The organism is Dokdonella koreensis DS-123 (assembly GCF_001632775.1).
Taxonomy (GTDB): domain Bacteria; phylum Pseudomonadota; class Gammaproteobacteria; order Xanthomonadales; family Rhodanobacteraceae; genus Dokdonella; species Dokdonella koreensis.
This window is the reverse complement of the sequence record NZ_CP015249.1, coordinates 1,840,775-1,896,691: the sequence shown is the minus strand read 5'-3', so window position 1 is coordinate 1,896,691 and position 55,917 is coordinate 1,840,775. Positions and strand designations below refer to the sequence as shown.

53 protein-coding genes (2 of these 53 only partly in view) are annotated in these 55,917 nt (G+C 68.8%); 19 read left to right on the top strand and 34 right to left on the bottom strand.

What is annotated here, in order from left to right; genetic code table 11:
• The 3 genes in view from acnB to I596_RS07580 are tightly spaced (at most 46 nt apart) and all read right to left on the bottom strand, a layout consistent with a single transcriptional unit that may run on beyond the window.
• Positions 1-2,370: the 5' portion of a bifunctional aconitate hydratase 2/2-methylisocitrate dehydratase gene (gene acnB, locus I596_RS07590; RefSeq protein WP_067646023.1), read on the bottom strand. Its footprint begins 216 nt before the window's first position; 2,370 of the gene's 2,586 nt are visible here — the first part of the coding sequence; the start codon lies at positions 2,368-2,370; the stop codon falls past the left edge of the window.
• 46 nt (positions 2,371-2,416) lie between these two features.
• The gene (locus I596_RS07585; protein ID WP_067646021.1) at positions 2,417-2,818 is read right to left on the bottom strand and encodes a type II toxin-antitoxin system VapC family toxin; all 402 of its coding nucleotides are present in this window, start codon (positions 2,816-2,818) and stop codon (positions 2,417-2,419) included.
• A gap of 10 nt (positions 2,819-2,828) precedes the next feature.
• Complete coding sequence (locus I596_RS07580; protein ID WP_067646019.1) at positions 2,829-3,083, bottom strand: AbrB/MazE/SpoVT family DNA-binding domain-containing protein; 255 nt, start codon at positions 3,081-3,083, stop codon at positions 2,829-2,831.
• A 221-nt stretch (positions 3,084-3,304) separates the two neighbouring features.
• On the opposite strand from I596_RS07580, the gene acnA reads away from it, so the two are divergent.
• Positions 3,305-6,061: an aconitate hydratase AcnA gene (gene acnA, locus I596_RS07575; RefSeq protein ID WP_067646017.1), complete on the top strand. Its 2,757-nt coding sequence runs from the start codon at positions 3,305-3,307 to the stop codon at positions 6,059-6,061.
• Positions 6,062-6,128: 67 nt separating this feature from the next.
• Here acnA and I596_RS07570 read toward each other — a convergent pair whose 3' ends face one another.
• Complete coding sequence (locus I596_RS07570; RefSeq protein WP_067646015.1) at positions 6,129-6,572, bottom strand: DUF4440 domain-containing protein; 444 nt, start codon at positions 6,570-6,572, stop codon at positions 6,129-6,131.
• 197 nt (positions 6,573-6,769) lie between these two features.
• Here I596_RS07570 and I596_RS07565 point away from each other — a divergent pair, with 197 nt between their 5' ends.
• From I596_RS07565 to I596_RS07555, 3 genes are all read left to right on the top strand, one after another.
• Complete coding sequence (locus I596_RS07565; RefSeq protein ID WP_067646013.1) at positions 6,770-8,455, top strand: long-chain-fatty-acid--CoA ligase; 1,686 nt, start codon at positions 6,770-6,772, stop codon at positions 8,453-8,455.
• A 110-nt stretch (positions 8,456-8,565) separates the two neighbouring features.
• Complete coding sequence (locus tag I596_RS07560; protein WP_083965443.1) at positions 8,566-9,009, top strand: 3-hydroxyacyl-ACP dehydratase FabZ family protein; 444 nt, start codon at positions 8,566-8,568, stop codon at positions 9,007-9,009.
• Positions 9,010-9,227: 218 nt separating this feature from the next.
• Positions 9,228-10,151 carry a crotonase/enoyl-CoA hydratase family protein gene (locus tag I596_RS07555; RefSeq protein WP_067646009.1) on the top strand — a complete coding sequence of 308 codons (924 nt, stop codon included), beginning with the start codon at positions 9,228-9,230 and terminating at the stop codon, positions 10,149-10,151.
• A 47-nt stretch (positions 10,152-10,198) separates the two neighbouring features.
• Here the strand turns inward: I596_RS07555 and I596_RS07550 are convergent, their stop codons facing one another.
• From I596_RS07550 to prfB, 4 genes are all read right to left on the bottom strand, one after another.
• Positions 10,199-12,352: an ATP-binding protein gene (locus tag I596_RS07550; RefSeq protein WP_067646007.1), complete on the bottom strand. Its 2,154-nt coding sequence runs from the start codon at positions 12,350-12,352 to the stop codon at positions 10,199-10,201.
• A 107-nt stretch (positions 12,353-12,459) separates the two neighbouring features.
• Positions 12,460-13,512 (bottom strand): response regulator, encoded by a 1,053-nt coding sequence (locus tag I596_RS07545; protein WP_067646005.1) that lies wholly within the window; start codon positions 13,510-13,512, stop codon positions 12,460-12,462.
• Positions 13,513-13,878: 366 nt separating this feature from the next.
• The gene (gene lysS, locus I596_RS07540; RefSeq protein WP_083965442.1) at positions 13,879-15,444 is read right to left on the bottom strand and encodes a lysine--tRNA ligase; all 1,566 of its coding nucleotides are present in this window, start codon (positions 15,442-15,444) and stop codon (positions 13,879-13,881) included.
• Between the two features lie 30 nt (positions 15,445-15,474).
• Positions 15,475-16,600, bottom strand: a protein-coding gene (prfB, locus tag I596_RS07535) for a peptide chain release factor 2 (protein WP_150132069.1) whose coding sequence is annotated in 2 segments (ribosomal slippage) — positions 15,475-16,524 and positions 16,526-16,600 — 1,125 coding nt in all. Because the reading frame shifts where the segments join, the coding sequence is not laid out codon by codon here.
• Positions 16,601-16,799: 199 nt separating this feature from the next.
• On the opposite strand from prfB, the gene I596_RS19220 reads away from it, so the two are divergent.
• On the top strand, positions 16,800-18,686 hold the full coding sequence (locus I596_RS19220) for a diguanylate cyclase (RefSeq protein WP_150132068.1): 1,887 nt from the start codon (positions 16,800-16,802) through the stop codon (positions 18,684-18,686).
• Positions 18,687-18,796: 110 nt separating this feature from the next.
• Here I596_RS19220 and recJ read toward each other — a convergent pair whose 3' ends face one another.
• Genes recJ through carA form a run of 6 tightly spaced genes read right to left on the bottom strand, consistent with a single transcriptional unit; the run spans position 18,797 to position 26,688 of the window.
• The gene (gene recJ, locus I596_RS07525) at positions 18,797-20,569 is read right to left on the bottom strand and encodes a single-stranded-DNA-specific exonuclease RecJ (RefSeq protein ID WP_067645999.1); all 1,773 of its coding nucleotides are present in this window, start codon (positions 20,567-20,569) and stop codon (positions 18,797-18,799) included.
• On the bottom strand, positions 20,530-21,486 hold the full coding sequence (locus I596_RS07520) for a hypothetical protein (RefSeq protein WP_067645997.1): 957 nt from the start codon (positions 21,484-21,486) through the stop codon (positions 20,530-20,532). The genes recJ and I596_RS07520 overlap by 40 nt, the downstream gene beginning before the upstream one ends.
• Before the next feature lie 18 nt (positions 21,487-21,504).
• The gene (greA, locus tag I596_RS07515; RefSeq protein WP_067645995.1) at positions 21,505-21,981 is read right to left on the bottom strand and encodes a transcription elongation factor GreA; all 477 of its coding nucleotides are present in this window, start codon (positions 21,979-21,981) and stop codon (positions 21,505-21,507) included.
• Positions 21,981-25,205 (bottom strand): carbamoyl-phosphate synthase large subunit, encoded by a 3,225-nt coding sequence (gene carB, locus I596_RS07510; protein ID WP_067645993.1) that lies wholly within the window; start codon positions 25,203-25,205, stop codon positions 21,981-21,983. Before carB ends, greA begins: the two co-directional genes overlap by 1 nt.
• Positions 25,189-25,539, bottom strand: a complete 351-nt coding sequence (locus I596_RS07505; protein WP_223303934.1) for a hypothetical protein — start codon at positions 25,537-25,539, stop codon at positions 25,189-25,191. The genes carB and I596_RS07505 overlap by 17 nt, the downstream gene beginning before the upstream one ends.
• A 9-nt stretch (positions 25,540-25,548) precedes the next feature.
• Entirely contained in the window at positions 25,549-26,688 is a 1,140-nt protein-coding gene (gene carA, locus I596_RS07500) for a glutamine-hydrolyzing carbamoyl-phosphate synthase small subunit (protein WP_067645989.1), read from the bottom strand.
• Between the two features lie 191 nt (positions 26,689-26,879).
• On the opposite strand from carA, the gene I596_RS07495 reads away from it, so the two are divergent.
• The 4 genes from I596_RS07495 (at position 26,880) to I596_RS07480 (ending at position 30,052) form a co-directional block, all read left to right on the top strand.
• Positions 26,880-27,596, top strand: coding sequence for a 2OG-Fe(II) oxygenase family protein (locus I596_RS07495; protein ID WP_067645987.1), 717 nt, complete (start codon positions 26,880-26,882; stop codon positions 27,594-27,596).
• 169 nt (positions 27,597-27,765) lie between these two features.
• Positions 27,766-28,806, top strand: a complete 1,041-nt coding sequence (locus I596_RS07490) for a hypothetical protein (protein ID WP_067645985.1) — start codon at positions 27,766-27,768, stop codon at positions 28,804-28,806.
• Positions 28,807-28,974: 168 nt separating this feature from the next.
• A complete protein-coding gene (locus I596_RS07485; RefSeq protein ID WP_067645983.1) occupies positions 28,975-29,526 on the top strand; it encodes an RNA polymerase sigma factor in 552 nt (183 codons plus the stop codon).
• A complete protein-coding gene (locus I596_RS07480) occupies positions 29,519-30,052 on the top strand; it encodes a hypothetical protein (RefSeq protein WP_067645982.1) in 534 nt (177 codons plus the stop codon). Before I596_RS07485 ends, I596_RS07480 begins: the two co-directional genes overlap by 8 nt.
• Before the next feature lie 77 nt (positions 30,053-30,129).
• Here the strand turns inward: I596_RS07480 and htpG are convergent, their stop codons facing one another.
• From htpG to ffh, 6 genes are all read right to left on the bottom strand, one after another.
• Complete coding sequence (gene htpG / locus I596_RS07475) at positions 30,130-32,013, bottom strand: molecular chaperone HtpG (RefSeq protein WP_067645980.1); 1,884 nt, start codon at positions 32,011-32,013, stop codon at positions 30,130-30,132.
• A 153-nt stretch (positions 32,014-32,166) separates the two neighbouring features.
• A complete protein-coding gene (rplS, locus tag I596_RS07470) occupies positions 32,167-32,535 on the bottom strand; it encodes a 50S ribosomal protein L19 (RefSeq protein ID WP_067645978.1) in 369 nt (122 codons plus the stop codon).
• Positions 32,536-32,573: 38 nt separating this feature from the next.
• On the bottom strand, positions 32,574-33,347 hold the full coding sequence (gene trmD / locus I596_RS07465; RefSeq protein WP_067645976.1) for a tRNA (guanosine(37)-N1)-methyltransferase TrmD: 774 nt from the start codon (positions 33,345-33,347) through the stop codon (positions 32,574-32,576).
• A 19-nt stretch (positions 33,348-33,366) separates the two neighbouring features.
• Positions 33,367-33,876, bottom strand: coding sequence for a ribosome maturation factor RimM (gene rimM / locus I596_RS07460; RefSeq protein ID WP_067645974.1), 510 nt, complete (start codon positions 33,874-33,876; stop codon positions 33,367-33,369).
• A gap of 5 nt (positions 33,877-33,881) precedes the next feature.
• Positions 33,882-34,145, bottom strand: coding sequence for a 30S ribosomal protein S16 (gene rpsP / locus I596_RS07455; protein WP_067645972.1), 264 nt, complete (start codon positions 34,143-34,145; stop codon positions 33,882-33,884).
• A 179-nt stretch (positions 34,146-34,324) separates the two neighbouring features.
• On the bottom strand, positions 34,325-35,701 hold the full coding sequence (gene ffh, locus I596_RS07450) for a signal recognition particle protein (protein WP_067645970.1): 1,377 nt from the start codon (positions 35,699-35,701) through the stop codon (positions 34,325-34,327).
• 107 nt (positions 35,702-35,808) lie between these two features.
• Here ffh and I596_RS07445 point away from each other — a divergent pair, with 107 nt between their 5' ends.
• Positions 35,809-36,609, top strand: coding sequence for a cytochrome C assembly family protein (locus I596_RS07445; RefSeq protein WP_067645968.1), 801 nt, complete (start codon positions 35,809-35,811; stop codon positions 36,607-36,609).
• 57 nt (positions 36,610-36,666) lie between these two features.
• On the opposite strand, the gene radA is transcribed toward I596_RS07445, so the two are convergent.
• From radA to I596_RS07410, 7 genes are all read right to left on the bottom strand, one after another.
• Positions 36,667-38,043: a DNA repair protein RadA gene (radA, locus tag I596_RS07440; RefSeq protein WP_067645967.1), complete on the bottom strand. Its 1,377-nt coding sequence runs from the start codon at positions 38,041-38,043 to the stop codon at positions 36,667-36,669.
• A complete protein-coding gene (gene alr, locus I596_RS07435; protein ID WP_067651604.1) occupies positions 38,043-39,122 on the bottom strand; it encodes an alanine racemase in 1,080 nt (359 codons plus the stop codon). The genes radA and alr overlap by 1 nt, the downstream gene beginning before the upstream one ends.
• 123 nt (positions 39,123-39,245) lie before the next feature.
• A complete protein-coding gene (locus I596_RS07430) occupies positions 39,246-40,634 on the bottom strand; it encodes a replicative DNA helicase (RefSeq protein ID WP_067645964.1) in 1,389 nt (462 codons plus the stop codon).
• Positions 40,635-40,833: 199 nt separating this feature from the next.
• Positions 40,834-41,280, bottom strand: coding sequence for a 50S ribosomal protein L9 (gene rplI / locus I596_RS07425; protein ID WP_067645962.1), 447 nt, complete (start codon positions 41,278-41,280; stop codon positions 40,834-40,836).
• Between the two features lie 120 nt (positions 41,281-41,400).
• Entirely contained in the window at positions 41,401-41,628 is a 228-nt protein-coding gene (gene rpsR / locus I596_RS07420) for a 30S ribosomal protein S18 (RefSeq protein WP_067645960.1), read from the bottom strand.
• Between the two features lie 33 nt (positions 41,629-41,661).
• A complete protein-coding gene (rpsF, locus tag I596_RS07415; RefSeq protein ID WP_067645958.1) occupies positions 41,662-42,126 on the bottom strand; it encodes a 30S ribosomal protein S6 in 465 nt (154 codons plus the stop codon).
• 158 nt (positions 42,127-42,284) lie between these two features.
• Positions 42,285-42,620: a HesB/IscA family protein gene (locus tag I596_RS07410; protein WP_067645956.1), complete on the bottom strand. Its 336-nt coding sequence runs from the start codon at positions 42,618-42,620 to the stop codon at positions 42,285-42,287.
• A gap of 186 nt (positions 42,621-42,806) precedes the next feature.
• On the opposite strand from I596_RS07410, the gene asnS reads away from it, so the two are divergent.
• From asnS to pdxA, 6 genes are all read left to right on the top strand, one after another.
• Entirely contained in the window at positions 42,807-44,216 is a 1,410-nt protein-coding gene (gene asnS, locus I596_RS07405; protein WP_067645954.1) for an asparagine--tRNA ligase, read from the top strand.
• Positions 44,216-44,527: a hypothetical protein gene (locus I596_RS07400; protein ID WP_067645953.1), complete on the top strand. Its 312-nt coding sequence runs from the start codon at positions 44,216-44,218 to the stop codon at positions 44,525-44,527. Before asnS ends, I596_RS07400 begins: the two co-directional genes overlap by 1 nt.
• The gene (locus tag I596_RS07395) at positions 44,520-44,852 is read left to right on the top strand and encodes a hypothetical protein (RefSeq protein WP_067645951.1); all 333 of its coding nucleotides are present in this window, start codon (positions 44,520-44,522) and stop codon (positions 44,850-44,852) included. Before I596_RS07400 ends, I596_RS07395 begins: the two co-directional genes overlap by 8 nt.
• Complete coding sequence (locus I596_RS07390) at positions 44,852-45,640, top strand: SDR family oxidoreductase (protein WP_067645949.1); 789 nt, start codon at positions 44,852-44,854, stop codon at positions 45,638-45,640. Before I596_RS07395 ends, I596_RS07390 begins: the two co-directional genes overlap by 1 nt.
• Before the next feature lie 97 nt (positions 45,641-45,737).
• Complete coding sequence (locus tag I596_RS07385; RefSeq protein ID WP_067645947.1) at positions 45,738-47,054, top strand: peptidylprolyl isomerase; 1,317 nt, start codon at positions 45,738-45,740, stop codon at positions 47,052-47,054.
• Between the two features lie 35 nt (positions 47,055-47,089).
• Positions 47,090-48,079 carry a 4-hydroxythreonine-4-phosphate dehydrogenase PdxA gene (gene pdxA, locus I596_RS07380; RefSeq protein ID WP_067645945.1) on the top strand — a complete coding sequence of 330 codons (990 nt, stop codon included), beginning with the start codon at positions 47,090-47,092 and terminating at the stop codon, positions 48,077-48,079.
• 4 nt (positions 48,080-48,083) lie between these two features.
• On the opposite strand, the gene I596_RS07375 is transcribed toward pdxA, so the two are convergent.
• Entirely contained in the window at positions 48,084-48,959 is an 876-nt protein-coding gene (locus tag I596_RS07375; protein ID WP_067651602.1) for a DMT family transporter, read from the bottom strand.
• Between the two features lie 73 nt (positions 48,960-49,032).
• Between I596_RS07375 and rsmA the strand changes: the two genes are divergently transcribed.
• The 3 genes from rsmA to I596_RS07360 all read left to right on the top strand — a co-directional run bounded on the left by rsmA (position 49,033) and on the right by I596_RS07360 (position 51,176).
• The gene (gene rsmA / locus I596_RS07370; protein WP_223303933.1) at positions 49,033-49,842 is read left to right on the top strand and encodes a 16S rRNA (adenine(1518)-N(6)/adenine(1519)-N(6))-dimethyltransferase RsmA; all 810 of its coding nucleotides are present in this window, start codon (positions 49,033-49,035) and stop codon (positions 49,840-49,842) included.
• 102 nt (positions 49,843-49,944) lie between these two features.
• Positions 49,945-50,328, top strand: a complete 384-nt coding sequence (gene apaG / locus I596_RS07365) for a Co2+/Mg2+ efflux protein ApaG (RefSeq protein WP_067645943.1) — start codon at positions 49,945-49,947, stop codon at positions 50,326-50,328.
• Positions 50,328-51,176, top strand: a complete 849-nt coding sequence (locus I596_RS07360) for a symmetrical bis(5'-nucleosyl)-tetraphosphatase (protein WP_067645941.1) — start codon at positions 50,328-50,330, stop codon at positions 51,174-51,176. The genes apaG and I596_RS07360 overlap by 1 nt, the downstream gene beginning before the upstream one ends.
• Here the strand turns inward: I596_RS07360 and I596_RS07355 are convergent, their stop codons facing one another.
• The 6 genes from I596_RS07355 to I596_RS07330 all read right to left on the bottom strand — a co-directional run.
• The gene (locus I596_RS07355) at positions 51,177-51,785 is read right to left on the bottom strand and encodes a cysteine dioxygenase (protein WP_067645939.1); all 609 of its coding nucleotides are present in this window, start codon (positions 51,783-51,785) and stop codon (positions 51,177-51,179) included.
• A gap of 120 nt (positions 51,786-51,905) precedes the next feature.
• On the bottom strand, positions 51,906-52,394 hold the full coding sequence (locus tag I596_RS07350; protein ID WP_067645937.1) for a dihydrofolate reductase: 489 nt from the start codon (positions 52,392-52,394) through the stop codon (positions 51,906-51,908).
• Between the two features lie 2 nt (positions 52,395-52,396).
• Entirely contained in the window at positions 52,397-53,191 is a 795-nt protein-coding gene (locus I596_RS07345; RefSeq protein WP_067645935.1) for a thymidylate synthase, read from the bottom strand.
• Positions 53,191-54,081 (bottom strand): prolipoprotein diacylglyceryl transferase, encoded by an 891-nt coding sequence (gene lgt, locus I596_RS07340; RefSeq protein WP_067645933.1) that lies wholly within the window; start codon positions 54,079-54,081, stop codon positions 53,191-53,193. The genes I596_RS07345 and lgt overlap by 1 nt, the downstream gene beginning before the upstream one ends.
• A gap of 94 nt (positions 54,082-54,175) precedes the next feature.
• A complete protein-coding gene (locus tag I596_RS07335) occupies positions 54,176-55,381 on the bottom strand; it encodes a class I SAM-dependent rRNA methyltransferase (RefSeq protein ID WP_067645932.1) in 1,206 nt (401 codons plus the stop codon).
• A 44-nt stretch (positions 55,382-55,425) separates the two neighbouring features.
• A protein-coding gene (locus I596_RS07330; RefSeq protein WP_067645930.1) for a 5'-nucleotidase crosses the window boundary here: on the bottom strand, positions 55,426-55,917 show its 3' portion. Its footprint extends 435 nt past the window's final position; only the last 492 of its 927 coding nucleotides appear in the window; its start codon lies beyond the right edge, outside the window — the gene reads right to left on this strand; its stop codon occupies positions 55,426-55,428.

Genomic DNA, 55,917 nt, shown 5'->3' with positions numbered 1-55,917 from the left:
CGTGCTGGTCGAGAACACGGTCGCGCCTTCCCGCACCTGCGCCTGGTTGCCCATGCACAGCGAGCAGCCCGGCATCTCCATGCGCGCGCCGGCGGTCCCGAAGGTGCCGTAGTGGCCCTCCTTGGTGAGCTCGGCGGCATCCATCTTCGTCGGCGGTGCGACCCACAGCTTGGCCGGAATGTCGCGCTTTCCCTCGAGCAGCTTGGAGGCCGCGCGAAAATGCCCGATGTTGGTCATGCACGAGCCGATGAAGACCTCGTCGATGGCGGCACCGGAGACCTCGGACAAGGTCTTGACGTCGTCCGGATCGTTCGGGCAGGCGACGATCGGCTCGTGGATGTCGGCCAGGTCGATCTCGATGACCGCCGCGTACTCGGCGTCGGCATCCGGCTCGAGCAGCCGCGGATCGGCCAGCCATGCCTCCATCGCCTTGATGCGGCGCGCGATCGAGCGCGGATCCTGGTAGCCGTTGGCGATCATCCACTTCAGCAGCGTGATGTTGCTGGTGATGTACTCGATGATCGGCGCCTTGCCCAGGTGCACCGTGCAGCCGGCCGCCGAGCGCTCGGCCGAGGCGTCGGACAGCTCGAATGCCTGCTCGACCTTGAGGTCCGGCAGGCCCTCGATCTCCAGGATGCGGCCGGAGAAGATGTTCTTCTTGCCCTGCTTGGCGACGGTCAGCAGGCCCTGCTTGATCGCGTACAGCGGAATCGCGTTGACCAGGTCGCGCAGCGTCACGCCCGGCTGCAGCGTGCCCTTGAAGCGGACCAGCACCGATTCGGGCATGTCCAGCGGCATGACGCCGGTGGCCGCAGCGAAGGCGACCAGGCCGGAACCGGCCGGGAACGAGATGCCGATCGGGAAACGGGTATGGGAATCGCCGCCGGTGCCGACGGTGTCGGGCAGCAGCATCCGGTTGAGCCAGGAATGGATCACGCCGTCGCCGGGCCGCAGCGAGATGCCGCCGCGGTTGCTGATGAAGGCCGGCAGCTCGTGATGGGTCTTGACGTCCACCGGCTTCGGGTAGGCCGCGGTATGGCAGAACGACTGCATCACCAGGTCCGCCGAGAAGCCCAGGCAAGCCAGGTCCTTGAGCTCGTCGCGGGTCATCGGGCCGGTCGTGTCCTGCGAACCGACACTGGTCATCTTCGGCTCGCAGTAGGTGCCCGGGCGCACGCCCTCGCCTTCCGGCAGGCCGCAGGCGCGTCCCACCATCTTCTGCGCCAGCGTGTAGCCGCGGCCGCTGTCGGCGGGGTTCTGCGGCAGGCGGAACAGCGCCGAGGGCGGCAGGCCCAGCGCCTCGCGCGCCTTGGTCGTGAGGCCGCGGCCGATGATCAGCGGGATGCGGCCGCCGGCGCGCACCTCGTCGAACAGCACGTCCGACTTGACCTGGAAGGTGGCGATCACCTCGCCGTTCTTCAGTGCCTTGCCTTCGTACGGGCGCAGCTCGACGACGTCGCCCATGTGCATCTGCGAGACGTCCAGCTCGATCGGCAAGGCACCGGCGTCCTCCATCGTGTTGTAGAAGATCGGCGCGATCTTGCTGCCGAGGCACACACCCCCGAAGCGCTTGTTCGGAATGAACGGGATGTCCTCGCCGGTGAACCAGAGCACCGAGTTGGTGGCCGACTTGCGGCTGGAGCCGGTGCCGACCACGTCGCCGACATAGGCGACCAGGTGTCCCTTCTCCTTCAGCGATTCGATGAACTTCACCGGGCCGCGCTTGCCGTCTTCCTCCGGCTCGATGCCCTCGCGCCGGTTCTTGAGCATCGCCAGCGCGTGCAGCGGGATGTCCGGGCGCGTGGTCGCGTCCGGCGCCGGCGACAGGTCGTCGGTGTTGGTCTCGCCGCTCACCTTGAAGACGGTGACGGTGAGGGTTTCGGGAACCGCCGGCCGGCTCGTGAACCACTCGGCCGCGGCCCAGCTCTCCAGGACCGAGCGCGCGTTGGCATTGCCGGCATCGGCCTTTTCCTTGACGTCGTGGAAGGCGTCGAACATCAGCAACGTCTTCTTCAGCGCGTCACTGGCGATGCCGCCGACCTGCGCGTCGTCGAGCAGCTCGACCAGCGGATGGATGTTGTAGCCGCCGAGCATCGTGCCGAGCAGTTCGGTCGCCCGCTCGCGCGGGATCAGCGCGCAGCGCTCGCTGCCGAACGCCAGGGCCGCCAGATAGGACGCCTTGACCTTGGCCGCGTCGTCGACGCCGGCCGGCACGCGGTAGGTGATGAGGTCGACCAGGAAGGCTTCTTCGCCGGCTGGAGGCGCCTTGAGCAACTCGATCACATCGGCGGTCTGGCGGGCGGAAAGCGGCAGCGGCGGGATGCCGAGGGCAGCGCGCTCGGCAACGTGTTGGCGATAGGCGTCCAGCATGGTGACTCCGGATGGGGCGATGGGAAAAAGGGGAAAAGACGCGGGCTCAGGCCGACGGCACGATCAGCTTGAGCCCCTTGAAGTAGTCGCGGTAGAAGGCCTGGTCGCGCGTGATCAGGCCGTTGCACTGGAGCAGCGCGTGGGCGCCGATCAGGAAATCGGGAACGGCCCGGTTGCGAACGCCGCCGCGCTGGCGGTAGCGCCGCTGCATCTCGCCCGCGCGCAGGGCCGACTTGGCCTCCAGCGGGTGATAGCGGATGCTCATGTCCTCCAGCACCGCCAGTGCCTCGGCGCCGTCGCGCAGCGCGCCGCAGACCTCGGCCAGCACGATGTCGCAGACCACTACTGGGCCGGCACTCAGGCACTGGCGCAGGCAGGCCTCGGCGGCGTCGGCCTGGGGGCCGTCGGCGAGCAGGTCGACCAGCACCGAGGAATCGATGGCGATCATCGAACCGTCATCAAGGATCGACAGGATCGACAGGATCGCCGGGTGCGCGGCCGCGGATCGTGCGCATCGCCTCGTCGGTGGAGGCGAAGCCGTCGAGCTTGAAGCGGCCGCGCGCGCGCGAGATCGCATCGTCCACGCTCTTGCGCAGGATGATGCGGCTGCCGTCGAGCTCGACCTTGAGCGTGGTGCCCTTGGTCAGGCCGAGCGCATCGCGCACTGCCTTGGGCAGGGTGATCTGGCCGCGCTCGGCGACTGTCGCCTCCATCGTCCCGCTCCTCGAAGTATGCATCGATGATACGTACTTTATAATTCATACTCAAGCCCGCATACTGCCCGGCATGCCCCATTGTGCATGCCGGATTCATCCCGTCCCCATGCGGCAAGGCGGATAATCCCGGACACGGGGCGCCTCGCAGGCCTGGGCGGACGCAGCGGTGCCGCTCCGTCCTCAGCCGATCTTTCGTCACCAGCCAAAGGAACGTTCCGATGAGTGATTCCTTCGCCACCCGCGCCAGCCTCGAGGTCAACGGCCGGACCTATCGCTACGCCAGCCTGGCCAAGCTCGGCCAGCGCTTCGACATCGCCCGCCTTCCCTACTCGATGAAGATCCTGCTGGAGAACCTGCTCCGGCACGAGGACGGCGTCAGCGTCCTGCCGGCCCACATCGAGGCGGTCGCCCGATGGGATCCGCACACCGAGCCCGATACCGAGATCGCGTTCATGCCGGCGCGCGTGGTGCTGCAGGACTTCACCGGCGTGCCCTGCGTGGTGGACCTGGCCGCGATGCGCGACGCCGTCGTCCGGCTCGGCGGGCGCCCCGAGCAGATCAACCCGCTCGCCCCGGTGGAGCTGGTGATCGACCATTCGGTCCAGGTGGACGCCTTCGGCAACGCCGGCGCGCTCGACCTCAACGTCAAGATCGAGTTCGACCGGAACAAGGAGCGCTACGGCTTCCTGCGCTGGGGCCAGAAGTCGTTCGACAACTTCAAGGTGGTGCCGCCGCGCACCGGCATCGTCCACCAGGTCAATCTCGAGCACCTGGCGCGGGTCGTCATGGAAGGCCAGAAGGACGGCGAGCTGTGGGCCTACCCGGACACCGTCTTCGGCACCGACTCCCACACGACGATGATCAACGGCCTCGGCGTGCTCGGCTGGGGCGTGGGCGGCATCGAGGCCGAGGCCGCGATGCTCGGCCAGCCGTCCTCGATGCTGATCCCGCAGGTGGTCGGCTTCAAGCTGTCCGGCCGCCTGCCCGAGGGCGCCACCGCCACCGACCTGGTGCTGACGGTCACGCAGATGCTGCGCAAGCTCGGCGTGGTCGGCAAGTTCGTGGAATTCTTCGGACCGGGGCTCAAGAACCTCGCCCTGGCCGACCGCGCGACGATCGGCAACATGGCACCCGAGTACGGCGCCACCTGCGGCATCTTCCCGATCGACGCCGAGGCGCTCGCCTACCTGCGGCTGTCGGGCCGCAGCGAGGACCTGGTCCGCCTGGTCGAGGCCTACGCCAAGGCACAGGGGCTCTGGCACGACGAGAGTACGCCGCCCCCGGCGTTCACGACCACGCTCGAACTCGACCTGGCCGACGTCAAGCCGTCGCTGGCCGGTCCCAAGCGCCCGCAGGACCGCGTCCTGCTCGGCGAGGTCCAGCAGAACTACCTCGCCCACGTCGGTCCGCTGGCGGCCGGCCGCAAGCCGAAGAAGACCGCCGAGACCGCCGACTTCGCCAACGAAGGGGGCGCGACCGCGATCGGCAATCCGGCCAACGACCTGGTCAACGGTCGCGTACGCGTCGAGAAGGACGGTATCAACTTCGAGCTCGACGACGGCGCCGTCGTCATCGCCGCGATCACCTCGTGCACGAACACCTCCAACCCGGCGGTGATGCTCGGCGCCGGCCTGCTGGCGCGCAAGGCGGTCGCCAAGGGGCTGAAGGCCAAGCCCTGGGTCAAGACGTCGCTGGCGCCCGGCTCGAAGGTCGTCACCGACTACCTCGAGCAGACCGGCGTCCTGACCGACCTCGACCGGCTCGGCTTCTACCTGGTCGGCTACGGCTGCACCACCTGCATCGGCAACTCCGGCCCGCTGCCACCGGAGGTCAGCAGGGGCATCGCCGAGGGCGACCTGGTCGTCGCCTCGGTGCTGTCCGGCAACCGCAACTTCGAGGGACGCGTACACCCGGAAGTCAAGATGAACTACCTGGCCTCGCCGCCGCTGGTCGTCGCCTACGCGCTGGCCGGGACCGTCGACATCGACCTGACCCGCGAGCCGCTCGGCATCGGCAGCGACGGCCAGCCGGTCTACCTGCGCGACATCTGGCCGACCAACAAGGAGATCTCCGACACCGTCGCCGGTGCGGTGACGCCGGCCATGTTCGCGAAGAACTACGCCGACGTCTTCAAGGGCGACGAGCGCTGGAACGCGATCGCCTCCGCCGACGGCGAGCTGTACGCCTGGGACGCCGACTCGACCTACATCAAGAACCCGCCCTACTTCGACGGCATGACGATGGCGGTGGGCAGCATCGACGACGTCCACGGGGCGCGTGTGCTCGGCCTGTTCGGCGACTCGATCACCACCGACCACATCTCCCCCGCCGGCTCGATCAAGAAGGACTCCCCCGCCGGACGCTTCCTGATCTCGCGTGGCGTGCAGCCGGTCGACTTCAACTCCTACGGTTCGCGCCGCGGCAACGACGACGTCATGGTGCGCGGCACCTTCGCCAACATCCGCATCCGCAACCTGATGCTCGACGGCGTGGAAGGCGGCTATACCGTGCACGTGCCGTCCGGCGAGCAACTGGCGATCTACGACGCGGCGATGCGCTACAAGGCCGAAGGCACGCCGCTGGTGGTGTTCGCCGGCAAGGAATACGGCACCGGCTCCTCGCGCGACTGGGCCGCCAAGGGAACGCTGCTGCTCGGCGTCAAGGCCGTGATCGCCGAGAGCTTCGAGCGCATCCACCGCTCGAACCTGGTCGGCATGGGCGTGCTGCCGTGCCAGTTCCGCGACGGCGAGAATGCCGGCACCCTCGGCCTGACCGGGCACGAGCGGATCGACATCGTCGGCCTGCAGGACGGCGACGCACGCGAGGCGACCGTCGTGGCGACGGCACCCGACGGCAAGCGCACGCAGTTCACGGTCACGGTCCTGCTGCTGACGCCGAAGGAGCGCGAGTTCTTTCGCCACGGCGGCATCCTGCCGTACGTGCTGCGCCAGCTGGCCGCCCGCAAGGCGGCCTGAGGGCGCATCGACGCGGCGCGTCCGGTATGCAACCCGGGCGCGTCGCCGGCGATCGGCCGACGGCTGCCTACAGCGACTGGCGCCACTGCGCGTTGACGCAGCGCCAGTCGCCGCCGTCCCGGCGCCAGCCACTGGTGATCGCGTAGACCGCGCCGCGTTCGGGCAGCCAGCCGCCGCTGCCGCCGGCCAGGGTCGCGGTCACGCTGACGGTCGCCCGGTCGCCCTGGATCTGGATGTCCGCCGGACCGAGCACGACGTCGATGCGTTCGTTGCGCAGCACCTGGCCACGCAGCAGGTTGTGCAGCGCCGCGCGGTCCAACGTGCCTTCGGCGCCGGTGAAGTCCTCGGCGACGAAATCGATGAAGTCGCCGGGACGCCGCTGCTCGATCGCCGTGTGCATGTCCTCCAGCGCCGCCCGCAGCCGCTGCTCGTCACCGCCCCGCGTACAGGCCGACACGGCCACCAGCAGACCGAGGAGCAGAAGGCGGCCAAGCGTGCGCAAGCGGGTCATCGCGATCGTTCCTGTCGGGATCGAAGACGATAGGCGATCCGCGCCGATCGGGCCAGCGATCGCTGCGCTGCGGCTTGCCGGTTGTTCGGGCGGTATGCTGCAATCGGGACGATGCGATCGCGTATGGTCCCCGTGCCGCGTTCCCGCGGTGCCCGGACGATGCCCCTTTCCAAGCAACACCCGAGGTGCCCGAACCGATGGTCAGCTCCCCCGAGAAGCCCTGGCTAGCCCATTACCCCGAAGGGGTTCCGGCCGAGATCGACCCGGACCAGTACCGCTCGGTCACCGACCTGCTCGAGGACAGCTGTCGACGCTACGCCGCCAACCCGGCGTTCCGCAGCATGGGAAGTACGCTGACGTATGGGGACCTGGACCGGCTGAGCCGCGATCTGGCGACGTACCTGCGCAACGACCTGGGACTCGCGCAAGGCGATCGCGTCGCGATCATGATGCCCAACACGCTGCAGTACGCGATCGCGATCTTCGGCGTGCTGCGCGCCGGCCTGACGGTGGTCAACGTCAATCCGCTCTACACGCCCCGCGAACTCAGGCACCAGTTGGTCGATTCCGGCGCCAGCGCGATCATCGTGCTCGACAACTTCGCCCATACCGTGGCCGAAGTGCTGCGCGACGCGCCGGCCTGCCGGCAGGTCATCACGACCGGCCTCGGCGACCTGCTCAGCTTCCCGAAGTCGGTCCTGACGAACTTCGTCGTCAAGTACGTCAAGAAGCTGGTGCCGGCCTATGCGATACCGGGCATGGTCCGCTTCAAGGACGCGCTGCGCCGTGGCGCCGCCGGGACGCTGGCGCCGGTGGAGATCGCCTCGGGCGACATCGCGTTCCTGCAGTACACCGGCGGCACGACCGGCGTCGCCAAGGGCGCGATGCTGACCCATCGCAACATCGTCGCCAACATGCTCCAGGCCTACAGCTGGATCAGCACCCGGTTGCGCGAGGGCGAGGAAGTCATCATCACGGCGCTGCCGCTGTACCACATCTTCGCGCTGACGGCGAACTACCTGGTCTTCGTGAAGATGGGCGGCACCAACTATCTCATCACCAATCCGCGCGACATGCCCGGCTTCGTGCGCGAGATCCGCAAGCTGCGCTTCACCGCCTTCACCGGCGTCAATACGCTGTTCAACGGCCTGCTCAACACGCCGGGATTCGATCAGGTCGATTTCTCGAACCTGCGCATGACACTGGGCGGCGGCATGGCCGTGCAGAAGGCGGTCGCCGAGCGCTGGAAGAAGGTCACCGGCGTCACCCTGGTGGAAGCCTACGGTCTCACCGAAACCTCGCCCGCCGCGTGCATGAACCCGATCGACCTCAAGGACTACAACGGATCGATCGGCCTGCCGGTGCCGTCGACCGATGCCTCGATCCAGGACGACGAGGGCCGGCACCTGGGCGTCGGCGAAACCGGCGAACTGTGCATCCGCGGCCCGCAGGTCATGAAGGGCTACTGGAACCGCCAGGACGAAACCGACAAGGTGTTGTCGGCCGATCGCTGGCTGCGCACCGGCGACATCGCGCGGATGGACGACAAGGGGTTTTTCTATATCGTCGATCGCAAGAAGGACATGATTCTCGTTTCGGGTTTCAACGTATATCCGAACGAGGTCGAGGACGTCGTCGCGCAGCACCCCGGCGTGCTCGAGGTCGCCGCGGTCGGCATCCCGGACGAGAAATCCGGCGAGGCGGTCAAACTGGTCGTCGTCCGGAAGGATCCTTCGTTGACCGAGGAACAGCTGCGTGACTTCTGCCACGCGAACCTGACCGGCTACAAACGTCCGCGCAGCATCGAGTTCCGCTCGTCGCTGCCCAAGTCCAACGTCGGCAAGATTTTGCGCCGCGAACTGCGCGACAGCGCAGCATCCTGATCGCGGCATCTGCTAGTCTTTCCGGTTCGGGCGCATCGGTTCGATCGCCCGACCCGGCGGCGACGACCGGGCTCACCCTTCCCGTCTGTCCGGTCACGCCCGCTTCGTCCATGCCCGATCCTTTGCCGACGTCCCTGATCGACATCGATGCCACGTTCCTCCCCATCGACCAGATGCGTCAGATCTCCCGCATCACCCGGGTCGACGGCGCGCACATCGACGGCGAGGTCGATCTCGGCGAAGCGCACTGGGTCTATCGCCAGCACTTTCCCAGCGACCCGATCTTTCCGGGCACCCTGATCATCGAGGCGGCCGGCCAGCTCACCGCCCTGTGGGCCTGGTCGCAAGGCCAGCGCGGGCGCCCCCGCCTGGTGCGCGCGAACGCGGACTTCCAACATCCCGTCGTTCCGGAAAATCCGTCGATCCGGCTGGAAGCCTCGGTCCAGCGCAAGCGCAATATCAACTTCGCCCACGTCCTGGTATATGCCGGCGGCCGCCGCGTCGCCACGATCGACACCGTGCTGGCGGTGCTTCCCCATACCCCGACGCACTGAAGCCCGCCCCGGAAATAACGTCCGGAGCCGTCCTTTTCACCGCTTTTGACGGCCGAATCGGGTGCAATGGCGCGCGTATATTTTGCGCGGTCCGTCAGTATTCAATGACTTGACAGCGGGCTAAACTGCCTGTCGATCGCTTGTGCAAACCAGCGCAAACGCCTGCCAACGCTTGAATCCGCGATCCGACAAGCGCTCTACCCCGAGGGTATATAGCCATGAATACGAAAGAAATGCGCGACACCAACGACTACCAGCTGCTCCGCACTCACGAAGACGAAGGCACCCATGCTTCGTGGTTCTTCATGCACAAGCACCAGCCCCAGCACGACCTCGGTTACCGGGCGTGCTTCTCGGTGCAACTGCTCAAGGAACTGCACCTGTACCTTCGCAGCAGCGTCGAGCAGGCGATGCCGGTCGGCACCGGCCAGGACGGCAAGCTGGCCCATCTGGTGCTCGGCTCGGATGCGGACGTGTTCAACCTCGGCGGCGACCTGGAACTGTTCGGCCGCCTCATCCGCGAACGCAATCGCGAGCACCTGCTGTCCTATGCCCGCCTCTGCGTCGAAGGCGTGCACGGCGTGTACGCGGCAGCGGCGACCCACAAGGTCCATTCGATCGCGCTGGTCCAGGGCGACGCGCTCGGTGGCGGCCTGGAACTGGCCCTGGCCTGCCAGACGATCGTCGCCGAAAGCGGCGTCGGCATGGGCTTCCCGGAAGTCCTGTTCGACCTGTTCCCGGGCATGGGCGCCTACTCGTTCCTGCGCCAGCGCATCAGCGCCAAGCTCGCCGAGGAAATGATCCTGAGCGGCAACGTGTACTCCAGCGACGAGCTGCACGCGATGGGCGTGGTCGACGTCCTGGTGCCGCGCGGCGAAGGCGTGCAGGCGGTCAATGACCTGATCCGCCGCAATCAGCGCATTCCCCACGCCCGCGTCGCGATGAACCGCGTACGCCAGGCCTGCAATCCGGTGACGCTGGACGAGCTGATGCGGGTCACCGAGATCTGGGTCGACACGGCGATGGAGCTCGGCGACAAGTCCCTGCGGACGATGGAGCGCCTGGTCCGCGTCCAGCAGCGCAAGCCGCAAGCGGCCGCCGAGCGCGCGGATCTGGCCCGGCCGGCGCTGCAGGCCGTCTAGTCCGCTTCGCGATGGCCGGCACTCCGGGGCGATCCGGGGTGCCGGCGCTAGGGGTCCGGATTGGCGCGCGCCGAGCCGCCGGCATTGCGATCCTGCAGGATCGTCCGGAACGCAGCCTGCGCCTGCTCGAGCTGCTTCCTCACGCCCTGGTTGCGCATCTTCCATTCGCGCGCCAGCTGCCAGTTGGCCAGCCGCATGCTTTCCGAGGCCGCCTGCGCCAGGCGCATCGCGCCGACGTTGCCGGCCACGCCCTTCAGCGCATGGCAGACGTCGCGGTACTCGTCCCATTGCGCTTCCTCGGCCAGCGCGTCGAGCTGGCCGATGCACTTGAGCGCGTCCTGCATGCATTCGTCGACGAACAGGCTGACGAAGCCCGATCCCAGATGCAGCTCCTCCAGGTCGTTCAGCACTTCGCGCGAGACGGTTTCATCCGTGAGCGGAAGCGGTGACCCGGCCGCCTTCTGGCCGTCTTCGTTCTTGACGCCGGAAGCGATGTCGGCGAGTACGTCGAGCAGCCGGGACACGACCACCGGCTTGGCCAGGAAGACATGGGCACCGGCGCTTTCGGTCTCGGCGATCGTGCGCGCCGTCACGTCGGCGCTGAGCACGATGAACGGGGTCAGCTGCCGTCCGGCCTGCATCACGCGCGACTGGCGGATGACGTCGATGCCGCTGACCCCGGGCATGTGCAGGTCGATGATGACGGCGTCGTAGGTCGTCGTCTCGATCGCGTCGAGCACCGCCTCGCCGTTGTCCACCGCGTGGATCTGATGACCGGCCTTCTCCAGCAGCTTGCGCAGCACCGACACGTTGGCCGGCTGGTCGTCGGCGATCAGGAGGCGCATCGAGCGCGCACGCGCGCGATGCCGCACGAACGGATCGTCGAACGAGATGACGTTGGTGGCCGTCGCCACCGCGGACGGCTCCGCGCCGCCCTGCGGCGCCGGGACCCGGAACGGGATCTCGACCCAGAAGACCGAGCCCCGGCCGGTCTGGCTCTCGAAACCGATCGTGCCGCCCATCTGCTCGGTCATCGCCTTGGCGATCGTCGTCCCCAGGCCGGTGCCGCCGAAGCGGCGGGCATGCCCGCTCTCGGCCTGCTCGAAGGCCTGGAAGATCCGCGCCTGGGCCTCCTCCTCGATACCGATGCCGGTATCGCGCACCTCGAAGCGCACGACGCTGCCGCCGGCATGGTCGCGCAGGCGCGTGACGCCGAGGTCCACCCGTCCGTTCTCGGTGAACTTGACGGCGTTGGAGACCAGGTTGATCAGCACCTGGCGCAGGTGTCCCGGATCGCCGTGCACCGCCGACGGCACGTCGTCGGCGACGGCCAGGTCGAACTGCAGTCCCTTGTTCGCCGCCAGCGGCTGCATCATCAGCTGCACGCTGTGCAGGACGTCGTCGATCTGGAAGTCGGCCGCGTTGTACTTGAGTTTTCCGGCCTCGATGGCCGAAATGTCGAGCACGTCCTCGACCAGGGTCAGCAGCGAGCGCGCGGAAGCCTGCAGCACGTCCGCGTACTCGCGCTGCTCGCCGGTAAGGCGCGTCGTCAGCAGCAGGTCGGACATGCCGACGATGCCGTTGAGCGGCGTGCGGAACTCGTGGCTCATGTTGGCGAGGAAGCTGCTCTTGGCCTCGTTCGCGCGCCGCGCCTCCTCGGTGGCCCGCGTCAGCGCGCGCAGCAGCGAGGTCAGGTAGGCCGGAATCGCGATCAGGCCGATCAGCAGGCCCCAGGCCAGGATGTCGTTGCTCTGCCAGAACGGCGTGGTCAGGATGACCGCCAGGAACGACAGCGCGCCCATCGCGACCGAGATCAGCAGGAACCACGGGCCGTAGCGCAAGCCGTTGCCGATCGTCACCCACATGTTGAGCACGTACAGCAGCGAAAGCTGCGTGCCCATGATGTGCATGTTGGCGCCGATCACGCTGTAGTCCACCAGCATGCCGACCACGCGCCGGACGTTGGAGCGGCCCGGGCGGAAGACGATGTGGGCGAGGATCAGGATCGACGCCAGCACGTCGAGCACGCCGATCAGCATGACCGCCTTCAGTGCCGGGTCGCCGTAGCCGGAGACCGCGCCGACACCGAACAGGTACATCATGCACAGCGCGACGATCGACACGCGCACCACGGCCTGCCCGTGCTCGCTGTCCGGACGGTTCGACAGACGCTGCTTGACGATTTCCAGCACTGAGTGCATTAGCTTCGCTCTGACAGATCCTGGCGGGGCGTCATGCCCCTCTCCTGCGGTGGCCGCCTACCGACCCGGCACAGGCGCCCCGGCCCGGACGGGCCGACCTGGCGCGGTCAAAGCCCCAGGCCGTGCGGCGCCAGCTTCGACTGCTGGATATCGACGATCCGTGAGCGATGCGCCAGCAGCACGTCTACACAGGAAGGATCAAAAAGCGTGCCACGATGGGCCTGGATATAGTCGAATGCGTCCTCGGAACTCCAGGCCGCCTTGTACGGACGCTCCGAAGTCAGCGCGTCGTAGACGTCGGCCAGCGCGACGATGCGGGCCGGCAGCGGAATCGCCTCGCCGCGCAACCCGTCCGGGTAGCCGCTGCCGTCCCAGCGCTCATGGTGCCGCAGCGCGATCAGCGCCCCCATCTGCACGAACCGGCTCTGGCTGTCCTTGAGGATCTCGTAGCCGATCAGCGGATGCTTGCGCATGACCGCCATTTCCTCCTCCAGGAGGCTGCCGCGCTTGAGCAGGATCGAGTCGGGCACACCGATCTTGCCGATGTCGTGGAGCGGAGCCGCCAGCGTCAGGATGCGGGCGTCCTCCTCCGGCATCCCCAGCTCCTCGGCCAGCAGCTCCGAGTAGTGCGCCATGCGCAGCAGGTGGATGCCGGTGCCGAAATCGCGGTACTCGATCGCCTTGGCCAGGCGGAACAGCGTCTCGCGCTCGCGCTGCTCGACCTCGCTGATGCTCTGCAGCACGCGCTGTTCCAGCGAGCGCGCGCGCTCCTTGACCGACTCGCCCTGGCGCCGCAGCTGCAGCAGGTTCTTGCAACGCGAGCGCAGTTCGCGCGGCCGGATCGGCTTGACCATGAAATCGATCACGCCGGCATCCAGCGCCGCCTGCCGGATCGGCTCGTCGCCGACGACGCTGATCAGGACGATCGGCACGTCCCGGCGCGCCATCGGGCGCCGGAAGCGGCGAGCGAACTCCAGCCCGTCCATTTCCGGCATGCGGTAGTCCAGCAGGAGCAGGTCGGCCGGATTGGCGTCGGACCAGCGCAGGGCGTCGACGGGGCTGCCGAAATCCGAAACCCGGATGCCGGGGCCGATCGCCTCCACCACGTGCCGGAGCATCGTACGAGCCGACGGCTGGTCATCCACTATCAGTACATTCACTCGAGCTCTCCGCGACCTCTAGCGATTCCAGGCCGTCGGACGCCAACCCCCGATGGACGTCGTTGATCACGCTGCTGGCGGAGCCCGGCCCGACGCCGCATAGCATAAGCGGGCCGAGGCTAACATAGCTCGGCCCGTGCAAGAAATTCACATGCCGTACTTTCACGTACGCCGGCACGCAGCCCGGTTCCCGGGGAGAACGCGCAGGCGACGACTCGATGGGCGATCCCGCGCCGACCGGACGGGCCGGACAGCCGGGATTCGCAGCAACACCGGGCGCGCGGCACCGACGGCGCGCCGCCGGAGCCGGCCCCGGGACCGCCGGGGCCTGTCGCAACATCGGTACGGGACGGCTCACCGCCGTACCTAGGCCTCCGGCCGCATGTACGGGAACAGCAGCACGTCGCGAATCGAGGCCGAGTCGGTGAACAGCATCACCAGGCGGTCGATGCCGACGCCGAGCCCACCCGTCGGCGGCAGGCCGTACTCGAGCGCGCGGATGTAGTCGGCATCGAAATGCATGGCCTCGTCGTCACCGGCGTCCTTGGCCTGGACCTGCGCCATGAAGCGCGCCGCCTGGTCTTCCGGGTCGTTCAGCTCGGAGAAGCCGTTGGCCAGCTCCTTGGCGTTGACGAACAGCTCGAAACGGTCGGTGATGCCCGGATCGGCGTCGCTCTGGCGTGCCAGCGGCGAGACCTCGGTCGGGTAGGCGGTGATGAAGGTCGGCTGGATCAGCGTGTGCTCGACGGTCTTCTCGAAGATCTCCAGCAGCAGGCGCCCCCAGCCGAAATCCGGCTTCACCGGGATGCCGAGCCGGCGGGAGTGGCCGGCCAGGGCCTCGCGGTCCCGCAGGTCCTCCGCGGCGATGCCGGGGTTGAGCTCGCGGACCGCATCCTCCATGCGCCAGCGCCGGAACGGTGCACCGACGTCGATCGTGCGCCCCTCCCAGGCCAGTTCGGTCCGGCCGAGCACCGCGCGTGCACCCTCCCGGATCAGGTCCTCGGTGAGGTCCATGACGTCGAGGTAGGTGGCGTAGGCCTGGTACAGCTCGAGCATCGTGAACTCGGGGTTGTGCCGGGTCGAGACGCCCTCGTTGCGGAAATTGCGGTTGATCTCGTAGACGCGGTCGAAACCGCCGACGACCAGGCGCTTGAGGTACAGCTCCGGCGCCACGCGCAGGTACATGTCCAGGTCGAGCGCATTGTGGTGCGTCACGAACGGCCGCGCGGTCGCCCCGCCCGGGATCGCGTGCATCATCGGCGTCTCCACCTCGACGAAGCAGCGCGCGGGCGCCTCCAGGTAGTCGCGGATGAAGCGGATCAGGCGCGCCCGGACGCGGAACACCTCGCGCGCCTCCGGCGTGACGATGAGGTCGACGTAGCGCTGGCGGTAGCGCTGCTCGATGTCGGCCAGGCCGTGCCACTTGTCCGGCAGCGGTCGCAGCGACTTGGTCAGCAGCCGGAGCTCGTCGACCTTGACCGACAGCTCGCCGGTCTTGGTCCGCATGAGGACGCCGGCGGCGCCCACGATGTCGCCGGCATCCCAGCCCTTGAACGCCTCGTACGCGTCCTCGCCGAGGGTGCCCTGATGGATGAACAGCTGGATGCGGCCGCTGCCGTCCTGCAGCTGCACGAAACTGACCTTGCCCTGGATGCGGCGCAGGATGATGCGGCCGGCGACACGCACGCGCCGTGCCGCCGTATCGAGCGCCTCGGCGGTCCATGCCGTACCGTCGGCGTACTCGGACTGCAGGTCGCCGGCTGCGTCGCCGACGTGGAAATCGTTCGGGAAGGCCGGCCCTCGCTCGCGCAGCGCGCGCAGCTTCTCGCGGCGCTCGGCGACCAGCCGGTTCTCGGAAACATCCGGAGCGCCGGCCGGCTCGCCTGCGCCACCGTCCGCCTGCACGGGCGGCTTCTCATTGCTGTTGTTCATCGCTTCCCCGCCAAAAAGAACTCACGCACCTCAGGCATCGAGGCGCTTCGCGCCCGCCTCGAGGCCGGACTTGAGACTGCCCTCGATGAATTCGTCGAGGTCGCCGTCGAGCACCTTCTGCGTGTCGCTGCGCTCGATTCCGGTCCGCAGATCCTTGATGCGCGACTGGTCGAGCACGTAGTTGCGGATCTGGCTGCCCCAGCCGATGTCGGACTTGGTCGCTTCCAGCGCATCCTTCTCGGCGTTGCGTTTCTGAATCTCGATCTCGTACAGCTTGGCCTTCAGCATCTTCATCGCGCGGTCGCGGTTGGCATGCTGGGACCGCTCGGTCTGGCAGGCGACGACCACGCCGCTGGGCACGTGGGTGATGCGCACCGCCGACTCGGTCTTGTTGACGTGCTGGCCGCCGGCACCGGACGAGCGGTAGACGTCGGTCTTGAGGTCGGCCGGGTTGATCTCGATGTCGATGTCGTCGTCCACCTCGGGGGAGACGAACACCGACGTGAACGAGGTGTGCCGGCGATTGTCAGAATCGAACGGAGATTTGCGGACCAGGCGGTGGACGCCGATCTCGGTCTTCAGCCAGCCGTAGGCGTACTCACCCTCGACCCGGAAGGTCGCGCTCTTGATGCCGGCGACCTCGCCGGCCGAGACTTCCAGCAGCTCGGTCTTCCAGCCGCGGCTCTCCGCCCAGCGCAGGTACATGCGCAGCAGCATCTCGGCCCAGTCCTGGGCTTCGGTACCGCCGGCGCCGGCCTGGATGTCGACGAAGGCGTTGGTCGCGTCCATCTTCCCGGAGAACATCCGCTGGAATTCCAGCCGGTCGACCCGCGCAGCGCAGCGTTCGACGTCCTCGAGCACCGCGCGCGCGGTTTCCTCGTCGTTCTCCGCGGCAGCCAGCTCCAGCAGCTCCGCGGCGCCGGTCAGGCTCTCGTCGATCGTGCGGATGCCGTTGACGGTCTTGTCGAGCAGCGAGCGCTCGCGGCCGAGGGCCTGGGCGCGCTCCGGATCGTTCCAGACGTCCGCGCTTTCGAGTTCGCGGCTGACTTCTTCCAGGCGTTCGCGCTTGACGTCGTAGTCAAAGATACCCCCGTAGCGAGACCAGCCGGTCCTGGAGGTCGGCGATGTGCTGGCGGATGGGATTGAGTTCGATCATGGGAGCGCTGAAAACGATGGCGAAAGACCCGCTAGCATAGCAGAGCGGCCCGGCCTCACGCGGGGTCCCGGACCGGTGGCGGGCGTGCATTGGCCGACGGCCGGCATGCAACGTGCAAGGCCTGCCCGACCGGCGGCCCGGGCCACCGGGTCCACCGCCCGGTGGCAGGTTTTCGAGGTTGCCGAACAAAAAGATCGACATGCTGCGATACGCCCGTCCGTCACTGCCGCTCGCCCTGCTCGCACTGCTGGTGCCGGCCCTGGCGTCGCCGGTTGCCGCCGCCCCGGAATCCGGGACCGTCGACGCGGCGATCGACCGCTGCCTGGAACTCCGTCGCAGCGCGCCGCAGGCGGCGGTGGACCTGGCCGACTCGATACTGGCCAGCGATGCGCTGCCGGTCGAAGCGCGCATCAAGACCCTCACCTGCCTGGGCGGCGCCGCCGGCATCAGCGGCGACGGCAGTCGCGCGGCCGAAGTCGCGACGCAGATCCAGACCCTCGTCGACGACCATCCCGACCTCCCGGCGCCGTTCGTGCTGCGCGCGCTGTCCCATGCCGGGGCGATCTTCCACAGCGCGGGGCGTACCTACCAGGCCGAAACCCTCTACGCACGCGTCAGCGACATCGCCCGCCGGACCGGGGGCGAGGACGCGATCGTCACCCAGATCGTGATGCTGACCAACATCGGGCTGATCCATGCCGACTACCTCGACTCGCCGGAAGTGGCCGAGGAGAACTATCGCCAGGCGCTGGCACTGACCGAAGGGCTCGGGCGCAGGGACGCCACCTTGCTGTACAACCTCGCCGTCAACCGGGTGAGGATGGGACGCGACGCCGAAGCGCTCGATGCGCTCGAACGCGCCGAGCGCTCGGCCGACGAGACCGGCAACGTGCTGGTCCGGGCCCGCGTGCGCTCCGCCCGGGCGGGCCTGCTCGCTGCTGCCGGCGACACCCAGCGCGCGCGCGCGCTGCTGCAGGAATCGATCGCCGTACAGAAAGAACTGCCCGACCCCGCCGGCGAGGCGGCCAGCCTGTCGGTGCTGTCGACGGTGCAGCGACTGGCCGGCGAGAAGCTGCTCGCCCTGCGCACCGCCGAGGAAGCCTTGCAGCGCGTCGAACGCACCTCGTTCCAGAAGGAGCAGGTCCAGGCCCTGGAAGCGAAGGTCGCCGCCGAGGCCGCCCTGGGCCGCACCGAGGCGGTCGTCGCGACGACACGCCGGCTGCATGCGCTGCAGATGACGGCGCTGAAGGAGCAGCGGCTGGAGATACTGGCCGACCTGCAGGCACGCCTGCAGGATGCGGCGGCCGGCCGTGAGCTGGAACGCCTGCGCCACCAGAGCGAGGTCCAGTCGCTCAGCCTCGACAAGACCCGGCTGGCGCGCAACTTCACCGTGGCGCTCCTGGGCCTGCTCGCGCTGGCGGCCATCGCCTTCGGGCTGATGCAGTACCGACGCCACCGGCTGCTGCGCGAACTGAGCGCCATCGATCCGCTCACCGGCCTGCCGAACCGCCGCACCGCGACCGGGCAGCTCAATGCGCTGGCGGCACCGGCGGCGCGCGGCCCGGTCGACACGCGCCACGTGCTGTTCCTGATCGACATCGACCATTTCAAGAAGATCAACGACAACTACGGCCACCATGCCGGCGACGGCGTGCTGATCGACCTGTCCAACCGGCTCAAGGCCGCCTGCCGCCCGAGCGACATCGTCGCGCGCTGGGGTGGCGAGGAATTCCTGGTGGCCTGTGCCGATCTCGGCTGCGACCAGGCGGCTGCCGTCGCCGAGCGCCTGCGCCTGGCCCTGGCCGGTGACGTCGAGCTGGTATCGGGCCAGTCGCGGATGTTGACGGTTTCGGTCGGCTTTGCGCCGTTTCCGTTCTTTTCCGGCGTCCGCGGCGGGGAGGCGGCCGGCTGGGCCTATGCGATCCGGCTGGCCGACCGGGCCCTGTACGCCGCCAAGATCCGCCGCAACGCCTGGGCCGGATTCTGGGGGGCCCACGACCCCGGTCAGGTCACGGCCGAAGACGTGCTGGACGCGCCCGGGGCGGCGGTGCTGGCCGGGACCATCACCGGCCTGGCCGGCCCCTGAGGCCACGGCATTGCGCGACCGTTTGCCGCGGCGTCAGGCGCCCCGGTCGTCGAGCCTCGAATCGTCCGTCACCGCGGCATCGGACCTGCCCCCGGCAGCCGGCAACGGCATCACACGGACTGGCGGTGCTCCACGATCAGCTGCACGGCCCCTTTCCCGCGGTAGTCGTCCGGCACCAGCCGATAGGCGAGCCGGAGGCGCGCGGGCGGCGGCTCGCCGCTCCAGCCGTGGAACTGGATCGCATTGAGAGGGTCCTCGCGTCCCGGCAGCCGCAGGCTCAGCCCCAGATGCCGCTCGGCGACGACGCGCCAGCTGGCCACCGCGAACTCGCCGTCGAACAGCGGCTCGGCGAAGCCCTGCCCCCAAGGCCCTGCGTAGCGCAACTGGCCGGCCAGCTCGCCGGTGAAGTCTCCGGGCGCCAGTTCCCCGTCGCTGAGCAGGACCGGCTCGAACAGCTCCGGTGCCGCGCGCTCGCGGATGACGGCATCGAAGGCGGCGGCGAAGCGCGGCACGGCGGCACGCTGCAGGGTGAGTCCGGCGGCCATCGCGTGGCCACCGAAACGCCCGATCAGGCCCGGATGGCGCGCGTCGACCTCCGCCAGCACATCGCGCACGTGCACGCCGCGAATCGAACGGGCCGAACCGCGCACCTCCTCGCCGCCGTCCAGCACCGGCGCGCAGGCGACGACCGGCCGGTTCAGGCGGTCCTTGAGCTTGGAGGCGACCAGGCCCACCACGCCCGCATGCCAGTCGTCCTCGAACAAGGTCAGCCCCAGCGGCAGTCCTTCGGGCCCGCGCTCGGCGGTCCAGCGCTCGACGAAGGCCTCGCCCTGCTCGAGCATGTTGGCCTGCAGCTCGCGACGCTCGGCGTTGATCGCGGCGAGGCGTTCGGCCATCGAACGCGCCGCACCGGAATCGTCGGTCAGCAGGCATTCGATCCCGAGCGCCATGTCCTCCAGCCGCCCGGCGGCGTTGACGCGCGGCGCGACCGCGAAGCCGAGGTCGGCGGGTGCGGTGGTGGCCGCTTCACGGCCGGCCGATTCCAGCAGCGCCAGGATGCCGGCGCAGGCGCGGCGCGCGCGGATCCGCCGCAGTCCGGCATCGACCAGCAGGCGGTTGTTGTAGTCGAGCGGCACCAGGTCGGCCACCGTTCCCAGCGCCACCAGATCGAGCAGGCAGGCCAGGTCGGGCTCCGCCCGCCCGGTGCGCTCGAACCAGCCGGCGGCGCGCAGGTGGCCGCGCAGGGCGACCAGCAGGTAGAACATCACGCCGACGCCCGCCAGCGCCTTGCTCGGAAAGCCGTCGCCGGGGGCATTGGGATTGACGATCGCGTCGGCGACCGGCAGCTCCGGGCCCGGCAGGTGATGATCGGTGACCAGCACGCGCATGCCGCGCGCCTTCGCCGCCGCGACGCCCGCCAGGCAGGCGATGCCGCTGTCGACGGTCACGACCAGGTCCGGCATCGGCTCGGCCAATGTGTCGACCAGCGCCGGCGTCAGGCCGTAGCCGTGGACGAAGCGGTTCGGGACGCGGTAGTCCACGCGACCGGCACCGAGCAGGCGCAGTCCGCGGATCGCGACGGCGGTGCCGGTCGCCCCGTCGCAATCGAAGTCGCCGACCACGCAGATGTGCCGGTCCTGGGCCATCGCCTCGGCCAGCAAGCGGCACGCCGTCTCGATGCCGCCCAAGGCCTGCGGCGACGCCATCGCGCCCAGCCGATAGCGGACCTGTTCCGGATCGTCGATGCCGCGCGCGGCGTAGACGCGCTCCAGTACCGGATGCACGCCGGCCGCCGAGCCCCAGGAGGCCGCGCCAGCCGGCCGGCGGCGGATCGTGAGCGGGCTCACCGCTGCAGCGGGCGCACGCGGCGCCACAGGCGCCATCGGTGGCCCGGCCGGACCACGGCGCGCTCGCCGGAGAGGAAGGCCAGCTCGATCGCGGACAGGCCTCGCCGGCGCAGGCGGGCATCGAGCGGCATCAACCATTCGCGCTCGAGTACCGCCGCCCGGGCCGTACGCAGGTCGATGCCGATGTCCGGTGTACCGGCCGATTCGCAGAGCCGCGCCATCTGCCCGCGGTCCAGCGGCGCAGGCGTGGCATCGGCCAGTGCGGCGAGCGATGCCAGCGCCGGATCGGGCGTGAGCACGTGGCCGCAGGCACTGCGGGCCCACGCCGGCAGTGCTCCTGCGCCCCAGAACCAGAGACTGTTGACCGCGACCGCGCCGCGCGCCGCACGCGCGGCATTGACCGGATGGTTGTGCAGGATCACCTGGGCCTCGTTGAGCAGCAGGCGCCAGCGCTTGCCGGCCGGACCGGGCGGCAGGTGCAGCTTGAGGTCGTCGCCGAGGATCTCGTCCGGCGCCGGGCAATCGGGAAGCTCGGCCGCGGAGGCCGCCTGCAGGTACCAGCGCGATGGCGACGGCGCGTCGATCGGGACACCGCTGTCGCCGAACACGGGCTTCAGCGCGTGCAACAACGCTTCGGTTTCGTCCGCGGTGAGGCCCAGGTCACCGCAGGCCAGCATGCGGACCGTGGTCAGGTCCGGCCGCACGTGCGCCGGGTCGGCGCGCAGCCAGGCGCCCTGCCCGGCATCGTCGGCGTCCAGCCGGCGCGTCAGCGCCGCTACCGGCATCCGGGTGCCCGGCCACTGCACGAGGGTCCGCAGCGCCGGAAGCGTGCCGGCCTCGGCGGGCGGGAGCCTGTCTGCGCGCGCCAGCCAGCGCGCGAGTACGCCAGCGGCGACCTCGGGCGAGGCCGCGCAGTGGCGCAGCTCGGGAAGCAGCAGCCTGACCGTGGGCATGCGGCGGCGCCGGGACGGTCAGTCGCCGTAGTCGACCGATACGATCTCGTACCGCCGGGTGCCGTTCGGCGCCTGGAACTCGAAGCTCTCGCCGGCGCTCTTGCCGATCAACGCACGCGCGAACGGCGAGCTGACCGAGAGCATCCGCTGCTTGATGTCCGCCTCGAGGTCGCCGACGATCTGGTAGCTGATCTCCTCGCCGCTGTCCTCGTCGGCGAGGCCGACGGTGGCGCCGAACACGATCCGCGGCCCCTTGAGGCGCGACAGGTCGATGATCTCGGCGGTCGACAAGGCCGCTTCCAGCTCCTGGATGCGCCCCTCGACGAAGCCCTGCTGCTCACGCGCGGCGTGATACTCGGCATTCTCCTTGAGATCGCCGTGCGCACGTGCCTCGGCGATCGCCTGGATGATCGCCGGCCGCTCGACCGACTTGAGGCGCTCGAGCTCCGCACGCAGGCGTTCGGCGCCCTTGGAGGTCATCGGTGCCCGCTTCATCATGCCAGTTCCTTATGCAGTTCCTGCAGACTGTGTACCGCACGGCTGTCGCGGAAGTCCAGCGAATGCAGCAGTGCCTTGGCCCCGCTCAGCGTCGTCGAATAGGTGACGCGCTGCTGCAGCGCCTCGCGCCGGATCGAGAACGAATCGGAGATGGCCTGCTTGCCCTCGGTCGTGTTGACGATGAAGACGATCTCGGCGTTCTTAATCAGGTCGACGATGTGCGGCCGGCCTTCGATCACCTTGTTGATGCGCTCGCAGGCCAGGCCGTGCGACGCCAGGTAGGCATGCGTGCCGCCGGTGGCCACCAGCGTGAAGCCGCGCCGCAGGAGATCGCTCGCGATCGGCAGCAGGCGCTCCTTGTCGGCGTCGCGCACCGACAGGAACGCCTTGCCGGGCCGGGGCGCCTGGATGTTCGCCGCCTCGTGCGCACGCGCGAAGGCCGCGCCGAAGTTGCGGCCCACGCCCATGACCTCGCCGGTGGAGCGCATCTCGGGCCCGAGGATCGGATCGACGTTCTGGAACTTCAGGAACGGGAAGATCGCTTCCTTGACCGAATAGTAGTCGGGGACGATCTCCTCGGTCGCGCCCTGAGCAGCCAGCGACCGGCCGACCATGCAGCGCGCGGCGATCTTGGCCAGCGGCACGCCGGTCGCCTTGGACACGAACGGCACGGTGCGCGAAGCACGCGGATTGACCTCGAGCACGTAGACCGTGTCGCCCTGCACCGCGAACTGCGTGTTCATCAGGCCGACGACCTTCAGCTCGCGCGCCATGCGCGTGACCTGGTTGCGCAGCTGGTCCTGCAGTTCGGGACTCAGCGAATACGGCGGCAGCGAGCAGGACGAATCGCCCGAATGCACGCCGGCCTCCTCGATGTGCTCCATGATGCCGCCGATCAGCACGTTGCCCTCGGCGTCGGCGATGATGTCGACGTCGACTTCACCGGCGTGGTCGAGAAAGCGGTCGAGCAGGACCGGCGAATCGTTGGACACGCGCACTGCATCGCGGATGTAGCGCGAGAGGTCGGCGTCGTCGTGGACGATCTCCATGGCGCGCCCGCCGAGCACGTAGCTGGGACGGACCACCAGCGGATAGCCGATCTCGCGCGCCAGCACCAGGGCTTCCTCGGCGTTGCGTGCGGTGCGGTTCGGCGGCTGCAGCAGGCCGAGCTTGTCGATCATCTTCTGGAAGCGCTCGCGGTCCTCGGCGGCGTCGATCGAGTCGGGCGAGGTGCCGATCACCGGCGCGCCGTTCGCCTCCAGGGCCCGCGCGAGCTTCAGCGGCGTCTGGCCGCCGTACTGCACGATCACGCCCTTGGGCTTTTCCCTGTCGATGATCTCCAGCACGTCCTCGAGCGTCAGCGGCTCGAAGTAGAGGCGGTCGGAGGTGTCGTAGTCGGTCGAGACGGTCTCCGGGTTGCAGTTGACCATGATCGTCTCGTAGCCGTCCTCACGCAGCGCGAGTGCGGCATGGACGCAGCAGTAGTCGAACTCGATACCCTGGCCGATGCGGTTGGGACCGCCGCCGAGCACGACGATCTTCTCGCGGGTGCTCGGCTCGGCCTCGCATTCCTCTTCGTAGGTCGAGTAGAGGTAGGCGGTGGTCGTCGCGAACTCGGCCGCGCACGAATCGACGCGCTTGTAGACCGGACGCACGTTGAACGCACGCCGCAGGTGCCTGACCGCGTTCTCGTCGGTGCCCAGCAGCTCGGCCAGGCGCGCGTCGGAAAAGCCCTTGCGCTTGAGCGCGAACATCCGCCGCGCGTCGATCGCGGCCAGGCCGCCGGCCTTGACCACGGCCTCGGTCGCGACCAGGTCCTCGATCTGCACGAGGAACCACGGATCGATGCGGGTCAGCGCGAAGACGTCCGCCAGCGACAATCCGGCCCGGAACGCATCGGCGACGTAGAACACCCGATCGGGACCGGGCTCCTTCAACTCGCGCTTGAGGCGGACCAGCTCGTCGGCATTGGCCGGATCCAGGCCGCTCGGGTTCAATCCGTTCTTGCCGGTCTCCAGCCCGCGCAGCGCCTTCTGCAGCGACTCCTGGAACGTGCGCCCGATCGCCATCACCTCGCCGACCGACTTCATCTGCGTGGTCAGGCGTGCGTCGGCGCCCGGAAACTTCTCGAACGCGAAGCGCGGAATCTTGGTGACGACGTAGTCGATCGTCGGCTCGAACGACGCCGGCGTCAGGCCGCCGGTGATGTCGTTGCGCAGCTCGTCGAGCGTGTAGCCGACCGCCAGCTTGGCCGCGATCTTGGCGATCGGGAAGCCGGTGGCCTTGGAGGCCAGCGCCGAGGAGCGCGAGACGCGCGGATTCATCTCGATGACGACGACGCGGCCGTTCTCCGCGTTGACGCCGAACTGCACGTTGGAGCCGCCGGTATCCACGCCGATCTTGCGCAGCACCGCGATCGATGCGTCGCGCAGGCGCTGGTACTCCTTGTCGGTCAGCGTCTGTGCCGGCGCGACGGTGATCGAGTCACCGGTGTGCACGCCCATCGGGTCGAGGTTCTCGATCGAGCAGACGATGATGCAGTTGTCCGCCTTGTCGCGGACCACCTCCATCTCGAACTCCTTCCAGCCGAGCACCGACTCCTCGATCAGCACCTCGTGCACGGGCGACAGGTCCAGCCCGCGCTTGACGATCTCCTCGAATTCCTCGCGGTTGTAGGCGATGCCGCCGCCGGACCCGCCGAGCGTGAAGCTCGGGCGGATGATCGTCGGGTAGCCGACCTTGGCCTGCGCCTCGAGCGCCTGCTCGAACGTGCGGGCCACTTCCGCCTTGGGACATTCCAGCCCGATCTCAGCCATCGCCACGCGGAACAGCTCGCGGTCCTCGGCCATGCGGATCGCCTCGCGCGACGCACCGATCAGCTCGACGCCGTAGCGGTCGAGCACGCCGCGATCGGCCAGGTCCAGGGCGCAGTTCAACGCGGTCTGGCCGCCCATCGTCGGGAGCAGCACGTCGGGCTTCTCCTTGGCGATGATGGCCTCGACCGTGGAGGCATTGATCGGCTCGATGTAGACCGCATCGGCCGTCTCCGGGTCGGTCATGATCGTGGCCGGATTGGAATTGACGAGGACGACGCGATAGCCCTCGCTCTTGAGCGCCTTGCAGGCCTGGGCGCCGGAGTAGTCGAACTCGCAGGCCTGGCCGATGACGATCGGCCCGGCGCCGATGACGAGGATGGAGCGGATATCAGTTCTTTTGGGCACCGGCGTCGCCTGCAGCAGAGGTTTCCAGGGAAGCGGCGGCACCGGCGAGGCTGATCCTGCGGATGCCTTCGCGCGGCACGGTCAGCTCGACGCCGCCGTCGAGTTCGATGGTCAGCACGACCGAGGTGTACTTGCGCAGGATCCCGCTGCGCGTGGTGTTGAACGTCGTCTCGATCACCACCCGCTCGCCGACCCGGTCCTCCAGCGCGGTGTACTCGACCGCCTGCAGCGCCGGTGTCGTCTTCGCCGGCGGTGCCGCGTGCAGCACCGGCGCGAATACGGACAATGCGATCACGGCCATCAGGGAGGCCGCCCCCCGCAGTGCGATAGTCATCATGATGCTCTACGCCGCGAGCGCCGCGTGCGCCTCCATCTGGTGGATGAAACGATCGAACAGGCCGCCGACATCGTGCGGACCGGGGCTGGCTTCCGGATGCCCCTGGAAACCGAATGCCGGCGCGTCGGAAAAGGCCAGGCCTTGCAGCGAACCGTCGAAAAGCGAGCGGTGGGTCGCCTTCACGTTCGGCGGCAGGCTGGCTTCGTCCACGGCGAAGCCGTGGTTCTGGCTGGAAATCATGACCTGCCCGCTGTCGAGATCGATCACCGGATGGTTCGCGCCGTGGTGGCCGAACTTCATCTTGACGGTGGCCGCCCCGGCCGCCAGGCCGAGCAACTGGTGGCCCAGGCAGATGCCGAACAGCGGAATCCCGGTGCGCAGCAGGTCGCGGACCGCGGCGATCGCGTAGGTGCAGGCCGCCGGATCACCGGGACCGTTGGACAGGAAGACGCCCTGGGGCTTGAGCGCCAGCACGTCCGGGGCCGGCGCGGTGGCAGGCACGAGGACGACCTCGCAGCCGCGATCGACCAGCATGCGCAGGATGTTGCGCTTGGCGCCGAAGTCGTAGGCCACCACGCGCCAGCGTGCCGGCGGACGCCGGAACTCGACCTGGTCCAGGTCGAAGCTGCCTTCGTCCCAGGTCCGGGTGCTGCTGACGCTGACCTCGCGTGCCAGGTCGGCACCATCCAGGCCGCCGAACGCCTGGGCGGCGGCGATGGCCGCCTGCGGGTCGGCCTCCGCACCGGTCATGATGCAGCCGTTCTGGGCGCCCTTGTCGCGCAGGATGCGCGTCAGCCGCCGGGTGTCGATGTCGGCGATCGCCACGATGCCGTTGCGGGCCAGGTAGTCGGAGAGGTTCTCCTCCGACCGCCAGTTGCTCGCCATCAGCGGAAGATCGCGGATCACCAGGCCGGCTGCGTGGGCGCGGTCCGATTCGGCATCGACCGCGTTGCAGCCGGTGTTGCCGATGTGCGGATAGGTCAGCGTGACGATCTGGCGGGCATAGGACGGGTCGGTCAGGATTTCCTGATAGCCGGTCATCGCCGTATTGAACACGACCTCGCCGACGGTTTCGCCGGCAGCGCCGACCGAGAGCCCGCGGAAGAGGCTGCCGTCGGCTAGCGCGAGGATGGCAGGGATAGTCATGCGTTCGCCTGTCGAGAAAATGTACAAGGTGTCTGCACCCTGAAAAAGCATCAGGTGCGGCATCGTCCCCGGGCTGGTGCCAACCAGTCCGTGGGCGGACAAGAAAAGGGGATCGAGGCGAACGACAATTCTAGGGTCGAGCCGGGCCGCTGTCCATCGAAGCCACCGCGCCGTGAAGCTACAATGGCGCCATGGTCACCACGATCGATTCCCCGGCAGCTGCCCACCTGCTCGATCCGGCCCGGCTCGACCGGCCCGACGTGGTCGTACGCCAGGAACCCTTCGCATTCCTGATCGCCGGCGCGCAATTGCCGGCCGGCGCCGCCGACGCGCTGGAGCGGGATTTTCCGCGGTATGGCTCGGCCGGCTTCTTCCCCTGGGAGCCGGACGAATGCGGGCCGGCGATCAACCAGCTGATCGGCGAACTGACGGCACCGGCGTTCGCCGACCACGTCGGTGCCCGGCTCGGCATCGCGGACCTCGGCACGCGCCCCAGCCTCGTGACGATCTGCCGCTACCTCAATCGCCGGCACGGGACCATCCACACCGACAGCCGGTCGAAGATCGCCACCGCCCTGCTCTACCTCAACCCGGACTGGCCCGACACCAGCGAGGGCTGCCTGCGCTTCCTGAACGGCATCGACGACATCGACGACCTGGTTCTGCCGGAGGTGCGTCCCGTCTACGGCAATTTCGTCGTGTTCCGGCGTGCCGACAACTCGTTCCATGGCCACCTGCCGCACGAGGGAGAACGCCGCGTCATCCAGGTCGCCTGGCTGACCAGCGAGAAGGAAAAGACACGCAAGACCCAGCGGGGCCGCTTCTCGCGCCTGCTGAAGCGGCTGCTGGGCAAGCTGGATCGCCGATTCGGCGCTGAACGCGATCGAAATGCCGCCCATCCACGCTGAATCCGTCGAATCGTTGGCATATTTTCCGCTGTTAGACTTTCGTAAAATGCGGTATCCTGCGCGAGACTGGAACACCGTTCTTTGACCGGTCGATTCGCGCATCGCGGGGAACTCGTACCGGGCGCGCGGGTCTGATCGATTTCTTCGCATCCGCCCCCACATCCGATCGATGAACCTGCGCTCCGCCAGCCTGCTCGTTGCCCTGTCGCTCCCTTCGCTGGGAATCGCGCAGTCGGCCGACGTGCCGGCGAGCATGCCGCCGGCCGGCGAGCTGATCGTGGATTCGCGGCTGGTGCCGGACCTTCCGTCGGTGCTGATGACGCCGGACACCCAGGTCGTACCGGTCTGGTCCGGGCCTGACGGCCGGCTGCTCGCACTGGTCAACCTGTCGCCGACCGCTGCCTCCACCCCGAGCTGGTCGTCCCCGGCCGCTTCGGGCATCGCGGCGGACTGGCGGATCATCGATGTTTCCAACCTGTTCTCGGGTGGCGCGCGCTGGCAGGGAAACCAGGGCTTTCACATCGACGCCCTGCTGAGCCAGCAGTCCTGGAGCCAGAGCCCCTGCGTCAGCAGCGGTACGGACTGCCTGCTTTCCGCGGAAACCACGTCGCCGTCCGCCGGCTGGACGCAGGGCGTGCTCGGCCTCGGCTGGACCTCCGACGGCGGCGGGCTGGACCTGTCCTACGGGCTTTCGTGGCTGCGTTCGAGCGAGTCCCCCGCGCTCTGGAATGCCAATCAGCCGTTCACGTACGGATCCGGCCTGTCGGCACTGCTTCGTGCCGAATCGGGCCCCTACCAGCTCGATTCGATGAACGGCCTGGTCGCCAATGCCCGCGTCCAGATCGGCCAGGGCGCCTTGCTGGACCTCGGCGCGAGCCTCGGCCGCAGCCGGCTCGTGCCGTTCGGCGGCGCGCCGTCCAATCTCAGCCTGCCCGGTCTCGACCTGCAGGAGACCAGCCTGTCCCTGGCCATCAGCAGCGGCAACCTGCGCGGGAGCATCATCGGCCGGACCGCGGTATCGCCCGATCCGCTGTTGACCGGCAAGCGCTGGACGACGTTCGACATCGGCCTGTCGTGGCGCACGCCGTGGCAAGGCGAGCTGATCCTGGGCACCCAGAGCCAGCTGACACCGGTCATCGATCCGAACGGACGCGATCCGGACGCGGCCCAGAACCGCGTCCCCTACGTGCAGTACCGCCAGGACCTTTGATCCGGCGGTGCAGTACCTGGCCGCGGTCGGCTGATCCGCGGCACACCGTCTGGCATCCCGCATTGCTGACCTGCGTCCCGGGCGAGTCGCCGCCCCGGCCCCACCGGTGGGATTGCCACAATTCGCGCAGTCGGTGAGCATAACGCTCTTTTCACGACCGCCGTTGCAATGCCGCCGACGTCCGACCCCATCCAGATACGCCTGGAGCAACTGCTTCGCGACTACGGTGCCCGCGTCCGTCGGCTCCTCCAGTCGCATGGCCTCGACCAGCGCGGCATCGATCCGGCCGACGTCGAACAGGAAGTCCGCATCCGTCTCTGGCGTGCCATCGAGCGTGACCGGTCCGCGGCCTTTCATGCGTCTTACATCCAGAGAGTCGTGGCGAGTGCTGTCGTCGACGCCCTGAGGCGGGCCGAGGTCCGAGCGGCCGAGCCGCTACCGGACGAAGACAGCGAAGCCAGCCCGCTGCCGGATGCCGCAGCGGGTCCTGACCGTCAGGCCAGCGACAGTGAACGCATGGACGGATTGGCGCGATGCCTGGCGGAGATTCCCGAACGCCGGCGCCTGCCGATCACATTGCACCTGCAAGGCTTTTCGTTGCAGGAAATCGCCGATGCGGTCGGAGTCTCGGCCGAAGCGGCACGGAAACTGGTTTCGCGCGGCATGGACGAACTCAAGACCCGCCTGCGCGATTGTGGACATGGTGAATTCGATGAATGACAACCGCCTGTCAGTCCTCTACCGCGAACTGACCGCCCGTACCGCGGGCCCGGCCAGCCTCGATGCCGATACGCTGGCCGCTGCCGCCACCGGCACCCTGCCTGCCGATCGGCGCGAGGCCGTCGCGAGCCGCCTGGCCGTCTCGCCGAGCGAGGCGGAGCTGGTACGCATGCTGGCCGTGCTCGAAGACGACTCCGAAGCCCTGGCCTGCGATCTCGCACGGCTGGCGCGCACGCACGGTCGCCGCCAGGGACGCCGCGAGCGCCACCAGGCCGCTCCGGCCCGGCCGTTGGCCGCCCCGCTGCGCTGGGCCGGCATGGCCGCCTGCCTGATGGCGGTGTTCGGCCTGTGGTCCGCGCAGCACATGGGACCGGGCGTCGGTTCCGGCACGTCCGCGCAGGCCGGGTACAAGGCCGACCGGATCTTCACGACCAAGGACAGCATCTTCGCCTGGTCCAACGGCGAAGGCGTCGCGCAGACCGAGCGCTCGGACCAGCTCTTCAATTCCGCCTTCAACGGCAGCTGACCCGGTCAGGGGCGAGCCGCCCCGAGACATGCACGTACTCGCAGGCCCCGGCGTCATCGCCGGGGCCTGCGTCGTTTTCAGGCCTGTGACGCGCCCAGAATGAGGCGATTGACGCGCTGGACGAAGGCCGCCGGATCGGCCAGCGTCGCACCGCCGGCCAGCTGTGCCTGATCGAGCAGCACCTGCGCCAGATCGGCGGCTCGCACCGGATCCGCTTCGTTCTCGAAACGCTGCAGCAGCGCGTGTGCGGGATTGATCTCGAGCACCGGCTGGCTCGCCGGCAGCTCGTGGCCGGCCTCGCGCAGCAAGCGCTGCATGTGCAGCGCCATGTCGTGCTCGTCGAGCACCAGGCAGGCCGGCGAATCGGTCAGGCGATGACTGACGCGCACGGCGTGGACCTGCTCGCCCAGCAGCTGCCGCAGCCGCTCGACCAGACCGGCCGATTGCTCCTCGAGCTGCTTGCGCTCCTCGGCATCGGCACCGCCGGCCTGGCCGAACTCGCCCTTGGCGACATGGCGCAGCTTCTTGCCGCCGAATTCCGGCAGGTAGCCGACCATCCATTCGTCGATCCGCTCGAACATCAGCAGCACTTCGACGCCACGGGCCTTGAGCGCCTCGATCTGGGGGCTGCCCTTGGCCGCCGCATAGGAATCGGCCGTCACGTACCAGATGACGTCCTGGTCCGCCTGCATGCGTCCCACGTAGTCCTCGAGCGATACGCTCTTGTCCGCTCCCTCGCTCCGGGTCGAGGCGAAGCGCAGCAGCTTGGCGATGCGGTCGCGGCTGGCCGCGTCCTCGACGATGCCTTCCTTGAGCACGTTGCCGAACTCGCGCGTGAACTGCGCGAACTTCGCCGGCTCGTCCTTGGCCAGCTTCTCGATCAGATCGAGCACCCGCTTGACGCAGGCGGCCCGTATCTGCGACACGAGGCGGTTGTCCTGCAACAGCTCACGACTGACGTTGAGCGGCAGGTCGTCCGAGTCGATCACGCCGCGGACGAAACGCAGCCAGCCCGGCAACAGCTGTTCGCCGGCATCCATGATGAAGACGCGGCGGACGTAGAGCTTCAGCCCCTTGCGTTCGTCGCGCCCACCGAGCATCGCGTCGTAGGGCTGGCGCTCGGGCAGGTACAGCAGGAGCGTGTAGCTCTGGTTGCCTTCGACCCGGTTGTGCGTCCAGGCCAGCGGGGCGTTGAAGTCGTGCCCGAGCGACGTGTAGAAACCCTGGTAGTCGGCGTCGGAAAGCTCGGCCTTGGGCCGCATCCACAGCGCCGAGGCCTGGTTGACCGCCTCGGGCGCGCCGTCGGGCTTGCCGTCCTTGGACGCCGGCATGCGGATCGGGAACGCGATGTGGTCCGAGTAGCGCGCGATCAGGTCGCGCAGCTTCCAGCCGTCGAGGAACGCCTTCTCCTCCTCCTTGAGGTGGAGGACGATCTGCGTCCCGCGTTGCGGGACGGGCAGCGTCTGCACGGCATACTCGCCGGTACCGGCCGACTCCCAGCGCACGCCCTGGTCGTCCGGTGCGCCGGCGCGGCGCGTCGTCAACGTGACCTTGTCGGCCACGATGAACGCGGAGTAGAAGCCGACGCCGAACTGCCCGATCAGGCGGCTGTCGCTGCGCGCGTCGCCGGAAAGCGCATCGAGGAACTTGCGGGTGCCCGAGCGGGCGATCGTCCCGATGTTCTCGATGACCTCCTCGCGGCTCATGCCGATGCCGTTGTCGGTCAGCGTCAGCGTCCCCGCATCGGGGTCCCAGGACAGGTCGATGTGCAGGTCCGCATCGCCTGCGAGAAGCCCGGGGCTGGCCAGCGCATCGAAGCGCAGCTTGTCCAGCGCGTCGGAGGCATTGGAAATCAGCTCGCGCAGGAAGATTTCCTTGTGCGAGTAGAGCGAGTGCGTGACCAGGTGCAGAACCTGGGCTACTTCGGCTTCGAAACGCCGGGTTTCGGCGGTGGCGCTCATGATGGGCGGTCTCCTCCCGTTACGGAATCTGCCGCGCGTATGAGGGCGGGAAAGCCGGCTTTCAATCGGTCTCTAAAAGAACAAACCGGCCGCCATACGGCGGCCGGTTTGCGACGAGGAGCACAGACGCGACTCGATGCTCCAAGACGTGGATCAGGCCTGCTTCTTGCTGTGCGCGCTCAGGTCTTCCTTGATGCGCGCCGCCTTGCCTTCCAGGCCACGCAGGTAGTACAGCTTCGCGCCGCGGACCTTGCCGTGGCGCTTCACGACCACCGAGTCGATCGTCGGGCTGTGCGACTGGAACACGCGCTCGACACCGGTGCCATGCGAAATCTTGCGAACCGTGAACGCCGAATTGAGGCCGGCATTCTTCTTGGCGATGACGACGCCCTCGTAGGCCTGGACGCGCTCGCGGTTGCCTTCCTTGACCTTGACGTTGACGACGACCGTATCGCCCGGCGAGAACGCCGGCAGCGTGCGGGTCATCTGGGCGGCTTCGAACTGCTGAATGATGTTGCTCATGACACTCACCAAAGTATGATCGTTGTAGATTGTTTCAGTCAGTCAGGCCTCGTGCCCGCTTCTGTCTGATCCCTTGCCGCCTCGTGTTCCCGGCGAAACTCGTCCAGCAATCGTCGCGACTCGGCGTCCAGCTCCGTCCGCGCCAGCAGGTCCGGACGACGCAGCCAGGTCCTTCCCAGCGCCTGCTTGCGGCGCCAGCGCCGGATCGCCGCGTGGTCGCCCGACAGCAGCACCGGCGGGACGTCCCCCAGCGCGCCGCGAACCGGCCGCGTGTAGTGGGGACAATCGAGCAGGCCGTCCGAGAACGAGTCCTGCTCCGCCGACTGCGCGTCGTTCAACGCACCGTCCTGCAACCTCCCGATCGCATCGATCAGTACCGCCGCGGCCAATTCTCCGCCCGACAGCACGTAGTCGCCGATCGAAACCTCTTCATCCACCGCATGAGCCAGCAGGCGCTCGTCCACGCCCTCGTAGCGCCCGCACAGCAGGACCAGACGCGGACCGCGTGCGAACTGCGCCACCTTGGCCTGCGTGAGCCGCACTCCCTGCGGACTCAGGTATACCGTCCTGACCGGTCCGTCGCCGTCCTGCGCCCTTTCGAGCGCGGCCTGCAAAGGCCCGATCATCATGACCATGCCCGGGCCTCCGCCGCACGGACGGTCGTCGACCGTGCGATGGCTGTCCGTGGCGAAATCACGCGGATTCCACGTACGGACCGCCAGCAAGCCCCGCTCCTGCGCCCGCCCGACGACACCGGAACGGAGGCAGTTTTCGATCAGTTCGGGAAAAAGCGTGACGACGTCGATGCGCATCGCGCCCTTGCCCACACCCTCAAAAATCCGGATCCCAATCGACCACGATGCGTCGTGCATCGAAATCGACATCCTTGACGAATGGCCCCGTCACGAACGGAATCAGCCGTTCCTTCTCACCGTCCCTGACGAACAGGACGTCGTTCGCGCCGGTCGCGATCAGATGCGACACCGTGCCCAGAACCGTCCCATCCACCGTGACGACGGCGAGTCCTTCCAGATCGACCCAGTAGTACTCGTCCTTCCTGGGCCGTGGCAGGACCGAGCGCAAGACCCGGATTTCCGCCCCGATCCAGGAGGCCGCCTCGTCGCGGTCGGCGATCCCGGGCAATTCGGCCACGAGGCCCTTGCCCTGTTCGCGCCCGCGACTGCCGTGGAATTCCTTCTCGGCAGACGCCGTCTTCAGCAGCCACGGCTGATAACGGAAGATCTGCATCCTCGGCTCGGTCCACGACTCCAGGCGGACCCAGCCCTGCACTCCGTAGAGCCCGACGATCCTGCCGAGCAGGATCTGCCGGTCTTCCGTCACGCTGCTCAGGCCGCCGGCTGCGCCGCCGACTTGGCAGCTTCCTTGTACAGCACCTTGACCCGCTCGGTGAGCTGCGCGCCCTTCTCGACCCACTGCTTGACGCGGTCGGTATCGATCTGCAGGCGGACGTCCTTGCCTGCGGCGATCGGGTTGAAAAAGCCGACGCGCTCGATGTTGCGGCCGTCGCGCGCATTGCGCTCGTCGGTCACGACGATGTGATAGAACGGCCGCTTCTTGGCGCCGCCACGGGACAGGCGAATCTTGACCATCGTAAGTCTCTGAATTCTTGAGAAATAAAAGTTTCGGACCGGAACGGCTGGCCCGCGCCGGACCGCGGGGCGACCAAGCGAGCCGCATATTCTAGCCGAAACCGGAAAAAATGAAAGCCCGCCGCGGAGTTAGGCGGCCCGCGACGCGGCCGGGCAAACCGGCCGCCCGGTACGGCGTCCTACCGCGGCGGCATCAGCCCGTTGCCGCCCATGCCGCGCATCGCGCCCTTCATCTGGCGCATCAACCCCTTGATACCGCCGCTGCCGAGCTTGGCCATCATCTTTTCCATCTGCTGGTACTGCTTGAGCAGGCGGTTGACGTCAGCCGGCTGCTGGCCGGAACCCCGCGCGATGCGGGCGCGCCGGGACCCGTTCAGCAGGTCCGGGTGGCGCCGCTCCTTCTTCGTCATCGAGTTGATGATCGCGATCATCCGGTGCACTTCCTTGTCGTTGACCTTGGACTTGACCTGGTCGGGCAGCGAGCCCATGCCCGGCAGCTTGTCGATCAGCGACGCCATGCCGCCCATGTTGACCATCTGCTCGAGCTGGTCCTTCATGTCGTTGAGGTCGAAGCGCTTGCCCTTGATGACCTTCTCGGCGAGCTTCTGCGCCTTCTCCTGGTCGACCTTGCGCTCGACCTCCTCGACCAGCGACAGCACGTCGCCCATGCCGAGGATGCGCTGCGCGACGCGATCGGGGTGGAACGGCTCGAGCGCGTCGGGCTTCTCGCCGGCCCCCATGAACTTGATCGGCCGGCCGGTGATGTAGCGGACCGACAGCGCCGCGCCACCGCGGGCGTCGCCGTCGGTCTTGGTCAGCACGACACCGGTCAGCGGCAGCGCCTCGGAGAAGGCCTTGGCCGTGTTGGCTGCATCCTGGCCGGTCATCGCGTCGACGACGAACAGCGTCTCGACCGGGTCGAGCACGGCGTGCAGGGCCTTGATCTCGTCCATCATCGCCGCATCGATGTGCAGGCGGCCGGCGGTATCGACGATCAGCACATCGGCGAAGTTCCTGCGGGCCGCGTCCACGGCCGAACGCGCGATCGCGACCGGATCGTCGGTCCCGCTGGACGGGTGGAACAGCACCTCGACCTGCTCGGCGAGGGTCCGCAGCTGCTCGATCGCCGCCGGGCGATAGACGTCGCAGCTGACCACCATGACCTTCTTCTTGCGCCGCTCGCGCAGGAAGCGCGCCAGCTTGGCCACCGTGGTCGTCTTGCCGGCGCCCTGCAGGCCGGCCATCAGCACGATCGCCGGCGGTGCGGCCGCCAGGTTGAGATCCGCGTTGGCGGTGCCCATCAGCGCGGTCAGCTCGTCGCGGACCACCTTGATCAGCGCCTGCCCCGGCGTCAGGCTCTTGAGGACTTCCTGCCCGATCGCGCGCACCTGCACGCGCTGGACCAGCGCCTGGACGACCGGCAGGGCGACGTCGGCCTCCAGCAGGGCCACCCGCACCTCGCGCAGGGACTCGCGGATATTGGCTTCGGTCAGGCGACCGCGGCCACGCAGGCGCTCGACCGTGGAGGAAAGGCGCTGGCTGAGGGATTCGAACATGGCAAGGGGCAGGACGGCGGGAAAAACGGCCCGGCAGTATATCCCAGCACCGGCACCGCTTCGGCGTCCGCATTCCGGCCGAAGCAGCGCTGTGCGACACTCGCCGCATGCCCACATCCCTGCTCAGCGCGTTCGCGATCGCCGACTACGTGATTGCGGCGGTCCTGATCGCGCTGCCGATCGCGCGGCTGCCGGCGCCGGCGCGCGGCATCGGGCTGCTGCTGGCGACGCTGGCGGCGGTCGTGCACGCGACGCTGATCTTCGGCATGCACCGCGGCGGCCTGGACCTGCACTTCTTCGCCGCGCTGTCGCTGGCCGGCTTCGGCGTGGCGGCGCTGACGCTCCTGGTCAACCTGTTCCGCCCGGTGGCCGGACTCGGCGTCATCGTGTTCCCGCTGGCGGCCGCCCTGCTCGCGATCGACGTCTTCCTGGCACCGGAGACCCGGCCGCAGCCGCTGGAGTGGCAGATCACCCTGCACGCGGGCTTCGCGCTGCTGGCCTACAGCCTGCTCAGCATCGCCGCCCTGCTTGCGATCCTGCTCGCGCTGCAGGAACGCGCCCTGCGCCGGCGCCTGCTCGATTCGGGCCTGATCCGCGCCTTGCCGCCGCTGACGCTGACCGAATCGCTGATGTTCCGGCTGATCGCGGCCGGCTTCGCGTTCCTGACCCTCACCCTGGTCAGCGGCGTGCTGTTCGTCGACGACCTGTTCGCGCAGCACCTCGTGCACAAGACGGTGCTCTCGATCGCGTCCTGGCTGGTCTTCGGCCTGCTGCTGTTCGGCCGCTGGCGCTGGGGCTGGCGCGGCCGCCGCGCGGTGCGCCTGACGCTGATCGGCATGGTGGTGCTGCTGCTGGCGTTCTTCGGCAGCAAGTTCGTGCTGGAGCTGGTGCTCAAGCGAACCGGCTGAGCGCCGGCCGAGCGATCGCGGGGCCGCCTTGCGACCGATACCGGTACACGCGCGAGCTCACAGATCCCTGGCGGCGTCGAGCGCATCACCGAGCCGGTCGACCCCGATGATCTTCAGATCGCCGATCGTCTCGCGCCGCGGCGCATTGGCCTTCGGGACGATCGCCAGGCGGAAGCCGTGCGTCGCCGCCTCGCGCAGGCGCTCCTCGCCGTTGGGCACCGGCCGGATCTCACCGGACAACCCGATCTCGCCGAACGCGACCAGCTTGTCCGGCAGCGCCCGGTCGCGGAAGCTCGACAGCACCGCCAGCACGACCGGCAGGTCGGCCGCGGTTTCCTGCACGCGGATGCCGCCGACGATGTTCACGAACACGTCCTGGTCGTAGACCGCGGCGCCACCGTGGCGGTGCAGCACCGCCAGCAGCATCGCCAGCCGGTTCTGTTCCAGGCCCAGCGCGACGCGGCGCGGATTGGCCAGCGGCGAGGCATCGACCAGCGCCTGCACTTCGACCAGCAGCGGCCGTGTCCCCTCGCGCGTGACCATGACCGCACTGCCGGGCGTCGGCTGCGCGTGCGCGGACAGGAAGATCGCCGACGGATTGGGCACTTCCTTGAGCCCCTTCTCGGCCATCGCGAACACGCCCAGCTCGTTGACCGCGCCGAAGCGGTTCTTGAACGCCCGCAGGATCCGGAAGCGGCTCCCCGATTCGCCCTCGAAGTACAGCACCGCATCGACCATGTGCTCGAGCACGCGCGGTCCGGCGATGCCACCCTCCTTGGTCACGTGACCGACCAGGAAGACGCTGGTGCCGGTCTCCTTCGCGAAACGCACGAGCCGGGCCGCGGATTCGCGCACCTGGCTGACCGACCCGGGCGCGGCGGTCAGCAGCTCGGTCCAGATCGTCTGGATCGAGTCGATGACCAGCACCTGCGGGCGGACGGTCGCTGCCTCGGCCAGGATGCGCTCGATCGAGGTTTCCGCCAGGGCCTCCAGGCCATCCAGGCGCAGCCCCAGGCGCTGGCCGCGCGCGGCGACCTGGGCCAGGCTCTCCTCGCCCGTCACGTAGAGGCCGCGCATGCGCTGCCCGATCGTGCCGAGCATCTGCAGCAGCAGGGTCGACTTGCCGATGCCCGGATCGCCACCGATCAGCACCACCGAGCCGGCCACCAGGCCACCGCCGAGCACGCGATCGAGCTCGCCGATGCCGGTGATGGCGCGCTGCTCGGCCTCGCCGGCGACGACGGCCAGCGAGGTCGCCTTCGCCGGACCGGCAGCGCCGGCATAGCCGCCGCGGCGGGCGCCGGCGACCTTGTCCGGCTCGACGACGATCTCGGCCAGGGTGTTCCAGACGCCGCATTCGGTGCACTGGCCCTGCCATTTGGAATGCGCGGCGCCGCATTCGGTGCAGACATAGGCGGTGCGCGCCTTGGCCACTAGGCCGCCTCCTCGGTGAACCGGACCCGGCGCGTCACGCCGCAGGTCAGGTCGTAGCCGATCGTGCCGGCGCAGGCGGCCACCTCCTCGACCGGCAGGCCGCGCCCCCACAGGACCACCGTATCGCCGATGCGTGCCTGCGGGTGCGCGCGCAGGTCGATCGTGACCAGGTCCATCGAGACGCGGCCGACCACCGGCGCCGGCCGGCCGTCGAGCAGGACCGGCGTGCCGCTGGCAGCCGAGCGCGGATAGCCGTCGCCGTAGCCGATCGCCACGACACCGACCGCCATGTCCTCGGGGCACTCCCAGGTGGCCGCATACCCGATGCGGTCGCCGCGTGCGAGCTGGTTGATCGCGACCAGGCGGCTCGACAAGGTCATCGCCGGCCGGAAACCGAAGTCGGCGCCGACCCGGCCCTCGACCACCGAGATGCCGTACAGGGCACCGCCGGCGCGCACCCAGTCGCCGTGCGCCTCGGGCCAGCCCAGCACGCCGGCCGAATTGGCCAGCGCGCGCTCGCCGGCCAGGCCCGAGGTCGCCGCCTCGAAGCCGTCGATCTGGTGCATCGTCAGCGGGTCGTCGAAGACGTCCGAATTGGCGAAGTGCGTCATCAGGCCGATGTCCCGGTGCACGCTGGGAAGCTCGCGCAGGCGCGCATGCACCTCGCGCACGCGCGCCTGCGCAAAACCGAGGCGGTGCATGCCGCTGTCGACCTTCAGCCAGACGCGCAGCGGCCGCGGGTCGTGGTCGGCGGCGAGCCACTCGAGCTGGGTCGGGTGGTGAATCACCGATTCGAGGTTGAGCCGCCGCATCTCGGACAGGTCCGCCGGCTCGTCGATGCCCGACAGGACCACGATCCGCTGCGAGACGCCGGCGGCCCGCAGGCGCTGGCCGTCGGCGATGCAGGCGACGCCGAACCCGTCGGCCCCCTCGAGCGCCCGGGCGACGCGTTCGAGGCCGTGCCCGTAGCCGTCGGCCTTGACGATCGCCATGACCTTGCGACCGGGTGCGAGTTCGCGAACGCGGCGCAGGTTCTCGCGCAGCGCGCCGAGATGGATCGTCGCGCAGCTAGCGCGCACGGCGGCCGGCTCCAAGGAAGGTGCCGGACCGGCCGCTGGCCGGCGCCGGTGCGGCCCGGCCGGTTCGCAGCGGTCCGGGCGTCGACGGTGGAAACGGCGGTCGTGCCTTCATCGCTCCCGCTGTCACTCGAAGCTGCCGGCGTAGGTATCCGAAGCGAAGTTCTCGAACTTCGTGTACTGGCCCAGGAAGGTCAGCTTGATCGTGCCGGTCGGGCCGTTACGCTGCTTGCCGATGATGACCTCGGCCAGGCCCTTGTCCGGCGAATCGGGGTTGTAGTACTCGTCGCGGTAGATGAACATGATCAGGTCGGCATCCTGCTCGATCGCGCCGGATTCGCGCAGGTCGCTCATCATCGGCCGCTTGTCGGCACGCTGCTCGAGCGAGCGGTTGAGCTGCGACAGCGCGATCACGGGGACGTCGAGCTCCTTGGCGAGGGCCTTCAGTCCACGCGATATTTCTGAAATTTCGGTGGCGCGGTTCTCCGTGTTTCCGGGCACCTGCATCAGCTGCAGGTAGTCGATCACGATCAGGCCCAGATCGTGCTCGCGCTTGAGGCGGCGCGAACGCGCGCGCAGCTCGCCCGGCGACAGTGCCGGCGTGTCGTCGATGAAGATCTTCACTTCCGAGAGCATCGTGATCGCGCTGGTCACGCGCGGCCATTCCTCCTCGGCCAGGTCGCCCGTGCGCAGGTGCTGCTGGTTGATGCGGCCGAGCGAGGAAATCAGGCGGAACGCCAGCTGCGAGGCCGACATTTCCATCGAGAACACCGCCACCGCCTTCTTGCCGCGGATCGCGGCGGCTTCGGCCAGATTCAGCGCCAGCGCGGTCTTGCCCATCGAGGGACGCGCGGCGAGGATGATCAGGTCAGAGGGCTGCAGGCCCGTGGTCTTCTCGTCGAGGTCGGTGAACCCGGTGGTGAGCCCGGTGATGGTGCCGCGGTTCTCGTAGCGATGGTGCAGGATCTGGAAGGCGTCCTTGACCGCCTGGCGCATCGGCACGAAGCCCTTGCGGCCGCGCGCACCGGCCTCGGCGATCTGGAACACCTGCTGTTCGGCCGCCTCGAGCAGTTCCTGGCTCGACCGGCCTTCCGGCTGGAAGGCCGCGCCGGCGATGTCGGTACCGGTGTCGATCAGCTGCCGCAGCACCGACTTCTCGCGGACGATGTCGGCGTAGGCGACGATGTTGGCCGCGCTCGGCGTCGTGTTGGCCAGCTCGACGACGTAGCCCACGCCGCCCACCATCTCGGCCAGATTCTGCGACTGGAACCACTCGCCGAGCGTCACCGCGTCGTAAGGCATGTTCTTGGCGGAGAGCTCGCCGATGGCGCGGAAGATCAGGCGATGATCCTTGCGGTAGAAGTCCGCCTCGCCGATGCGGTCGGCGACACGATCCCACGACTCGGGCGCGAGCATCAGCCCGCCGAGCACGGCCTGCTCGGCCTCGATCGAGTGCGGCGGCACGCGCAGCGCCTCGACGCTGGCGACGGTCTTGCGTTCGGAAAAGACGGGCATGGCGTTCGGTCGGAGGTGGCGATGCCATCATCGGCAAGGGCGTCTCATCTGTCGAGACAATAACCTTGGTGAAAAAGGCTGGACAGGCTGTGGACAAGCGGCGAAAAGCTGTGGACAAGCCTGTGGATGCCGCCTGCCGCACCCGTAAAACACGACGGGCGCCGAAGCGCCCGTCGTGGGTAACCCGGAACGCGCGTGATCAGCCGGCGACGACGATGACCTTGATCGCCGTGTGCACGTCGGCGTGCAGGTGCACCGGCACCTCGTACTCGCCGATGTTGCGGATCGGGCCGTCGGCCAGGATGACCTCGCTCTTGCCGAGCGCGAAACCGGCCTCGGTGAACGCCTCGGCGATGTCGCGGGGACCGACCGAGCCGAACAGCTTGCCTTCCGGGCTGGCGTGCGCGGTCAGCGTCACGCTCGCGCTTTCCAGCGCGGCCTTGCGCGCCTCGGCGCCGGCCAGCTGCTGGTTGGCCTTGGCCTCGTAGTCGGCGCGGCGCTGCTCGAACTCGGCCAGGTTCGTGGCCGTGGCCGGTGCCGCCTTGCCCTGCGGCACGAGATAGTTGCGGCCATAGCCCGGCTTGACGTTGACCTTGTCGCCGAGGTTGCCGAGGTTCTTCACTTTCTGAAGCAGGATGAGTTCCATGAAACGGGCTCCGAATTCGTTAGCGCCGGACCTGCCGGCGCAGCGGGGGCTGTCCGAATGTGGACGAGGCGTGAAGAGGCGCACCGGCCGCCCGCAGGCGGGCCCGGCGCGCCAGGGACATCAATGGCTGTCGCTGTACGGCAGCAGCGCGAGGAAGCGCGCGCGCTGGATCGCCGTGGTCAGCTGGCGCTGGTAGCGCGCCTTCGTACCGGTGATCCGGCTCGGCACGATCTTGCCGGTTTCGGTGACGTACTGACGCAGGGTGTTGAGATCCTTGTAGTCGATCTCGGTCACGCCTTCGGCGGTGAAGCGGCAGAACTTCTTGCGGCGGAAGAACATCTTGGACATGGCTTGGATTCCTGGTGAGCGGGGACGGCCGACTTACTCGGCAGCCGGGGCTTCGGACGGAGCGCTCTCGGCGCTGGCCTCGGCATTGCGCGGCGCACGGCGGCTGCGCGGCTCGTCGTCGAAGCTGTCGCCGCCGAAGCCCTCGTCGTCGCGACGGCGGCGCTCGCCGCCCTTGTCGTCCTTGTTCTTCATGATCGCCGACATCTCGGTGACGATGTCCTCGCGCTTCATGATCAGGTGACGCAGCACGGCGTCGTTGAAGCGGAAGCCGGTCTCCAGGTCGTTCAGCGCGCCCTGGCCGCACTCGACGTTCAGCAGCACGTAGTGCGCCTTGGCGAGGTTCTGGATCGGATAGGCCAGCTGGCGCCGTCCCCAGTCCTCGAGGCGGTGGACCTTGCCGCCGTCGCTCTCGATCAGCGCCTTGTAGCGCTCGATCATGCCGGGGACCTGCTCGCTCTGGTCAGGGTGGACCAGAAACACGATTTCATATTGACGCATCGTACGTACCTTGTGGATGTCCGCGGGACGCGGGGGCAGCCTCCCGCCCGGCGTGCGGGATCGGTGAGGCAAGGACCTCGTCCGGGCTGCCCGGATGAGGGGGCGCGCATGGTAGTGGAACGCGATGCTGCGCGCAAGCATCCGCCATCAAAGGGATTTCAGGCCGCCGGATCGACCGTGAAGCTCTCGCCGCAGCCGCATTCGCCGGTGGCGTTGGGGTTGCGGAAGACGAAATTGGCGTTCAGGCCCTGGCGCTGGTAGTCGATCTCGGTGCCGTCGATGAACGGCAGCCACTTGGCGTCGACGACCAGGCGCACGCCGTCGTCGTCGAACACGTGATCGTTCTCGCCGACCGATTCGGCCAGGTCAACCGTGTAGCCGAACCCGGAACAACCGGTGCGCCGGATGCCGAACCGGACGCCCGCGGCTGCCCCGCTGCGCGCGAGGAAGTCGCGCATGCGGTCACGGGCGGCGGTGGTGAGCTGGATGGTCATGGTCCGGAACGTCTCGGGATGCGGCGCCGTCCAGTGTAGCACCGGAGGGCGTCCGGGCCATTGGATTGGGCTATCATGAGCGGTCTATCCGTGCGCGTTCCCGGACATGGTGCCGGCGCGCCCGCTTACAAGATCCCAGCCCAGGCCGGCGACCCGCCTGGAGCCCCGTTCAGGCCAGAGGAAACAATGTCAGAGGGTACCGTCGTCGAGGTCAAGAAGGCGCTGTCCGGCGCGATCCCTGCCGGCACGCCGGTCACCGTCCGCGGCTGGGTACGCACGCGGCGCGATTCGAAGGCCGGGCTTTCGTTCGTCGCGCTCAGCGACGGCTCGTGCTTCGATCCGATCCAGATCGTCGCCGCCAATACGCTGGCCAACTATGCCGACGAGATCAGCCGCCTCGGCAGCGGCTGCTCGGTGATCGCCAGCGGCACCCTCGTCGCCTCGCAGGGCAAGGGGCAAGGCTTCGAGATCCAGGCCAGCGCGATCGAGGTGACCGGCTGGGTCGACGATCCGGAGACCTACCCGATCCAGCCCAAGCCGCACTCGCTGGAGTTCCTGCGCGAGGTGGCCCACCTGCGACCGCGGACCAACCTGTTCGGCGCGGTGACGCGCGTGCGGCACACGATCGCCAACGCGATCCATCGCTTCTTCCACGAGAACGGCTTCTTCTGGGTCAATACGCCGATCATCACGACCTCGGACGCCGAGGGCGCCGGCCAGATGTTCCGGGTGTCCACCCTCGACCTGATGAACCTGCCGCGCACCGAGCGCGGCGCGATCGACTTTCATCGCGACTTCTTCGGCCGCGAGGCGTTCCTGACCGTGTCGGGCCAGCTCAACGCGGAGGCGTACTGCCTGGCGCTCAGCAAGGTCTACACGTTCGGCCCCACGTTCCGCGCCGAGAATTCCAATACCGCGCGCCACCTGGCCGAGTTCTGGATGATCGAGCCGGAAATCGCCTTCGCCGACCTGGACCAGGACGCCAGCCTGGCCGAGGCCCTGCTCAAGTACGTCTTCAAGGCGGTGCTCGACGAGCGCCCCGACGACATGGCCTTCTTCGCCGAGCGCATCGAGAAGACCGCCGTCTCGCGCCTGGAAGGCTTCCTTGCGGCGCCGTTCGCACGCATCGACTACAGCGAGGCCATCGACATCCTCGCCCGGTCCGGCAAGGCCTTCGAGTACCCGGTCGCCTGGGGCGCGGACCTGCAGACCGAGCACGAACGCTACCTGGCCGAGGAGCACGTCGGCCGGCCGGTGGTCGTCATGAACTACCCGGAAAAGATCAAGGCGTTCTACATGCGCCTCAACGACGACGGCCGCACCGTCGCGGCGATGGACGTCCTCGCCCCGGGCATCGGCGAGATCGTCGGCGGCGCGCAGCGCGAGGAACGGCTGGACCTGCTCGACGCGCGCATGGCCCAGTTCGGCCTCGACCCGGCGCACTACCAGTGGTACCGCGACCTGCGCCGCTACGGCAGCGTGCCGCACGCCGGTTTCGGCCTCGGCTTCGAGCGGCTGGTGGTCTACGTGTGCGGGCTGTCGAACATCCGCGACGCGATCCCCTACCCGCGCGCGCCCGGCCAGGCGGAATACTGATGCTGCTGGGCGCCGCACGCCAGTTCCTGCTGATCATGGGCCTCGGCCTGATCGTCGCCGGACTGACCACCTACGTCATCATCGGCATCCTCTCGGTCGTGCACGTGCGCGACAAGCACCCGGCGCTGCGCGCGCGGCTCGGCGCCAACATCGCCGCGCCACGCATGATCGACTGGTTCCTGCGGGCCCGCTACCGCGCGGCCGGCGACGCCGGTCTCAACGCGATCGCGCTGCCCGGCTCCATCGGCGTCTGGGCGATCCTCGCCGGCGTCGCCTGCATCATCGCTTCCACCGGAATGGGCTATGTCTGATCTCCCCGCAACCGTCGAGGATCCGCCCGTCGAGGTCCAGTGGTGGCTCGCCGTCCACGGCGACACGCTGATCTGGGCGCGCTTGTCGGTACTCGATTCGGGCATCGCCGAAGTCTTCGACTGCGACGGCCGCATCCTGCGCTATGACGACGAACCGTCGGCACGCATGGCCCTGCTCGACGCCGAGTTCCGCGCGTTCGACGGCGTGGACGAGGATGACGCCGCCCTGCTCGGCGTGGACCTGGACGCGACCGAGCCCCCGCAGGCCGAGCACGACGAGGACCTGGTCCCGCAGATGATCGTGAAACGGGTGGGACACGCCTGATGGACCTGGACCTCACCGGCCGCCACGCCCTGGTGTGCGGTGCCTCGCAGGGCATCGGTCGGGCCGCCGCGATCGAGCTGGCGCGCCTGGGCGCCGACGTCACCGTGCTGGCGCGCTCCGAAGCGCGCCTGCTGGCGCTGGCCGCCGAGCTGCCGCGCACGCACGCCGCGCAGAACCACGGCAGCATCGCCGCCGACATGAGCGACCATGCATCGCTGCGGGCGCGGATCGAAGCCGTCGCCAGCGGCACTCCGGTCCAGATCCTCGTCAACAACACCGGCGGCCCGCCCGGCGGTCCTGCCAGCACGGCAGCGCTCGAGGATTTCCGCAGCGCGTTCGACCAGCACCTGATGGCCGCCCACATCGTGATGCAGGCCGTCGTGCCGGGCATGCGGGGCGCCGGCTACGGGCGCATCGTCAACGTGATCTCGACCTCGGTGAAGGAGCCGATCCGCAACCTGGGCGTCTCCAACACGATCCGCGGCGCCGTGGCCAGCTGGGCCAAGACCCTGGCGAGCGAGCTGGGACCGTTCGGGATCACCGTCAACAACGTGCTGCCGGGCTACACGCGTACCGGACGGCTCGACCAGATCCTCGCCGACCGCGTCCAGGCGACCGGCCGCAGCGAGGAGGACATCGCTCGCGGCATGCTGGCCAGCGTGCCGGCCGGCCGTTTCGCCGAACCGTCCGAGATCGCCGCCGTGATCGCCTTCCTGGCCTCGCCGGCCGCCGGCTACGTCAACGGCATCAACGTGCCGGTCGACGGGGGCCGCACGCTCTCGCTCTGAACGCAGCCCGACCGCGCCGCCCGGAACGCGCGGCCGCTGCCGCTGGCGCGGCGACCGGATCGGGTACCATTATCGCCTTGCCGAGGTATCGCCGCCCATGAAGAACCTGTTGCTTGCGCTGATCTCCGCCTTCGCCTGCGCCCTGCCCGCGGTCCAGGCGCAATCGCTCCCGGCCGAGCCGCTCGACAGCATCGTTGCAGTCATCGACGACGACATCGTGCTGCGCAGCGAACTGGACCGCGACGTGCAGATGATCCGCCAGCAGTACGCGAGCAACCCGCAGCAGCTGCCGCCGATGGACGTGCTCGAGCGCCAGGTGCTCGACCGCCTGATCCTGCTGAAGCTGCAGGTCGCCAACGCCAACAGCAACGGCATCAAGATCCCCGACAGCGAGGTCGACCAGACGCTGGGGCGGATCGCCGAGCAGAACAACATGAGCGTCGCCCAGATGCGCCAGGCCTTGCAGGCGCAGGGACAGTCCTACGAGCAGTTCCGCCGCAACGTGCGCGACCAGTTGATCGTGCAGGCGCTGCAGCAGCGCATGGTGCAGCGTCGCGTGCAGATCAGCGACGCCGAGATCGAAAGCGTCCTGAAGAACGGCAAGCTGCGGCGCGGCCAGATCCACCTGGCCTACATCCTGGTCGGCCTGGCCGACGGTGCGACGCCCGACCAGATCGAGGAAGCCCGCAAGAAGGCCGAGGACGTCAAGACCCAGGTCGACGGCGGCATGGATTTCGCAGCCGCGGCGATCCGCTACTCCGACGCGCAGAACGCGCTCGACGGCGGCGACCTCGGCTGGCGCCCGTACGACCAGGTGCCCGGTGCCTTCGCCGACGTCGCCGAGCAGATGCAGCCGGGCCAGGTCTCGGTGCCGATGCGCGGCCCCAACGGCTTCCACATCATCAAGCTGATCGAGCGGCGCGACCAGAACACCCAGCTGGTCACCGAGTACCACACGCGCCACATCCTCATCAAGACCAGCGAGCTGACCAGCAACGAGCAGGCACGCAGCACGATCGAGAGCCTGCGCGCCCGTATCGAGGCCGGCGAGGACTTCGGCAAGCTGGCCAAGCAGTACTCGGAAGACACCAATACCGGCAACCTCGAAGGCGACATGGGCTGGTACCCGAAGGAAGGCTACGGCTCCCAGGTCAGCCAGGCGCTGGACGCCCTGAAGGAGAACCAGATCAGCCAGCCGTTCGAGACCGAGCTGGGCTGGCACGTGTTGCAGCTGCTCGGCACGCGCACCTCCGACAAGACCGAGGACATGGAGCGCAGCCAGGCCCGCCAGATGCTGATCAGCCGCAAGGCCGAGGACGAGTACCAGAGCTTCCTGCGCCAGCTGCGCTCGGAGAGCCACGTCGAGGTCCGTCTGCCGGGCGGCAGCGCGGATACCGGCGGCTCCGCCGGCTGACGCCCGCGCGCCACGCCGGCGGCTACGACGCGCCGATGTCCCCGCCCCTGCCTCGCATCGCCGTCACGGCCGGGGAGCCGGCCGGCATCGGGCCCGAGCTGGTACTGAGGCTGGCCGCGAGCGACCTCGACGCCGATCTCGTCGCGATCGCCGACCCCGACCAGCTGCAGGCCACGGCGGCGACGCTCGGGCTTGCGCCGCGGCTGCTGCCGTACACCGCCGGTTCGCCGGCCGGCAGCCGCCGGCCGGGCGAGCTGCGCGTCCTGCCGGTCCCGCTGCGCCACCCGGTACGGCCCGGGGTTCTCGATCCGGCGAACGCCCCGCACGTGCTGGCCATGCTGGCGCGCGCCGCCGACGGCGCCCGCGACGGCGAGTTCGACGCGATCGTCACGGCACCGGTCCACAAGGGCGTCATCAACGACGCCGGCGTCGCCTTCACCGGCCATACCGAGTTCTTCGCCGACCGCGCCGGCTGCAAGGTCGCGATGATGCTGGTCGCGGACTCGCTGCGGGTGGCGCTGGCGACGACGCACCTGCCGCTGGCGGCCGTGCCGGCAGCGATCACGCCGGCGGCGCTGGCCACGGTGATCGAGATCCTCGCGCGGGACCTGCGCCTGCGCTTCGGGCTCGCGCAACCGCGGATCGCCGTGCTGGGCCTCAATCCGCACGCCGGCGAAGGCGGCCACCTCGGGCGCGAGGAGATCGACGTCATCATCCCGACGCTGGAGCGGCTGCGCGCGAAGGGCCTGCAGCTGACCGGCCCGCTCCCGGCCGATACCGCCTTCGTGCCGCACCGGCTGGCCGACTGCGATGCGGTCCTGGCGATGTACCACGACCAGGGCCTGCCGGTGCTCAAGCACGCCGGATTCGGCCACGCCGTCAACGTCACGCTGGGCCTGCCCTATGTCCGCACCTCGGTCGACCACGGCACCGCGCTCGACCTCGCCGGCAGCGGCCGCGCCGATGCCGGCAGCATGATCGCCGCCGCCCGGCTGGCGTGCCGGCTGGCGCGTCCGCCCGGCTGAGCCGTCAGCGGGACCGCCGCCCGGGCAGCAGCTCGAACACCAGCGCCACCGCCACGAGCACCAGCGCGCAGCCGCCGATGCTGGCCCAGGTCGGATGTTCCCCGAGGAACAGCGCGCCCCAGATCTGGGCGAAGATCGGCACCAGGAACGTGTTGGTGACGGCCTTCTCGGTGCCGATGTCGTGCAGCAGGCGGAAATACAGCACATACGCCAGGCCGGTGCAGACCACGCCGAGCACGACCAGCGAAACGACTGCATCGAGCGCCGGCGGCGCCGTCGGGAAATGCGCCAGGCCGAGCGGCAACAACACCACCGCGGCGCCGAGCTGGCTGCAGCCGGCCAGCACCAGGGGATCGGTCTGGGCGTAGCGGGCGCGGATGTACAACGCGCTGCCGGCATACATCAGGGAAGCGCCCAGGCCGAGCGCGAACGCCAGCAAGGACGTCCAGCCGAACTGGACGCTGCCGTAGCGCGCCAGCACGGCGACGCCGAACAGGCCGACGACGACACCCGCGAGCTTCGAGGCGGACGGCCGCTGACGCAGCCATCCCCACAGCAGGAGCACCGTGAACAGCGGAACGGTGGCATTGACCACGGCCAGGTAGCCGGCCGGCAGCTGGCGCGCCGCCAGCGCGAAGAACAGGAACGGCAGCGCGGCGCTGAACGTGCCCAGCACCAGGTAGCCGCGCCACTGGCGGCGCAGGTCGAGCGGCCGGCCGAGCATGCGCAGCATCACCAGCAGCAGCGCGGCCGCCAGCGCCAGCCGGCCCGCCGCCGTGAAGCTGGCGCCCAGCGCGGGCACGGTGATGCGCTGGAACAGGAACGAGGCCCCCCAGATCATCCCGAGCAGGATCAGGCGGGCGAATGAAGCCAGGCTCATCAGCGTACGGTCCGTCGAACAACGCGCGCCGTGGCGGCGCATCGCATCATAGGCATGGAAAGCGGGCGAAAGAATGGCCAAACTCTCGCCGATGCAGACCGACTTCCCGCGTACCCACATTCCCCGCAAGCGCTTCGGGCAGCACTTCCTGCACGACGCCGGGATCATCCGCCGCATCGTCCAGGCGATCGGACCGCGGGAGGACCAGGCCATCGTCGAGATCGGCCCCGGCGAGGGCGCTCTGACGCTGCCGGTGCTGCGCGAGGCGCGGCACCTGACCGTCATCGAGCTCGATCGCGACCTGGCGCCGCGCCTGGCCGCGCTGGCGGAAGGCATCGGCCGCATCGAGGTCATCAACGCCGACGTCCTGACCGTCGACCTGACCGGCCTCGCGGCCGGACGGCCGCTGCGCGTGATCGGCAACCTCCCCTACAACATCTCCACGCCGATCCTGTTCCATTGCCTGGAGCACGCCGACGCGATCGCCGACATGCACTTCATGCTGCAGAAGGAGGTCGTCGAGCGGATGGCGGCGCCCCCCGGCAGCAAGACCTACGGCAGGCTCAGCGTCATGCTGCAGCTGGTCTGCCAGGTGGAACCGCTGCTCGACGTGCCGCCCGGCGCGTTCCGGCCGCCACCGAAGGTCGATTCGCAGGTCGTGCGGGTGACGCCGCTGCCCGCGCCGGAACGGCCGGCACCCGACCTGCACACCGCGATCGATCGCGTCGTGCGTGCCGCCTTCGGCCAGCGCCGCAAGACCGTGGCCAATGCCCTGGGAACGCTGTTGCCGGCCGCGCGCATCGAAGCCGCCGGCATCGATCCGCGATCGCGGGCTGAACAGCTCCCGCCGGGCGCGTACGTCGCGCTCGCCGGTCAGCTCTGAGCCACGCCGGCACGCCTGCCGGTCCCGCGGGCACCGATCGGGACTCTCCGTTGCGCTCGCCAACCTTGCCCCCGGCTGCCCGCTCCCCGACAATTGAACAGAATGAGAACCAACAAGCCCTACCAGATCGACGTGACGGTTGCCGCCCGCTTTCTCGACGAGCAATCGGTGCCCGCCGAAAACCGCTACGTCTTCGCCTACACGATCACGATCGCCAACAACGGCAGTGTTCCGGCGCGGCTGATCAGCCGCCACTGGATCATCACCGACGGTAACGGCAAGGTCAGCGAGGTCCGCGGCGAGGGCGTCGTCGGCGAACAGCCGTGGATGCGCCCGGGCGACGACTACAGCTACACCTCCGGCGCGGTGATCGAAACCGCGCTCGGCACCATGGAAGGCAGCTACCAGATGCTGGCCGACGACGGCACGCAGTTCGACGCAGCCATTCCCGCCTTCGTCCTGTCGATCCCGCGGACCGTCCACTGATGGCCACCTGGGCTATCGGCGACGTCCAGGGCTGCCACGACGAACTGGTCGGTCTGCTCGACAAGATCAGCTACGACCCGGCGCGCGACACGCTGTGGTTCTGCGGCGACCTGGTCAATCGCGGCGGCCAGTCGCTGGAAGTGCTGCGCCTGGTGATGTCCCTCGGCGAGCGCACCATCAGCGTGCTGGGCAACCACGACCTGTCGCTGCTGGCGGTCGCCGAGCGCCGCGAAGAAGAACAGGCCAAGGTCAATCCCGAACTGCGCGCGGTCCTGTTCGCCCCCGATCGCGACGAACTGCTCGGCTGGCTGCGTACGCGTCCGCTGCTGCACGTCGACCGTGGCCTCGGCTTCGCGCTGGTCCACGCCGGCCTGGCTCCGCGCTGGACGATCGAGCGCGCCGAGCGCGCCGCCCGCGAGGTCGAGCAGCGGCTGCGCAGCCCCAGCTACAAGGTGCTGATGCGCCAGATGTTCGGCAACAAGCCGGACATGTGGTCGCCGAAGCTGCAGGGTATCGAGCGCCTGCGCGCGAGCATCAACGTGTTCACGCGGATGCGCTTTTGCGATATCCGCGGCCGCATCGCCTTCAACGAAAAAGGCGCGCCCGGCACGCAGAAGCCCGGCCTGTATCCCTGGTTCGAGGTTCCCGGCCACGCCCCGCGCGAGCTGCGGATCGTCTGTGGCCACTGGTCGACGCTCGGCCTGTTCGCAGGGCTGGGCATCTACGCGATCGATACCGGTTGCGTCTGGGGCGGCGCGCTGACCGCGCTGCGTCTGGACGGCGAGCACCAGGAGCTGGTCGCGCTCAAGTCGAACCGCCCTGCCCCGGCGGGAAAGGCGATCGACTAGTCAGATGCCCGCCAGGCCGCCGACCGAGTCCACCCGCGTCACGTAGCGCGACGGCTGGTAGCGGCCGGCCACATCGGGCTCGAAGGTGTTGAACCGCTCGAGCATCCCGCCGTAGATGTGCAGCGACAGCGCCGGCTTGCGCGCCGACAGGTTGCGGCAGCGGTGCACGTAGCGCGGGTCGGTGAAGGCCGCCGCGTCGCCGACGCCCAGGACCAGGGTGCGCGCATGCACGAGGCCGTCGGTGCCGGGGCTCTCGTCCTTGCGGAACTCCTCCACCTGCAGGGCACCGTCCAGGACCAGCTCGATGCCCCAGAGCCCGTCGTGGTCGTGCAGCGGCGTGGCATGCCCGGCCGGCCACTGGATCAGCAGGCACGAGTACGGCGACGCCTCCGTCCCCGCCAGCAGATGCCGGCGATAGTGGGTGACGTCGGTCGCCGCATAGAGGCCTTCGGCCTGCGGGCACTCGGGCCGGAAGGCCAGCTCCAGCAGGCGCAGCCGCATCGCTTCGATGGCCGATTCCGACGGGCCGGTGAGGTGGCTCTCGACGATCTCGCAGACGGTACGCGTCCATCGCTCGTCGATTCGAAGCGTATCGGTGGCATCACCCATGGCCTGAACCTGCGTTTCGAGAACAAGCCCGGATCAGACCATGCCGCCGGTTAGGGAAAGGTAAAAATTGGCGGGCAAAAAAGAGGCATGCGCACACATGGCGTAACGCCATGTGTGCGCTCATTCCCGGCGGCGATAATCGACGAACGCGAGGTCGTACGGATGTGTCGCATCGCGCCGGCGCGACTGCCGCGCGACCTCGTGCCAGAGCGCCTTGTCGAAGTCCGGAAACCACGTATCGGCGCCGTCCACCACGGTGTCGACCCAGGTCAGGTACAGCTGGTCCGCCTGCGGCAGGGCCAACGCGTAGACCTCGCCGCCGCCGATGACCATGAGGTCACCGCCGGCGGCCAGCGCCTGCGCCGCGGCGAGCGAGGTGACCGGTTCCTGCCCCGGATACGGCGCCGTGCCGCCGCGCGTCAGCACCAGGTTGCGGCGTCCCGGCAGGCTGCGGCCGATCGACACGGCGGTCTGGCGTCCCATCAGCACGGTCTTGCCGAGCGTCAACGCCTTGAATCGCTTCAGGTCGTCCGGCAGGTGCCACGGCAGGCCGCCTTGACGGCCGATGGCGCGGCGACGATCCAGGGCGGCAACCAGTGCGACGGTCATCGTCAGACGGCCACCGGCGCCTTGATCGCGGGCGCGGGATCGTAGCCCTCGAAGGCGACGTCCTCCCAGCGGAAGTCCAGCACCGAGCGCACGTCCGGGTTCAGGCGCAGGCGCGGCAGCGGGCGCGGCGGGCGCGACAGCTGCTCGCGCGCCTGCTCGACGTGATTGTCGTAGAGGTGTGCATCGCCCAGCGTATGGATGAAGTCGCCCACGCGCAGGTCGGTCGCCTGCGCCACCATGTGGGTCAGCAGGGCGTAGCTGGCGATGTTGAACGGCACGCCCAGGAAGATGTCGCCGGAGCGCTGGTAGAGCTGGCACGAGAGCCGGCCGTCGGCGACGTAGAACTGGAACAGCGCATGGCACGGCTGCAGCGCCATCCGCGGCAGGTCGCCGACGTTCCAGGCGCTCACGATCAGGCGGCGCGAGTCCGGATTGCGGCGGATCTCCTCCACCACCCGGCTGATCTGGTCGACCGCGCTGCCGTCCGCCGCCGTCCAGGCCCGCCATTGCCGGCCGTAGACGGGCCCGAGCTCGCCGTCGGCATCGGCCCATTCGTCCCAGATGCCGACGCCGTTGGCCTTCAGATAGGCGATATTGGTCTCGCCGCGCAGGAACCAGATCAGCTCGTGGACGATCGAGCGCAGGTGCAGCTTCTTGGTCGTGACCAGCGGAAAGCCCGCATCGAGCGGAAACCGCATCTGCCAACCGAAGACCGAGCGCGTGCCGGTGCCGGTCCGATCGCTCTTGGGCGTGCCGTGGTCCAGCACATGGCGCAACAGGTCCAGGTACTGGCGCATCAGCCGCGCTCCCCGGCGACGGCCGGCGGCGGCACGGATGCGAGCGGCAGGACCGGCGCCTTGCGCGACGCGACCAGGAGCGCGACGCCGACCGCGATCAACGGCAGCGACAGCAGCTGTCCCATCGTCAGCCAGCCCAGCGCGACGAAGCCCAGCTGCACGTCCGGCTCGCGCACGAACTCCACCGCGAAGCGGAACACGCCGTAGAGCAGCGCGAACAGGCCCGAGACCGCATAGCGCCGTCGCGGCTTGGCCGAGAACAGCCACAACACCACGAACAGCACCACGCCTTCCAGGAAGAACTGGTAGAGCTGGGAGGGATGCCGGGCCTCGGCATCGAGCTGGCCGGCGAGCGCCATCTGCTTGAGCTGGTCGAGCGTGCGGCCGCCCGCTTCGAGCGCCTGCGGGAAGATCACGCCCCAGGCGACGTCGGTGTGCCGCCCCCACAGCTCGCCACCGATGAAGTTGCCCAGGCGCCCCAGGCCCAGACCGATCGGCACCAGCGGTGCGACGAAGTCCATCGTGTCGAAGAAATGCAGGCCGTTGCGGCGCGACCACAGCCAGCTGCCGAGCAGCACGCCGAGCAGGCCGCCGTGGAACGACATGCCGCCCTGCCAGATCTTGAACAGGCTGAGCGGATCGGCGATCAGGTCCGCGGTGCCGTAGAACAGCATGTAGCCGATCCGTCCCCCCAGGATCACGCCGAGCATGCCGTAGAACAGGAGATCGGAGAACGCCGCCTCGCTGACCGGCAGGCGCCCGGCGCGGCGCCGGCGCTGGCCCAGGTACCAAGCCGCGGCAAGGCCCAGCAGGTACATGATGCCGTACCAGTGGATGCCCAGCGGACCGATGGAGAAGGCGATCGGGTCGATGTCGTGGAAATAGCGCATGGCGTTCCGTTGGCGTCTTCGAGGTACCGCCCGGGACGCTGTGCGACCCGGCCGGCTCCGCCGGACCTGCATCCGGCATGCGGCGCATCCCGCGCTAGGCGGGCACCACCCGCAACAGGAAACCCTTGAGGTAGTCGGTCTCCGGGATCGCGGGATGGATCGGATGATCCGGCGCCTGCTGCAGCTGCACCAGCACCTGCGCCTGCCGCTCCAGGTGGCGGGCACCGTGCTGGACGCCTTCGAGCAACAGGCTGCGCGGCATATGATACGAGCACGAGCAGGTCACGAGGATGCCGTCCTTCGCGAGCACCTGCATGCCCAGCTCGTTGAGGCGGCGATAGGCCTGCCGGCCTTCGGCCAGGTCCTTGCGGCGCTTGACGAAGGCCGGCGGATCGAGGATCACCACGTCGAAGCGTTCGCGCGCCTCGCGCAACGCGCGCAGGTGGTCGAAAGCGTCGGCACGCACGGCCTTCACCTTGTCGGCCAGTCCGTTGCGCTCGGTATTGGCCTCGATCGCCTCGACCGCGCTGGCCGAGGCATCCACGCACACCACCTCCGACGCTCCGAGGGCGGCCGCGCGCAGTCCCCAGGCACCCAGGTAGCTGCAGACGTCGAGCACGCGCTTGCCCTTGACGAAACGCGCCAGCTGGTCGCGATTGGCCTGCTGGTCGTAGAACCAGCCGGTCTTCTGGCCACCGATCGGGTCGACCGCGAACTCCAGCCCGCCCTCGCGCACCCGCAGCGGCAGCGAGGCCTCGCCGTAGCCGAGGTCGGCATAGGCCGGCAGCCCTTCGAGCTCGCGGATCGACGCATCGTTCTTCCACCACAAGGCAGCGGGCTTGAGCACCTTGATCGCCGCCTCGGTGATCGGTTCCTTGAGCCGCTCCATGCCGGCCGTGGTGGTCTGCGCGACCAGGACATCGCCGAAGCGGTCGATCGTCAGCCCGGGCAGGCCGTCGGCCTCGCCGAACACCAGCCGGTAGTACGGCGCCTCGTACAGCCGCTCGCGCAGCGACAAGGCGATGTTCAGGCGGTGCACGAACAGCGAGCGGTCCAGCGCGTGCTCCAGCCCGCGCGAGACCAGGCGGGCACAGATCAGCGAATGCGGGTTCACGTAGCCGACGCCGATCGGCTTGTCGCGGCTGTCGAGGATCGCGCAGGCCTGGCCCGGCTCGAAGCCGGTCAGCGGCGTGCGCTGCACGTCCACCTCGTTGGAAAAGACCCACAGGTGGCCGGCGCGCAGGCGGGTATCCTCGCCGCGCTTGAGCACGAGGGCCGGGTAGTCGACGGTTTCGCTCATGCGATCGTGCTCTCGGGAATCAGGGGACAGGGGCCGCGGTGCGGTCAGGGATTGCGCACGCCGTGAGGCACGTGGCCGGTGGCCACGTGCTGGCGTGCCGATTCGACGTTGACGGTCGAATCGTCGAAGAAGATGTCGGCGCCGAACGCCTCGAGGAACGGGCCCTTGTCGCGGCCGCCGAGGAACAGCGCCTCGTCCAGGCGCACGCCCCAGGCGCGCAGGGTCAGGATCACCCGCTCGTGCGCAGGCGCCGAACGCGCGGTGACCAGCGCGGTGCGGATCGGCGAGGCCTCCGGCGGGAACGCCGCCTGGATGCGGTGGACCGCATCGAGGAACGCACGGAACGGGCCGACCGCGAGCAGCTCGCCGACACGCTCGCGCTCGTTGCGGTGGAAGGCCTCGATGCCCTGCTCCACCGACACGCGCTCGGAGTCGTCGCCGAAGATCACCGCATCGCCGTCGAAGGCGATCCGCAGCTGCTCCGGATGGCCCTGCAAGGTCCTGGAAGGCAGGATCGTCGCCGCGGCGATGCCGGC

What these genes read in the sequence shown, in the direction of transcription:
- I596_RS07585 (WP_067646021.1), bottom strand. Translation starts at nt 2,818, where the DNA reads ATGATCGCCATCGATTCCTCGGTGCTGGTCGACCTGCTCGCCGACGGC.
- I596_RS07580 (WP_067646019.1), bottom strand. Translation starts at nt 3,083, where the DNA reads ATGGAGGCGACAGTCGCCGAGCGCGGCCAGATCACCCTGCCCAAGGCA.
- acnA (WP_067646017.1), top strand. Translation starts at nt 3,305, where the DNA reads ATGAGTGATTCCTTCGCCACCCGCGCCAGCCTCGAGGTCAACGGCCGG.
- I596_RS07570 (WP_067646015.1), bottom strand. Translation starts at nt 6,572, where the DNA reads ATGACCCGCTTGCGCACGCTTGGCCGCCTTCTGCTCCTCGGTCTGCTG.
- I596_RS07565 (WP_067646013.1), top strand. Translation starts at nt 6,770, where the DNA reads ATGGTCAGCTCCCCCGAGAAGCCCTGGCTAGCCCATTACCCCGAAGGG.
- I596_RS07560 (WP_083965443.1), top strand. Translation starts at nt 8,566, where the DNA reads ATGCCCGATCCTTTGCCGACGTCCCTGATCGACATCGATGCCACGTTC.
- I596_RS07555 (WP_067646009.1), top strand. Translation starts at nt 9,228, where the DNA reads ATGAATACGAAAGAAATGCGCGACACCAACGACTACCAGCTGCTCCGC.
- I596_RS07550 (WP_067646007.1), bottom strand. Translation starts at nt 12,352, where the DNA reads ATGCACTCAGTGCTGGAAATCGTCAAGCAGCGTCTGTCGAACCGTCCG.
- lysS (WP_083965442.1), bottom strand. Translation starts at nt 15,444, where the DNA reads ATGAACAACAGCAATGAGAAGCCGCCCGTGCAGGCGGACGGTGGCGCA.
- I596_RS19220 (WP_150132068.1), top strand. Translation starts at nt 16,800, where the DNA reads ATGCTGCGATACGCCCGTCCGTCACTGCCGCTCGCCCTGCTCGCACTG.
- recJ (WP_067645999.1), bottom strand. Translation starts at nt 20,569, where the DNA reads ATGGCGCCTGTGGCGCCGCGTGCGCCCGCTGCAGCGGTGAGCCCGCTC.
- I596_RS07520 (WP_067645997.1), bottom strand. Translation starts at nt 21,486, where the DNA reads ATGCCCACGGTCAGGCTGCTGCTTCCCGAGCTGCGCCACTGCGCGGCC.
- greA (WP_067645995.1), bottom strand. Translation starts at nt 21,981, where the DNA reads ATGAAGCGGGCACCGATGACCTCCAAGGGCGCCGAACGCCTGCGTGCG.
- I596_RS07505 (WP_223303934.1), bottom strand. Translation starts at nt 25,539, where the DNA reads ATGACTATCGCACTGCGGGGGGCGGCCTCCCTGATGGCCGTGATCGCA.
- carA (WP_067645989.1), bottom strand. Translation starts at nt 26,688, where the DNA reads ATGACTATCCCTGCCATCCTCGCGCTAGCCGACGGCAGCCTCTTCCGC.
- I596_RS07495 (WP_067645987.1), top strand. Translation starts at nt 26,880, where the DNA reads ATGGTCACCACGATCGATTCCCCGGCAGCTGCCCACCTGCTCGATCCG.
- I596_RS07490 (WP_067645985.1), top strand. Translation starts at nt 27,766, where the DNA reads ATGAACCTGCGCTCCGCCAGCCTGCTCGTTGCCCTGTCGCTCCCTTCG.
- I596_RS07485 (WP_067645983.1), top strand. Translation starts at nt 28,975, where the DNA reads ATGCCGCCGACGTCCGACCCCATCCAGATACGCCTGGAGCAACTGCTT.
- I596_RS07480 (WP_067645982.1), top strand. Translation starts at nt 29,519, where the DNA reads ATGAATGACAACCGCCTGTCAGTCCTCTACCGCGAACTGACCGCCCGT.
- htpG (WP_067645980.1), bottom strand. Translation starts at nt 32,013, where the DNA reads ATGAGCGCCACCGCCGAAACCCGGCGTTTCGAAGCCGAAGTAGCCCAG.
- rplS (WP_067645978.1), bottom strand. Translation starts at nt 32,535, where the DNA reads ATGAGCAACATCATTCAGCAGTTCGAAGCCGCCCAGATGACCCGCACG.
- trmD (WP_067645976.1), bottom strand. Translation starts at nt 33,347, where the DNA reads ATGCGCATCGACGTCGTCACGCTTTTTCCCGAACTGATCGAAAACTGC.
- rpsP (WP_067645972.1), bottom strand. Translation starts at nt 34,145, where the DNA reads ATGGTCAAGATTCGCCTGTCCCGTGGCGGCGCCAAGAAGCGGCCGTTC.
- ffh (WP_067645970.1), bottom strand. Translation starts at nt 35,701, where the DNA reads ATGTTCGAATCCCTCAGCCAGCGCCTTTCCTCCACGGTCGAGCGCCTG.
- I596_RS07445 (WP_067645968.1), top strand. Translation starts at nt 35,809, where the DNA reads ATGCCCACATCCCTGCTCAGCGCGTTCGCGATCGCCGACTACGTGATT.
- I596_RS07430 (WP_067645964.1), bottom strand. Translation starts at nt 40,634, where the DNA reads ATGCCCGTCTTTTCCGAACGCAAGACCGTCGCCAGCGTCGAGGCGCTG.
- rplI (WP_067645962.1), bottom strand. Translation starts at nt 41,280, where the DNA reads ATGGAACTCATCCTGCTTCAGAAAGTGAAGAACCTCGGCAACCTCGGC.
- rpsR (WP_067645960.1), bottom strand. Translation starts at nt 41,628, where the DNA reads ATGTCCAAGATGTTCTTCCGCCGCAAGAAGTTCTGCCGCTTCACCGCC.
- rpsF (WP_067645958.1), bottom strand. Translation starts at nt 42,126, where the DNA reads ATGCGTCAATATGAAATCGTGTTTCTGGTCCACCCTGACCAGAGCGAG.
- I596_RS07410 (WP_067645956.1), bottom strand. Translation starts at nt 42,620, where the DNA reads ATGACCATCCAGCTCACCACCGCCGCCCGTGACCGCATGCGCGACTTC.
- asnS (WP_067645954.1), top strand. Translation starts at nt 42,807, where the DNA reads ATGTCAGAGGGTACCGTCGTCGAGGTCAAGAAGGCGCTGTCCGGCGCG.
- I596_RS07400 (WP_067645953.1), top strand. Translation starts at nt 44,216, where the DNA reads ATGCTGCTGGGCGCCGCACGCCAGTTCCTGCTGATCATGGGCCTCGGC.
- I596_RS07395 (WP_067645951.1), top strand. Translation starts at nt 44,520, where the DNA reads ATGTCTGATCTCCCCGCAACCGTCGAGGATCCGCCCGTCGAGGTCCAG.
- I596_RS07390 (WP_067645949.1), top strand. Translation starts at nt 44,852, where the DNA reads ATGGACCTGGACCTCACCGGCCGCCACGCCCTGGTGTGCGGTGCCTCG.
- I596_RS07385 (WP_067645947.1), top strand. Translation starts at nt 45,738, where the DNA reads ATGAAGAACCTGTTGCTTGCGCTGATCTCCGCCTTCGCCTGCGCCCTG.
- pdxA (WP_067645945.1), top strand. Translation starts at nt 47,090, where the DNA reads ATGTCCCCGCCCCTGCCTCGCATCGCCGTCACGGCCGGGGAGCCGGCC.
- I596_RS07375 (WP_067651602.1), bottom strand. Translation starts at nt 48,959, where the DNA reads ATGAGCCTGGCTTCATTCGCCCGCCTGATCCTGCTCGGGATGATCTGG.
- rsmA (WP_223303933.1), top strand. Translation starts at nt 49,033, where the DNA reads ATGGCCAAACTCTCGCCGATGCAGACCGACTTCCCGCGTACCCACATT.
- apaG (WP_067645943.1), top strand. Translation starts at nt 49,945, where the DNA reads ATGAGAACCAACAAGCCCTACCAGATCGACGTGACGGTTGCCGCCCGC.
- I596_RS07360 (WP_067645941.1), top strand. Translation starts at nt 50,328, where the DNA reads ATGGCCACCTGGGCTATCGGCGACGTCCAGGGCTGCCACGACGAACTG.
- I596_RS07355 (WP_067645939.1), bottom strand. Translation starts at nt 51,785, where the DNA reads ATGGGTGATGCCACCGATACGCTTCGAATCGACGAGCGATGGACGCGT.
- I596_RS07350 (WP_067645937.1), bottom strand. Translation starts at nt 52,394, where the DNA reads ATGACCGTCGCACTGGTTGCCGCCCTGGATCGTCGCCGCGCCATCGGC.
- I596_RS07345 (WP_067645935.1), bottom strand. Translation starts at nt 53,191, where the DNA reads ATGCGCCAGTACCTGGACCTGTTGCGCCATGTGCTGGACCACGGCACG.
- lgt (WP_067645933.1), bottom strand. Translation starts at nt 54,081, where the DNA reads ATGCGCTATTTCCACGACATCGACCCGATCGCCTTCTCCATCGGTCCG.
- I596_RS07335 (WP_067645932.1), bottom strand. Translation starts at nt 55,381, where the DNA reads ATGAGCGAAACCGTCGACTACCCGGCCCTCGTGCTCAAGCGCGGCGAG.